48 protein-coding genes (2 of these 48 running past the window's edge) are annotated in these 57671 nt (G+C 60.6%); 31 read left to right on the top strand and 17 right to left on the bottom strand.

Translation table 11 applies throughout. From position 1 onward, the window contains the following. Window positions 1-1341 carry the 3' portion of an ABC transporter substrate-binding protein gene (locus NCHU2750_RS25935; protein ID WP_119944670.1) on the top strand. It extends 414 nt beyond the left edge of the window, so only the last 1341 of its 1755 coding nucleotides appear in the window; its start codon lies beyond the left edge, outside the window; it ends in the stop codon at window positions 1339-1341. Window positions 1342-1515: 174 nt separating this feature from the next. Continuing rightward, window positions 1516-2877, top strand: a complete 1362-nt coding sequence (locus NCHU2750_RS25930; RefSeq protein ID WP_119944669.1) for an LLM class flavin-dependent oxidoreductase — start codon at window positions 1516-1518, stop codon at window positions 2875-2877. Between the two features lie 81 nt (window positions 2878-2958). Here NCHU2750_RS25930 and NCHU2750_RS25925 read toward each other — a convergent pair whose 3' ends face one another. Next, on the bottom strand, window positions 2959-3876 hold the full coding sequence (locus tag NCHU2750_RS25925; protein ID WP_119944668.1) for a LysR family transcriptional regulator: 918 nt from the start codon (window positions 3874-3876) through the stop codon (window positions 2959-2961). Window positions 3877-4228: 352 nt separating this feature from the next. Between NCHU2750_RS25925 and NCHU2750_RS25920 the strand changes: the two genes are divergently transcribed. The 7 genes from NCHU2750_RS25920 to ltaE all read left to right on the top strand — a co-directional run bounded on the left by NCHU2750_RS25920 (window position 4229) and on the right by ltaE (window position 13044). Beyond that, window positions 4229-4687: a flavin reductase gene (locus NCHU2750_RS25920; protein WP_162939801.1), complete on the top strand. Its 459-nt coding sequence runs from the start codon at window positions 4229-4231 to the stop codon at window positions 4685-4687. Window positions 4688-4894: 207 nt separating this feature from the next. Then, window positions 4895-6448 carry an ABC transporter substrate-binding protein gene (locus NCHU2750_RS25915; RefSeq protein WP_162939800.1) on the top strand — a complete coding sequence of 518 codons (1554 nt, stop codon included), beginning with the start codon at window positions 4895-4897 and terminating at the stop codon, window positions 6446-6448. 10 nt (window positions 6449-6458) lie between these two features. After that, window positions 6459-7382, top strand: coding sequence for an ABC transporter permease (locus NCHU2750_RS25910; protein WP_119944665.1), 924 nt, complete (start codon window positions 6459-6461; stop codon window positions 7380-7382). A gap of 13 nt (window positions 7383-7395) precedes the next feature. Then, window positions 7396-9396, top strand: a complete 2001-nt coding sequence (locus NCHU2750_RS25905; RefSeq protein ID WP_162939799.1) for a dipeptide/oligopeptide/nickel ABC transporter permease/ATP-binding protein — start codon at window positions 7396-7398, stop codon at window positions 9394-9396. Window position 9397: 1 nt separating this feature from the next. After that, window positions 9398-10495 (top strand): ABC transporter ATP-binding protein, encoded by a 1098-nt coding sequence (locus NCHU2750_RS25900; protein WP_119944663.1) that lies wholly within the window; start codon window positions 9398-9400, stop codon window positions 10493-10495. A gap of 31 nt (window positions 10496-10526) precedes the next feature. Beyond that, window positions 10527-11912: an LLM class flavin-dependent oxidoreductase gene (locus NCHU2750_RS25895; RefSeq protein WP_245480500.1), complete on the top strand. Its 1386-nt coding sequence runs from the start codon at window positions 10527-10529 to the stop codon at window positions 11910-11912. A gap of 94 nt (window positions 11913-12006) precedes the next feature. Further along, entirely contained in the window at window positions 12007-13044 is a 1038-nt protein-coding gene (gene ltaE, locus NCHU2750_RS25890; protein ID WP_119944662.1) for a low-specificity L-threonine aldolase, read from the top strand. Window positions 13045-13280: 236 nt separating this feature from the next. Here ltaE and NCHU2750_RS25885 read toward each other — a convergent pair whose 3' ends face one another. Further along, complete coding sequence (locus tag NCHU2750_RS25885; protein WP_245480499.1) at window positions 13281-15269, bottom strand: acyltransferase family protein; 1989 nt, start codon at window positions 15267-15269, stop codon at window positions 13281-13283. 356 nt (window positions 15270-15625) lie between these two features. Here NCHU2750_RS25885 and NCHU2750_RS25880 point away from each other — a divergent pair, with 356 nt between their 5' ends. After that, window positions 15626-16312, top strand: a complete 687-nt coding sequence (locus NCHU2750_RS25880; RefSeq protein ID WP_162939805.1) for a glycosyltransferase family protein — start codon at window positions 15626-15628, stop codon at window positions 16310-16312. A 75-nt stretch (window positions 16313-16387) separates the two neighbouring features. Here NCHU2750_RS25880 and NCHU2750_RS25875 read toward each other — a convergent pair whose 3' ends face one another. From NCHU2750_RS25875 to NCHU2750_RS25835, 9 genes are all read right to left on the bottom strand, one after another. Continuing rightward, window positions 16388-17122: a membrane-anchored protein gene (locus NCHU2750_RS25875; RefSeq protein WP_119944740.1), complete on the bottom strand. Its 735-nt coding sequence runs from the start codon at window positions 17120-17122 to the stop codon at window positions 16388-16390. A gap of 35 nt (window positions 17123-17157) precedes the next feature. Continuing rightward, window positions 17158-17988: a 3-deoxy-manno-octulosonate cytidylyltransferase gene (locus tag NCHU2750_RS25870; RefSeq protein WP_119944659.1), complete on the bottom strand. Its 831-nt coding sequence runs from the start codon at window positions 17986-17988 to the stop codon at window positions 17158-17160. A gap of 164 nt (window positions 17989-18152) precedes the next feature. Further along, complete coding sequence (locus NCHU2750_RS25865; RefSeq protein ID WP_119944658.1) at window positions 18153-18665, bottom strand: flavin reductase family protein; 513 nt, start codon at window positions 18663-18665, stop codon at window positions 18153-18155. A 107-nt stretch (window positions 18666-18772) separates the two neighbouring features. Then, window positions 18773-20122 (bottom strand): LLM class flavin-dependent oxidoreductase, encoded by a 1350-nt coding sequence (locus NCHU2750_RS25860; protein ID WP_119944657.1) that lies wholly within the window; start codon window positions 20120-20122, stop codon window positions 18773-18775. 28 nt (window positions 20123-20150) lie between these two features. Further along, window positions 20151-20954: an ABC transporter permease gene (locus NCHU2750_RS25855; RefSeq protein ID WP_119944656.1), complete on the bottom strand. Its 804-nt coding sequence runs from the start codon at window positions 20952-20954 to the stop codon at window positions 20151-20153. Continuing rightward, window positions 20951-21820: an ABC transporter permease gene (locus NCHU2750_RS25850; protein ID WP_119944655.1), complete on the bottom strand. Its 870-nt coding sequence runs from the start codon at window positions 21818-21820 to the stop codon at window positions 20951-20953. Before NCHU2750_RS25850 ends, NCHU2750_RS25855 begins: the two co-directional genes overlap by 4 nt. Next, window positions 21817-22887 (bottom strand): ABC transporter ATP-binding protein, encoded by a 1071-nt coding sequence (locus NCHU2750_RS25845; RefSeq protein WP_119944654.1) that lies wholly within the window; start codon window positions 22885-22887, stop codon window positions 21817-21819. The genes NCHU2750_RS25850 and NCHU2750_RS25845 overlap by 4 nt, the downstream gene beginning before the upstream one ends. Then, window positions 22884-24200, bottom strand: coding sequence for a serine hydroxymethyltransferase (gene glyA / locus NCHU2750_RS25840; protein WP_119944653.1), 1317 nt, complete (start codon window positions 24198-24200; stop codon window positions 22884-22886). Before glyA ends, NCHU2750_RS25845 begins: the two co-directional genes overlap by 4 nt. An 80-nt stretch (window positions 24201-24280) precedes the next feature. Then, entirely contained in the window at window positions 24281-25321 is a 1041-nt protein-coding gene (locus NCHU2750_RS25835) for an ABC transporter substrate-binding protein (protein ID WP_119944652.1), read from the bottom strand. Window positions 25322-25453: 132 nt separating this feature from the next. Between NCHU2750_RS25835 and NCHU2750_RS25830 the strand changes: the two genes are divergently transcribed. Beyond that, window positions 25454-26398, top strand: a complete 945-nt coding sequence (locus tag NCHU2750_RS25830; RefSeq protein WP_119944651.1) for a LysR family transcriptional regulator — start codon at window positions 25454-25456, stop codon at window positions 26396-26398. Between the two features lie 139 nt (window positions 26399-26537). On the opposite strand, the gene NCHU2750_RS25825 is transcribed toward NCHU2750_RS25830, so the two are convergent. Next, a complete protein-coding gene (locus NCHU2750_RS25825; protein WP_119944650.1) occupies window positions 26538-26966 on the bottom strand; it encodes a GlcG/HbpS family heme-binding protein in 429 nt (142 codons plus the stop codon). 118 nt (window positions 26967-27084) lie between these two features. Between NCHU2750_RS25825 and NCHU2750_RS25820 the strand changes: the two genes are divergently transcribed. From NCHU2750_RS25820 to NCHU2750_RS25810, 3 genes are all read left to right on the top strand, one after another. Next, window positions 27085-27993 (top strand): LysR family transcriptional regulator, encoded by a 909-nt coding sequence (locus NCHU2750_RS25820; RefSeq protein WP_119944649.1) that lies wholly within the window; start codon window positions 27085-27087, stop codon window positions 27991-27993. Window positions 27994-28096: 103 nt separating this feature from the next. After that, window positions 28097-30277, top strand: coding sequence for a malate synthase G (locus tag NCHU2750_RS25815; protein WP_119944648.1), 2181 nt, complete (start codon window positions 28097-28099; stop codon window positions 30275-30277). Between the two features lie 671 nt (window positions 30278-30948). Continuing rightward, complete coding sequence (locus NCHU2750_RS25810) at window positions 30949-31761, top strand: formate/nitrite transporter family protein (protein ID WP_119944647.1); 813 nt, start codon at window positions 30949-30951, stop codon at window positions 31759-31761. 177 nt (window positions 31762-31938) lie between these two features. Here NCHU2750_RS25810 and NCHU2750_RS25805 read toward each other — a convergent pair whose 3' ends face one another. Next, window positions 31939-32676 carry a GntR family transcriptional regulator gene (locus NCHU2750_RS25805; RefSeq protein ID WP_119944646.1) on the bottom strand — a complete coding sequence of 246 codons (738 nt, stop codon included), beginning with the start codon at window positions 32674-32676 and terminating at the stop codon, window positions 31939-31941. 119 nt (window positions 32677-32795) lie between these two features. Between NCHU2750_RS25805 and NCHU2750_RS25800 the strand changes: the two genes are divergently transcribed. From NCHU2750_RS25800 to NCHU2750_RS25765, 8 genes are all read left to right on the top strand, one after another. Beyond that, window positions 32796-33602, top strand: a complete 807-nt coding sequence (locus NCHU2750_RS25800) for an ABC transporter permease (RefSeq protein WP_119944645.1) — start codon at window positions 32796-32798, stop codon at window positions 33600-33602. A 20-nt stretch (window positions 33603-33622) separates the two neighbouring features. Continuing rightward, entirely contained in the window at window positions 33623-34360 is a 738-nt protein-coding gene (locus NCHU2750_RS25795) for an ABC transporter permease (protein ID WP_119944644.1), read from the top strand. A 40-nt stretch (window positions 34361-34400) separates the two neighbouring features. Continuing rightward, window positions 34401-35444: an ABC transporter substrate-binding protein gene (locus NCHU2750_RS25790; RefSeq protein ID WP_162939798.1), complete on the top strand. Its 1044-nt coding sequence runs from the start codon at window positions 34401-34403 to the stop codon at window positions 35442-35444. After that, window positions 35444-36199 carry an ABC transporter ATP-binding protein gene (locus NCHU2750_RS25785; protein ID WP_119944642.1) on the top strand — a complete coding sequence of 252 codons (756 nt, stop codon included), beginning with the start codon at window positions 35444-35446 and terminating at the stop codon, window positions 36197-36199. The genes NCHU2750_RS25790 and NCHU2750_RS25785 overlap by 1 nt, the downstream gene beginning before the upstream one ends. A 13-nt stretch (window positions 36200-36212) precedes the next feature. Then, a complete protein-coding gene (locus tag NCHU2750_RS25780) occupies window positions 36213-37607 on the top strand; it encodes an MmgE/PrpD family protein (RefSeq protein WP_162939797.1) in 1395 nt (464 codons plus the stop codon). Window positions 37608-37800: 193 nt separating this feature from the next. Further along, entirely contained in the window at window positions 37801-39942 is a 2142-nt protein-coding gene (locus NCHU2750_RS25775; RefSeq protein ID WP_162939796.1) for a hydantoinase/oxoprolinase family protein, read from the top strand. Between the two features lie 11 nt (window positions 39943-39953). Next, entirely contained in the window at window positions 39954-41654 is a 1701-nt protein-coding gene (locus tag NCHU2750_RS25770) for a hydantoinase B/oxoprolinase family protein (protein WP_119944639.1), read from the top strand. Further along, a complete protein-coding gene (locus NCHU2750_RS25765; protein ID WP_119944638.1) occupies window positions 41651-42820 on the top strand; it encodes an alanine racemase in 1170 nt (389 codons plus the stop codon). The genes NCHU2750_RS25770 and NCHU2750_RS25765 overlap by 4 nt, the downstream gene beginning before the upstream one ends. A gap of 25 nt (window positions 42821-42845) precedes the next feature. Here the strand turns inward: NCHU2750_RS25765 and NCHU2750_RS25760 are convergent, their stop codons facing one another. Next, on the bottom strand, window positions 42846-43577 hold the full coding sequence (locus tag NCHU2750_RS25760) for a GntR family transcriptional regulator (protein ID WP_119944637.1): 732 nt from the start codon (window positions 43575-43577) through the stop codon (window positions 42846-42848). A gap of 378 nt (window positions 43578-43955) precedes the next feature. Here NCHU2750_RS25760 and NCHU2750_RS25755 point away from each other — a divergent pair, with 378 nt between their 5' ends. The 9 genes from NCHU2750_RS25755 (at window position 43956) to NCHU2750_RS25715 (ending at window position 55092) form a co-directional block, all read left to right on the top strand. Then, the gene (locus NCHU2750_RS25755; RefSeq protein ID WP_119944636.1) at window positions 43956-44837 is read left to right on the top strand and encodes a dihydrodipicolinate synthase family protein; all 882 of its coding nucleotides are present in this window, start codon (window positions 43956-43958) and stop codon (window positions 44835-44837) included. 34 nt (window positions 44838-44871) lie between these two features. After that, the gene (locus NCHU2750_RS25750; protein ID WP_119944635.1) at window positions 44872-45546 is read left to right on the top strand and encodes a GntR family transcriptional regulator; all 675 of its coding nucleotides are present in this window, start codon (window positions 44872-44874) and stop codon (window positions 45544-45546) included. Window positions 45547-45599: 53 nt separating this feature from the next. Next, complete coding sequence (locus NCHU2750_RS25745) at window positions 45600-46931, top strand: ABC transporter substrate-binding protein (RefSeq protein WP_119944634.1); 1332 nt, start codon at window positions 45600-45602, stop codon at window positions 46929-46931. Then, window positions 46931-47869, top strand: coding sequence for a carbohydrate ABC transporter permease (locus NCHU2750_RS25740; RefSeq protein WP_119944633.1), 939 nt, complete (start codon window positions 46931-46933; stop codon window positions 47867-47869). The genes NCHU2750_RS25745 and NCHU2750_RS25740 overlap by 1 nt, the downstream gene beginning before the upstream one ends. Next, window positions 47869-48690 carry a carbohydrate ABC transporter permease gene (locus NCHU2750_RS25735; RefSeq protein ID WP_119944632.1) on the top strand — a complete coding sequence of 274 codons (822 nt, stop codon included), beginning with the start codon at window positions 47869-47871 and terminating at the stop codon, window positions 48688-48690. The genes NCHU2750_RS25740 and NCHU2750_RS25735 overlap by 1 nt, the downstream gene beginning before the upstream one ends. A gap of 51 nt (window positions 48691-48741) precedes the next feature. Then, window positions 48742-49803: an ABC transporter ATP-binding protein gene (locus tag NCHU2750_RS25730; RefSeq protein WP_119944631.1), complete on the top strand. Its 1062-nt coding sequence runs from the start codon at window positions 48742-48744 to the stop codon at window positions 49801-49803. 206 nt (window positions 49804-50009) lie between these two features. Then, window positions 50010-51644: an FGGY-family carbohydrate kinase gene (locus tag NCHU2750_RS25725; protein WP_119944630.1), complete on the top strand. Its 1635-nt coding sequence runs from the start codon at window positions 50010-50012 to the stop codon at window positions 51642-51644. 17 nt (window positions 51645-51661) lie between these two features. Beyond that, window positions 51662-53266 (top strand): fucose isomerase, encoded by a 1605-nt coding sequence (locus tag NCHU2750_RS25720; protein ID WP_119944629.1) that lies wholly within the window; start codon window positions 51662-51664, stop codon window positions 53264-53266. Between the two features lie 350 nt (window positions 53267-53616). After that, window positions 53617-55092 (top strand): sensor domain-containing diguanylate cyclase, encoded by a 1476-nt coding sequence (locus NCHU2750_RS25715; protein WP_245480497.1) that lies wholly within the window; start codon window positions 53617-53619, stop codon window positions 55090-55092. A 100-nt stretch (window positions 55093-55192) separates the two neighbouring features. On the opposite strand, the gene NCHU2750_RS25710 is transcribed toward NCHU2750_RS25715, so the two are convergent. The 3 genes from NCHU2750_RS25710 to NCHU2750_RS25700 form a co-directional block, all read right to left on the bottom strand. After that, a complete protein-coding gene (locus NCHU2750_RS25710) occupies window positions 55193-56296 on the bottom strand; it encodes a branched-chain amino acid aminotransferase (protein ID WP_119944627.1) in 1104 nt (367 codons plus the stop codon). A gap of 114 nt (window positions 56297-56410) precedes the next feature. Next, the gene (locus NCHU2750_RS25705; RefSeq protein ID WP_119944626.1) at window positions 56411-57613 is read right to left on the bottom strand and encodes a M24 family metallopeptidase; all 1203 of its coding nucleotides are present in this window, start codon (window positions 57611-57613) and stop codon (window positions 56411-56413) included. 43 nt (window positions 57614-57656) lie between these two features. Next, on the bottom strand, window positions 57657-57671 hold the final stretch of the coding sequence (locus NCHU2750_RS25700) for an ABC transporter permease (protein ID WP_119944625.1). Its footprint extends 840 nt past the window's final position; only the last 15 of its 855 coding nucleotides appear in the window; the start codon falls outside the window, past its right edge — the gene reads right to left on this strand; the stop codon is at window positions 57657-57659.

The raw sequence follows: 57671 nt of genomic DNA, 5'->3' as shown, positions 1-57671 counted from the left end.
GAGGCGATGAGCAAATATTCCCATTCGCCTGATCCGGCCGTCCGGTCGGAGGCTCTGAAAGCCTTCCAGAAGCGTTGGTACGATGTCCAGCCGCTCAATATCGTCTTCTATCCGCAGGATGTGATCGCCATCAATCCCGATCTCGAAGGCTTCAACGAGACCACCTACAATCCGGTCTTCTTCCCGCGCCCTGAAAACTGGACGATCAAGAATGCCGGAAGCGAGCCCATCTCCGCCGCCTTCGCCTCTTGGCAGCCGCCTTCCTCGCTGGTGCCGATGTTTACCGCCGGTTACAACGAGTCCAACATTTTCGGCCCCGCCTATAACTCACTTCTCGCCTACAACAACTGGCAGGAGAAGAAGGCCGAGCCTGCACTGGTCGAAAGCTTCACGTCATCGCCCGACGGACTCAACTGGACGCTCAAGTTGCGCAAGGGTGTGAAATGGCACAGCGGTGAGGAGTTCACCGCCGAGGATGTCATCTATACCTGGGATACGATCATGGATCCGGCCTATGGCTCGGTGCAGCACAATTCGCTGGCCAGTGCGTTCGGATCCGAATCCGCCTACAAGATGGTTTCACCCTACGAGATCAGCGTTACGCTGCCGGCCTACACCGTCCTCTTCGAAGGCTTCGTTCTGCCCGTCATCTCGATCATGCCGAAGCATGCCTATTCCTCGATCAAGCCCGAGGATTTCCGCAAGCACACGGTATCGACATGGACCGGCAGCTTCGAGGTCAAGACGTCCTCGGGCCAGACCTATACCGCCAAGGGTGCTGTTGGCACCGGCCCCTGGATTCCGGCCGGCTTCGATCCGGTTCGCAAGGCCTACAAGTTCACCAAGAACACCAATTACTGGAAAAAGACGCCCGGCAACGTCACCGAGTTCTACGTCGTCAACATCGAGGGTGCCGATGCGGTCCTATCGGCCCTGAAGGCCGGCGAAATCGATGCACACGATCCGATGTACGATATCGGCACGCTGGCGAGCACGATTGATGAAGAGTGGGGCAAGATCCTCACTTTCGACAGCTACAAGTGGCAGCAGACCTGCATCAATCACATGCATCCGGTTTTCGGGACAGGTGTCGATACGCCACTCGGCAAGGCCGATCCTACCCGCGCGGCAGAGGCTGCAACCTATATCCGCCAGGCATTCAACCACGTCATTCCGCGCGACCAGATCATCAAGAACCTGATCGCCGGTTACGGTCAGCCAGGCACCGTGCCCATGCCATTCACGTCGCCGGACTACGACAAGCAGGACTTGAAGCCGATCGAATACAGCATCGATCTGGCCAAGTCGCTGATGGAGAAGGCTGGGTACAAATACTCCTGACGACGCGTGGGGCGGCTTAAAGTCCCAAGAAGACGTCCGCTCCTCCATCGCCAGTTTTGCGACACGGGCTGCCTGGATGCGGCAGCCCACGGATCCGCATAGGTCAGCCGCGGATTCTGTATGTCGCCAATCGATACCTAGGGAAGTCTGCCCACCATATCTGGAGAACAATCGATGACTACGAAACGTCAAATGAAACTGGGCCTTTCGTGCCGCTATCTCGGCTATCACGTCGCCGCATGGCGCCATCCGGACGTTCCGGCTGACGGCGCCGTCAAATTCAGCCATTTCCTCGATGTCGCGCGAAAGGCAGAGGCGGAAAAGATCGACATGATCTTCTTTGCCGACAGCGTCGGCGTACGCGATGAGAACCAGCCGCCGGGATCGGCCGCGCGCAGCATGAAGAATGCCGAACTCGAGCCGATCACGCTGCTTTCGGCGCTGGCATCCTGCACGTCGCATATCGGCCTCGTGACGACCGCCTCGACAAGCTATAACGCGCCATTCCACATCGCGCGCAAATACGCTTCTCTCGACCATATCAGTGGCGGCCGCGCCGGCTGGAACATCGTCACCTCCTGGTCGGAACAGGAAGCCTGGAATTTCAATCGCGACGAACATATCGACTATGACACCCGCTACGCGATGGCCGACGAATTCGTCGACGTGGTCACGGGTCTTTGGGACAGCTGGGAGCCGGATGCCTTCATTCGCAACAAGGAAAGCGGCGTCTTCTACGACGAGGACAAGCTGCACGTGCTCAATCACGTCGGGAAGTTCTACAAGGTTCGCGGCCCGCTGAATTCCGCGCGTACGCCGCAGGGCAGGCCGATCATCGTTCAGGCCGGTGCATCCGAGCCTGGCCGCGACATTGGCGCCCGCGCCGCGGATGTCATCTACGCCTCTGCCTTTTCCCTGGAAAAGGCGCAGGCCTATTACGCCGATATGAAGGGCCGCGCCGCTGCCTATGGCCGCAATCCCGATGAGCTGCTGATCATGCCGGGCGTGACCTTCTATGTCGATGAAACGATGGAAAAGGCCAAGGCCAAGCAGGATGCGATGGAGGCTCTGATCGACCCGCTTCTCGGCCTGTCGATCATCTACCACAGCTTCGGTGACCTGACCGATTACGACATCGATGGCCCGGTGCCGGAACCGAAGAATGCCAAGGTGCGCTCGATCGCCGGCAATCTCTTCCAGATGGCACAGGAAAAGAACATGTCGATCCGCGACCTCTATCTGGCGGTTGCCGCCGGAAATTCGGGCTGGACGATCGTCGGCACACCGGAATCGATTGCCGATGAGTTGGAAGCGTGGCTGACCAAGGGCGGTGCGGACGGGTTCAACATCTGCCCCGCCACCCTGCCGGGCGGAATGGAGGACGTTTCGAAGTTCCTGCTTCCAGAATTGCGCTCCCGCGGCCTGTTCCGCACCGAATATGAAGGCACGACGTTGCGCGACAATCTGGGCCTGCCTTTGCCGACATTTGGCGATGTGCGCAACCGCCGCGGCTATCCCGCTGCTGCAGCGGAATAAGGACTTAACTTTCACAGGAACGACGATAGCGGAGGCATCTCCTTGGTGCAAAAGGCGCCAGAGATGCCTCTCCGCGTTTTTTCAATCGCTGGCGGCGACCATCTCTTCGACCATGGCCGCCAATTGATCCCGCAAGGCCAGTGCAGGCCTCGACAGCGGCCTCTGCGACGGCGTCATGATGGACAGTCCGACCATCACCCGTGGCAGAAAGGGCCGGAAGGCAAGTTTCATCTGGTTTCCGGCATAGAGACGATAGCTTTCCACCGTGATCGCATCACAGATCAGATAGCACTGTCCGGTCTCCACCAGGGGCAGGGCGGGCTGAAAGGTCTGCATTTCAAACCTCACATTGTACTCGGCGCCATATTGCTCGAAGGTCGCGGCGACCTGCTGGAACATCGGGTGCTGGGCAAACATCGAGGCAAGCGGCTTGCCCGAAAGTTCTGCCGGCGTGATCACTTCGAGCGCGGCCAGAGGATCGTCGATCGGCACCGCGCATTGGCAAGGAAGCTCGAAATTGAGCGAATCGATCGTCGGGCGCGGACTGCTCAGTCGCGCGATCCCGATCTCGCATTGCTGCGAGGCGACCATTTCAATGACGGTATCCGACGCATAGGTGATCAGCGTCATCTGGAAACCATCCTTGCCCTCCAGAAACCGGTTGATCTCCTTCGGCAGAATGAAGTTGGAAAAGGCCGGAAACGCGGCGAGCGTCAGGCGGCCGCGCTCCATCGACACGATCTCGTGCATAATCGATTTGGCGACGTTCATCTGGTTGAGAACCGTCTGACACTGCTCCTGGAAATAATGCGCCTCGGGCAGCGGGATAAGCCGCCCGCGGTCGCGCGAGAAGAGTTCCAGGCCGAGCTCGCTTTCCAGCGAAGACAGCATCAGGCTGACTGCAGGCTGGGTTCTGCCAATGGCATGGGCGGCCTTTGTGACCGAGTTGAGCCGCATGATTTCCAGGAAGGCTTCCATCTGGCGCAGCGTTATATTCATACACTCAGCCCATTTGAGAAATTAATGGAATGACAGGATAAACAAATTTTTCAGTATGGAAAGCGCACATATAATGCATCGCAACATGACAATTGTCATTTTTGTAACAGAGCGGCGGAAAGAGTCGATCCGCATTCCGTATCTGACAAGCACATCATGAATCGCTGTTTTGCACCATGGTGCGGGGTGGCTTCTGGGGCCAGTTGATGGCCCAAATGCTCGCATGCCCACTCTCGTTCAAAGGCACCGTTAGGTGCCTGTAATTGACAAACCTCAATCTCAATGGGAACGGATGATGACGCTCGCAATACTCGAACCTAGTCCAGTTTCCGTGGCGGAGTACCGTTCAGCCATGGCTCAACTGGCAGCGCCGGTGCATGTGATCACCACCGTCCATGACGGCCAGCCCTACGGCATGACTGCCACCGCCGTCAGCAGTGTCACCGATACGCCGCCCCGCCTGCTGGTCTGCATCAACCGGACTGCCCAATCCCATGCGCGGCTCATCTCGAGCGGTGTTTTGGCCGTCAACACGATCGCGGCTGACGATCAGGATCTCGCCGGTGTTTTCGCCGGGGCAGGCGGGATAAAGGACATGACCGAGCGCTTCAGTCGGGGGCGCTGGGAGGCGCTGGAGACCGGTGCTCCGATCCTGTCTCATGCCCTTGCCGCATTCGACTGCCGGATCGTCGAGATCATCTCGCAGGCAAGCCACGATATTATGATTTGTGACGTGGTGGCGCTGAAAGCAAGTAATAGCGTGCGCCCGCTTCTCTATTTCGATCGGCGGTTCGTCCCGCTGAACGTCTGACTCTATCCAGATCATCGGGAAACATGGCAGGCTGGTCTGCGCCTGATCCCGAAGAAGACCAACCCAAGGAGAATGACTGCCACTATTCCGACCGCACGAGATGGCTTCCGCAAGAAGAAGCTGCCGTTCGACAAGGACGCCCCCTGCATCCGGCTCAGGCGGACACCCGGCCGATGCAGTTCATCTGAAAACAAAAAAGGGGACTACATGACACGACTTCTTTCGCCGGCTCGCCGGATGATGCTGCTTGCCGCCTCCTTTATGCTTGTGACCGGGCTGCCCTATGCAGCGCAGGCCGCTCCGGAAGGCTCTATCAAGATCGCCGTCGGCGCCGACACCACGACCTTCCATCCCCACGTCAATTCGCTGCCGGTCGGCAATGCCGTCGATATGCTCGTGTTTGAGCAATTGTTTCGCATGGGCGCCGACAACAAGGTGGTTCCCGAACTGGCCAAGACCTGGAACTGGTCGGAAGACGGGATGACCTTTACCGTCACCTTCGAGACGGGGCACGTCTTCTCCAATGGCGACCCGCTGGATGCCGAGGATATTGCAGCCTCGTTCAATCAGCTTCTCGATCCCAAGAGCGGCTCCATCTATGCCGGTCTCTATGCCTCGCTCGGTAAGGCAGAGGCAAAGGGCGCCGACACCGTCGTCTTCCACCTGACCGAGAAGAACGGTCATATCCTGATGCTGCTCGCCAACAGCGCCGCCGGCATCATCGACGTAAAGGCCAACACGGCGATGGGAGCGGAATATGGCCGCAAGCCCGTCGGTTCAGGCCCCTACATGATCGACCAGTTCATCGGCGGCGAACGGTTCAGTCTCGTTCCCAACCCGAAATATTCCGGAAAGCTTTCGGCGAAGCTGAAGAAGATCGAGTTCATGACGGTACCGGAAGACGGCGCGCGCATGGCGCTGATCGAAACCGGTGAAGCCGATATCGTCGACCGCGTCCCGGCCGAATCCATCGGCGAGATCAACGATACCGGGACGGCCAAGGTCATCCTGCCCGACAGCATGTTCTCGATCAGCATGGAACTGCTCAACAGCGGCCCGCTTGCCGATCCGCGCGTTCGCGAGGCGCTCAACATCTCGATCGATCGCGATGGCATGATCAAGGGTATTCTCGGTGGGCTTGCAACGCCGTCCGTCGGCATGGTCGGCCCCGGCACACAGGACGAGTTGCGCGCCACCTTCCCGCCGAAGCCCTTCGACACGGCCAAGGCCAAGCAGCTTCTGGCGGACGCCGGCTACGGGCCCGACAAGAAGCTGTCGCTGGTCGTGACCTGCCCGAATGGTCGCTACATCAAGGATTCGCAGGTCTGCCAGGCGCTTGCTGCCCAATGGCAGGCCATCGGCATCGACGCCAAGCCGCAGGTTCTCGACCTGTCGAACTGGGCTGCCAACAGCCGTCTCCCCCTTGATCAGCGCAAGGACAACATGACGATGGTGGGACGCGCCACCGCCGGCATCGACTTCACCCTCTACCGCCTGTTCAAGACCGGCGTCAGCACCAATATTTCCGGCTTCAGCGATCCGACGGTCGACAAGCTTCTGGCCGAAGGTCGTGCCACCAGCGACGTTGCCGAGCAGAAGAAGATCTACGGCGAGATCCAGAAGACCATCTGGGACAAGAACCCCTATGTCTTCCTCTGGTATCAGAAGCAGGCGCTGGGCGTTTCCGACAAGGTGCATGGCTTCGCGATCCGTCCGGACGAGACCATGATCTTCGACAATGTGACTGTCTCCTCGAACTAAGGAGGCGGCCATGTATGTTCTCAGACGCCTTCTGACAGCGATCCCGACGCTGTTTGCCGTCAGTCTTCTCGCCTTCTGGTTCGTCTACATGATCCCTGGTGATCCCGCGGCGAAACTGGCCGGCAACATGGCGACAAATGACGAAATCGCCGCTATCCGCGACCATCTGGGGCTCGATAAGCCCCTCATTGTCCGCTACGGCCTTTTTCTCAAGGGCGTGGTCGATCCGGCGATCGCCACATCCTACCGGACCAGCCGGCCGGTCGTGCAGGAAATCTCCGAGCGTCTTCCCAACACGCTGATCGTGGCGATAGGTGGATTGGCCATCGGCATCCTGTTCGGCATTGTCACGGGCGTCATCTGTGCCCTGCGCCAGGGTGGGTGGTTCGACGCTGCGGTCACCGCACTGACGCTTGCCGGCATTTCGATGCCGATCTACTGGCTCGGACTTCTGTGCATCTGGCTGTTTGCCGTCACGCTAAGGTGGCTGCCTGCGGCGGGGGCCGCGACCCCCGCACACTTCGTCCTGCCCATACTCGTCGTCGCCACGAGACCTGCAGCACTGTTCAGCCGGCTGGTGACGGCAAACCTGCTGGAAGTGATGGGCAAGGATTATCTCGACACGGCCCGGTCAAAGGGGCTGAGCGAAACGCATGTCATCGTCCGGCATGCGCTGCGCAACTCTCTCGTCGCAGCAGTCAGCGTTGCGGGCATCCAGTTCGGCGGCATGATCGGCGGCTCCGTCGTGACCGAGACCGTGTTCGGCATTCCCGGCATCGGCCGGCTGCTGGTCGATGCCGTCACCGGTTCCGACTACCCGGTCATCCAGTATTGCGTGCTGATGTTCGCCACCATCTTCATCGTCGTCAACCTGGCAACCGATCTCATCGGCCAATGGCTTGATCCGCGCACCCGCAGCCATGCGGCCGCTTGAGGAAGGAGCAGTCATGACACTTCCACTTTCCGAAGATTTCGCATCCGCAACACAGATCGAAAACGCTCCTGCAGACGCCGTCACCAAGTCTGCGGGCCGGCAGCGTCTCAAGGTTCTGAGCCGCCTCCTGTCATCGCCCAAGGGCGCGATAGGGCTGGTCATCGTCATCCTGATGTCGCTCATCGCCCTGTTCGGGCCTTGGCTCGCGCCGCTCGATCCCTACGGCCAGGACTTCATGGCGACGCTCAAGGGCCCGTCGGCTGCGCACTGGTTTGGAACAGACCAGCTCGGCCGGGATGTCTTCAGCCGGATTCTCGTCGGCGCCCATTCCTCGCTCGGCATTGGGGTCGGGGGCGTCGCGGTTGCGGTGGTCATCGGCGTGCCGATCGGGCTTGCCTGTGCATGGTTCCGCGGCTGGTTCGACCAGACGATGATGCGCGGCGTCGATATCATGCTGAGCTTCCCCGACATCGTCTTCGCGCTGGCCGTGGTGGCCCTGCTCGGGCCGAGCACCACGAACGTGATCTTCGCGGTGGGTGTCGTGTCCATTCCGGTCTTCATCCGGGCCACACGCGCGGTCGCCATGAGTACGCTGGCCGAACCTTTCGTCGAGGGCAGCATTTCCCTCGGCTGTTCGCCACTGCGCGTCATGGCCCGACACGTCTTGCCGAACATGGCTGGCATCCTCGTAACGCTGGCGAGCCTGCTGTTTGCCTCAACGCTCCTGACCGCCTCGGGCCTCAGTTTCCTTGGCCTCGGTACGCAGCCGCCGGAGCCCGAATGGGGAACCATGCTCGGCGAAAGCCGCTCCTATATCCGCAGCCACCCCTATATGGCGACATTCCCCGGCCTGTTTCTGGCGCTGTCTGCCCTGGGCTTCAACCTGCTCGGCGAAGAGCTGCGCAACATCTATGACCCGACATCGGCAAAACCGATGCGGCGGCGCCTTGCCAGGACCGCTCGCAAAGTGGTTGCCAAGGTACCGGCGGCAGCGCGTCCGGCGGCGCCCGCAGGAGCGCTTGCCGATGGTGTCGATGATGTCGTCGTCTGCGGGCGTGACGTCGAGATTTCCTATGTCACGCCGAACGGACTTACGCCGGCGGTGCGCGGCGTGGACTTCACGCTGCGGCGCGGTCGCATGCTGGCGGTGGTCGGTGAATCCGGATCGGGCAAGAGTACGCTCCTGCGCGCCGTCGGCACGATCCTGCCGCATGGCAAGGCACTGGTCAGCGGCGGCAGCCTGACGATCGGCGGCGAGGAGCTTGCCTCCCTGACACCCGCCCGTCTTCAGGCCATGCGTCGCAACCATATCGGTGTCGTATTCCAGGATGCATCGAGCGCGCTCAATCCGGTGATGACCGTCGGCGCACAGCTGATCGAGGCGATTACGGCCGGCCGCTCCATGCCGAAGGCGCAGGCCCGCGCTCGCGCGCTGGACCTTCTGACCGCCGTGCAGATCACCGATCCGCAACGCCGACTGAACCAGTATCCCCACGAATTCTCCGGCGGCATGAAGCAGCGCATCGTCATCGCGATCGCGCTGGCCCAGGAGCCCGACATCCTGCTCGCTGACGAGCCCACGTCGGCGCTCGACGTGACGATCCAGCAGCAGATCCTGGTTCTCCTGCGCGGCATGCAGCAGCAACGCCGGATGGCGATGATGTTCGTCACCCACGATCTCAGCCTCGTATCGCGTTATGCCGACGATGTTGCGGTGATCTATGGCGGCAGGATCGTCGAGACAGGCACGGTGGAAGACGTCTTCCGCAATCCGCGGCACCCCTATACCCAGGCTCTGCGTGCCGCGACGCCAAAGCTGGAGGCGGCAGATGCGGGCAAATATCTGACCGCCATAGACGGAGAACCTCCCATGCTCGGCAAGTTCCCGCCCGGCTGCAGTTTCGCGCCGCGTTGTAGCCGTGCATTCGGCCGCAGCCTCTGTCTGACGCAGTCGCCCGAACCCCGCGCCGTTGGCGCGGCGGCCGTTGCCTGCCATTTTCCGACGGAGGCGTGACATGACCATCGCCACCACCTCCTCACAGCCGGTGCTGAGCATTCGCAACCTGTCGGTCCGGTTTCCGGTCATCCGTTCCTTCTTCAGCAAGGGATCGCCCGCCTACGTTCATGCCGTGCAGGACGTCAGCTTCGACGTTGCCCGCGGCACCTGCTTTGCCATTGTCGGCGAATCCGGCTCGGGCAAGAGTACGCTCGCCCGCGCCATCACGGGTCTCATGCCCGTGAGCTCGGGCGAGGTGCTGCTGGACGGAAAGCCGATCCAGAACCTCGACGCGCGGCAGAAGCGTCACAATCGCCGGCGCATCCAGATGGTGCTTCAGGACCCGCGCGCCTCACTCGATCCGCGTCTCACCGTCTACGAGGTATTGCGGGAGGCTCTGGTCGTGCATGACGTCGATCGGTCCCGCGCCGGCCAGCGTGCACGGATCGCCAAGATAATACGGCAGGTAGGGCTCAATCTGGCGCATCTCGATCGCTATTCGAATGAGCTGTCCGGCGGCCAGCGTCAGCGCGTGGCGATTGCCCGCGCCATCATCTGCGAGCCGGAAATCCTCGTCCTCGATGAGCCGGTCAGCGCGCTCGACGTTTCGATCCAGGCGCAAATCATTAATCTGCTCGTCGACTTGCAGGCCGAACTGGGACTGACCTACATTTTCATCACCCATGATCTGGCCCTCGTCAGCCGCTTTTCCGATGCGATGGGCGTCATGTATCTCGGACGTTTTGTCGAGCATGGGGCGACGGGCAGGATCTGCAGCGCGCCGGCCCATCCCTATACGCAAAGCCTGCACTCGGCAGTCGCTGACGATGACCCGATTGCGGCCAGGGCAAAACCCGTCGTGCTTCTCGAAGGCCAGGTACCGAGCCCGCTCGCTCTCCCCTCCGGTTGCGCCTTCCACACGCGCTGCCCGCATGCCCGCGCGCTGACGGTGACGATGGACCCGCACAGCGTGGTGACCGAGGGCGCCTATCGCCTGCCTCGGCTCTGCGCCGAGGAGAGGCCGACGCCCGGTCCTCGTGGCGGTGCCCGCAAGGTCTCGGACAATTGCCTTTGCCACTATCCGCTGACGGCCGTTAGAGCCGTCGAGTTCTCCTGAAAAAGATCGAATTCCAGCTAGAGAGACAAACATGACGGACCATAAGCGACAGATGAAGATCGGCATCAACATGGTGCAGAACGGCGCTCACAATTCCGGCTGGCGCCACCCCAAGGCGGATGCCGGCATTGCCAACGATTTCGAGGGCTACGCCCGGATCATCCGCATGGCGGAGGAGGCGAAGATCCACTTCATGTTCCTTGCCGACGGCGCCGCCGTGCGTATCCCGCACAAGAGCGCCGAGGAGCTGAGCTATCACGGCCATATCGATCGTTTCGAGCCGATCACGCTGCTTGCGGCCATGGCGGCGGTGACGACAAAGATCGGCCTGATCTGCACTGCCTCGACCACCTATAACGAGCCCTATATGCTGGCGCGCAAATTCTCGTCGCTCGATCATATCAGCCACGGCCGCGTCGGCTGGAACCTCGTGACCGGCTGGAGCGAGGACGAAGCCCTGAATTTCAACCGGGACACGCTGATGGAACACAGCCAGCGCTACGAACGGGCCGAGGAATTCGTCGACGTCGTGACCGGACTGTGGGACAGTTGGGATGATGATGCATTCATCGAGGACAAGGAAAACGGCCAGTATTTCCGCCCCGAAGGCATGCATGTGCTCGATCACAAGGGCGAGTTCTACAAGGTGCGCGGGCCGCTCAACCTTCGCCGCTCGCCCCAGGGACATCCGGTCATTGCCCAGGCCGGCGGCTCAGGCGCCGGCCGGGATCTCGGCGCTCGTGTTGCCGACATCATCTATACCGGCCAGAAGGACAAGAAGATCGCGCAGGAATTCTATGCCGACATGAAGGCGAGGATTGCTGCCGAGGGACGCAATCCCGACCATGCGCTGATCATGCCCGGCCTGATGCCGATTATCGGCGATACGCAGGAGGAGGCCGACGCGAAAATGGCCGAACTGCGTTCGCTGGTACCGCCGTCCGTCGGTATGCAGCTAATCTCGAAAACCTTCGGCGACCTCAGCGGCTACGATCCGGACGAACTGGTGCCGCTGCCATTGCCGGAATCGAACGGCGTAAAGAGCTCGCGCGATTTCTGGGAGCGGCGTCTCACCGAAACACCGATGACGATCCGCCAGGTCTATGAGGAAATCTCCGTTTCCTCCGGCCATTGCATCGCCGTCGGCACCGCGGAGAAGATTGCCGACCAGATGCAGGATTGGTTCGAGAACGGTGCCTGCGACGGCTGGAACCTGATGGCCCCGTATTTCCCGGCGGGCGCGGAGGATTTCATCAACAAGCTTATTCCCGAGTTGAAGCGCCGCGGTATTTTCCACACCGAATACGAGGGGAATACGCTGCGCGAAAATCTCGGACTTCCCTACGCCTACAATCTCCTTTCAGATGGCAAGGGCGTCGAGACGGGCAGCGATGAGCGGATCGCCATCTCCCACTGATTGGCGGCAAGCAGCATGGCGGGCGCCACAGCCCGCCATCGATCATTAAAGTTAGAGGCCCTGTTGACAGGTCCTGAAGAGTTCGAGGTGTGGAATGGCATTCAAGGACGATTTCCGATCCGACACAGTCACGCGTCCCGAAGCGGACATGCGCGGCGTCATGGCTGCGGCGGAGGTGGGCGATGCGGTCTATGACGATTGCCCCTCCACCCATCGTCTGGAAACCGCTGCTGCCGAGCGCTTGGGCAAAGAAGCCGCGCTGTTCTTTCCGACAGGCACACAGTCCAATCTGGCCGGGCTGATGGCCCATTGCGGTCGCGGTGACGAATATATCGTCGGCCAGATGGCGCATACCTATCGCAACGAGGGAGGCGGTGCCGCGGTTCTGGGCTCGATCCAGCCGCAGCCGATTGCCAACGAAGCGGATGGATCGATCGCTTTGCCCGCCATTGAGGCCGCGATCAAGCCGGACGACTTCCATTATGCCCGCACGCGTCTTCTGGCACTGGAGAACACGTTCAACGGACTGGTTCTCTCCCAAACATATTTGGCAGACGCATCTGCGCTGGCACGCCGGCGCGGCCTTGCCGTCCATCTGGACGGCGCTCGCCTGTTCAATGCGGCGGTTGCGTCAAACTGCAGTGCTGACGCGATTGCCGGCCATTTCGATACGGTCTCGATCTGCCTGTCCAAGGGACTTGGTGCCCCGGTAGGCTCACTTCTCGTCGGGCCTCGGGATCTTGTCGAGCGAGCACGGCGGATCCGCAAGATGCTCGGAGGCGGCATGCGTCAGACCGGTGTTCTTGCCGCGGCGGGGCTTTATGCGCTCGACCACAATGTCTCCCGGCTGCGGGAGGATCATGCAAGAGCGATACGCTTGTCGGAGATCCTGTCCGCCTATCCGGAACTCGGCGCGGGGGCGGCACGCACCAATATGGTCTTCATGTCACCGCAGGGCATCGATATCGCGACCTTCATCGCCTTCATGGCAGAGCGCGGGATCGGCATCGGCGGCGGCTATGGGACAATTCGATGGGTGACACATCTGGATGTCGATGACGCATCAATCGAACGGGTTGCTGCGGCATGTGCCAGCTTTTTCGAAAGCCGGACGGTGGCACGGGCTTCGTAAATACCGAAAGGCGGTCGCGGCTATCTTTGGGTGAAAGCGGGCAAGAGATCTGGCCCGTTCAGTCCTGACCAACCTGTGCTGGCGTGATTGAGCCGCATCGTACCTCGATCGCATGCTGACGCATGCAGCCCGCACGGGACGATACCCCTTTGGCATCTTTTGCCGTCATCGATCTGCCATGGCCGAAAAACGGCGCCGGCAAGCATGACGATCTCGATGGCTTCTTCAGCCAGTCGTCACCTCGTGCTCAGCACGCTTTCAAACAACGGCGCCAAAGTCGGTGCACTGCCGGCTGCGAGATGATCGCCATCCTTGTAGAGCACCGTCTTTCCTTCCATCACCCGGCAGTGTTGGGCATCACACAATGTTCCCATCGGGTCGACGATCCAGGATCCCGTCTTATCGGCAACTCTGGAAAGAACGTCGCGGGCCAGCGCCTGTCGTTTTTGCGTATAGGCAAGATCGGGCGCAATCTCCAGCGAGTTCCCTGTCATATAGGCGCGGGCCAGTGCTTCGGGCACGCGGTAGCCTGCTTCCGGCACATCCATGATCAGCACTGGCTGGCTTCCCTGCTTTTTGAGCGTGGCGATGACATTGGTCAGGCCCGATACGATCGGCTTCGACCAATCGCTGAGATCCGGCGGGACGCGGGGGTCGAAAAAGACGCCCTGCTGCGGCAGCTCGCTGCGATGAACGTATTTTGGCCAGTAGGCGGCCATGAATACCAGAGGATAATGCTCGCGCTCGATGAGAGCCATGACCGCCTTCGTATGCTCCACGCACCGCTCGACGTTCTCGGCAGAACCGAACTGCGTATCGGGCAGCGGCGGACATGATCCGCGCCCGACGAATTTTCCGGTGATTCCGAGTTTCTTCGCAGCCAGGTCGAGTGCGGGCGCAATCGCTGCCGCGTGAGAATCGCCCCATAGCAGGAAGGCCGGCTTACCGCCTGGCACACCGATATCGCAAAGTTGATTGCTGTTGATCTGGTCGGGCGAAAGTCCCTTGCCGTTGCTGTCGGCGAAACATTTCGGGATATCGTAGGGGCTATGGTCGTAAGTCGCGCGATAGAGCCGGGCAGCCTCTGCCGGCAATCTGCCGGGCACGCCGTCGTCGTCCTTGACGATGGTTGTGAAGACACAGGCAATAGCAACAAAGCCGGCGCTGGAGCCGATAAGCACGGTGCGAGAGGCCGAGCGGAGCCGGCCGAAACGCACTGGCTGCTCGATATATTTCCAGGAGAGGAAGCCGACGACGACAGACAGGGCGACGACGAGCGCCTGCAAGCCGGGGGTAAGTGCCGTCTCGGTGCGATACTGGATGAGGACAATAATCGGCCAGTGCCAGAGATAAAGGGAATAAGAGATCTTCCCGAGAAAAACGGTAGGCCTGTTGGTCAGGATCACAGCGACCGGTCCCGAGCGGCTGTTTGCGGCAATCAACGCGGCCGCGCCGAGGCAGGGCAGAAGAGCGCTGAAACCGGGGAATGGCATGTCCGCTCGATAGAGGAAGATCGATGCGAGGATCGCGATCAGGCCGGCAGATCCGAGAAACGGGTCGGCTGCCCGTGCCTTTTCGGACCTTGGAAGAGCTGCAACGAGAGCGCCGAGCAGGAGTTCCCATATCCGGAAAGGCAAAAGATAAAAGGCTTTCTCCGGGTTCTCGTAGATTACCCAGGAGCTTGCGCCAAGTGAAATGAGGATGACGATAGCAAGCAGGGGAACTAGCCAGGTACGGGCAAACCGATGGACGAGGAAGAGTACAAGCGGGAAGCCGACATAGAACTGTTCTTCAACGGACAGTGACCATGTGTGCAAAAGCGGCTTCATCTCTGAAGCGATATCGAAATAGCCGCTTTCGTTGTAAAACCGCACATTGGCGATGAAAAGAACGGCCGCCCTAACGCTCGATGCGAAATATTCGAACTCCCGCGGCATCAGCACGATTGTGGCAACGACCGATGTCACCGTGATCATCGCAAATAGTGCGGGAAAGATCCTGCGCATGCGCCGGACATAGAAATCGAGAAAATTGAACTGTCCCCGATCAAGGTCGCGCAGGATAATCTTCGCCATGAAGAAGCCGGACAGGACGAAGAAAATGTCGACGCCGACAAAGCCACCGGAAAAGGCGGCTATACCAGCATGGAAAAACAGGACGGGAATTACGGCATAGGCCCTCAAGCCATCAAGGTCGGGTCGATAGTCCAGATGAGTGCCTGCCAAGAGAATGCTCGCCTTGCTTGTTTCGTCACCCGCCCCTGGAACTGCGCGGCTTAATGCGCGGTGCTCTCAATGGCAGGCAGCGTCTCTTGGGGGGTGTTCATGACAAATGCAAGGCACAATCATCTTGGTCATACATCATCACAGATCGTCATGGATCGACACATCCAATGGCTTCGACCGCACGAAGCAGTTTGCCAGTTGCTCAGAAGTGACCTAGGTAGATTACGCCGCGAAATGGTGGTCGCACACGAGGACATTTAAGCCAGCGAGAAATCGAAACCTATCGGGCTCAATGCCGAATCTCTATTTTCCACCATGTATTCAAACGACCAAAGACCAATCGCAGGAGTAACATGATGAACGACGCACATGTTTTCATCGGATTCGACAGCAAGGAAGTGGCTGCCTACCACGTGTTCTGCCAGAGTATTCTGGAAAAGAGCTCGATGCCGGTGACGTTCACGCCGATCAACCTCGCAAACCTTGGAGGCATCTTCACGCGCGAGCGCAACTCGCTCCAGTCGACCGAGTTTTCCTTCTCCCGGTTCCTCGTGCCCTATATGAGCGGGTATGAGGGCTGGTCTCTGTTTGCCGATTGCGACATGATCATGCGCAGCGATATCGCCAAGCTGTGGGAACTGCGCGACGATCGCTATGCCGCCATGTGCGTCAAGCACAATTACGTACCGAAGGTCGAGACCAAATTTCTTGGCCAGGTGCAGACCAAGTACGAGAAAAAGAACTGGTCGAGCGTCATCCTGTTCAACAACGCCAAATGCCGCAAACTTGATCTCGATTACGTCAATTCGGCCTCCGGTCTGGAATTGCACCAGTTCAAGTGGCTGGAATCCGAGGATCTGATCGGCGAGCTGCCGCAGAGCTGGAATTGGCTGGTCAACGAATACGAATATTCTCCCGATGCCGACCTGGTGCATTTCACCGATGGCGGACCGTATTTCGACGAATACAAGAACGATGACTATGCCGACGAATGGTTTGCCACCCGTGATCGCATGCTGCACGTCACCCAGCGTACCGGCTGAAATCGCGTCTTTGTGAGCAAAGTGAAGAGCGGCGCCGGGTCATCCTGGCGCCGCGTTTTATCGACATATCGAAGCTCAGGACGGGAGCGATCCCGTCCATAGCGGAATACCAAGGCGCACTGAGACGTCGGGATCGGCGGTAAACAGCGGTCGTCCGTCTCGGACAAGCCTCTCGATGAGCAGACGGTCCATGTCGACATGATGCCGTTTCAAGCCGACGCCATTATAGATATGGCCTGCCGAATTCGGATTTATCCCGCAGATGATGACCGCCGGGGCACCATGATAGAGCGCGAAAAGAACGGCATTCATGCCATTCGAGCACTTGGAGTCGGCATCGAGTTCGAGTGAGGCGAGGCCCGCCACCTTGTCGAGAAGCGCCATTCGCTGATAGCGATCGACGATCGTCAGCTCATCATAGTTGTAGTCGAAGGCTTTCAGGCCATTGCGCAGCCGGTCGATCTCGTTTCGGCGCCAAAGCAGCACATAAAGCGATTTCGTACGCGTGCCGGACAGGACCCGGCGGACTTCCTGCGCATTGGTCGTCGTTCCCTCAACCTGATTGAACATCATGAAGGTGAGATCGGGGACGGAAATACCCCATTTCGACGCCACGGATTGGGAGCCGTTGACGGTGAAGATCGTATAGGTTTCGTCAAGGCCGACGGGCTTGTCAGACTTCGGGGCCGAGCCGACGACGACGACTGGTCCCGAGAACCTGCCGTTGAACGGTGGCGGCGCCGGCCGCAGGAGGCGGTATTTCAGCTTCCTGTAGAACCCTGTCTTGATATCTTTCAGTTGCGCCCTGATGCCCTTGGATTGGCTCTGCTGCAAAGGCATTCCCCTTACTTTTTCTTCTTCCTTAGAAACCCAGGCCTCAGCCCACGCAGGAAGTTGTCGAACGAGCGCAGGACATTGGTGAGCGAAATCAGCTTGTCCACCTGCGCTTCGGTTGCATTCTGCCGCGCAGACAACACATCGGCAATAGTAGAGGATATGGCCGACACAGGAAACTCGGGGAAACGCTGCAGCAGCGTCTCATAGCTGTTCTTCGCCATCGAGCCGTGAAAGACGATATTGCCCTGCCTGGCAAGGAGCTTCAGGAATACCTGCTCGAACGTCCAGTCGTGGGCCGAGACGACACGCCATTTGTCGCTGCGCTGACCGGTAAATCCGGCCAGTATGATCTGAGGCTGGATCTTCTGTTCCGCAAGCCAGAGGGCAATCGCAAAGCCGCTCGTCGGCAGTTTTCCTTCCGGGTAGAACTCGTTGCAATAGCCCACCAGATCCAGATGGCCGGTCGGCGCATCGAGATAGTCGGAACTTTCATTGAGCCTTTCGGTCTCACTCAGCCGCATGTTGAGCACGCCCAGGAAATTGTCCTGCGAGAAAAGCCGCAGAACCTCCGCAACCTCGTTGCGATAAACGATGTTGGCACCCTTGGGCTGCCCCCTCGAGATCAACAGGGCACGGCCGGAAAAAGGCTTGTCCAGAACCTTGTATACCTTGTTGAAGAAGACGAACAAGGCGGTGTCCGGATAGGTCGACTGGAGGTCATCGATCCTTATCTGGTCGCTGTTTGCGACCAGAACGATATGCGAATAGCGGGAGAAGAAGTCAGACCATTCGCTTTGTTCACGAAGGCCGGAGACACTGGGCGGTACGAGCATGTTCATTGCGTAATCGTCCTACGCTAGGGAGGCACTGTTGCCCTTCTTTTCCTCTTCTTTCCGCGCCATTTCAATATTGACGAAGTACAAATTTCCAACCGAGCTGGCAGACGCCGCGAACGGGAGCACTCTCGCGACGAGGTGAAGCAGTGACGTTTGATCTTCGTCTGTCAGATCGAGGCGGTTTCGCTCGGTACGAGCCGGCGAAAACGGCTGGCATGGAAAACCAGTGGAGCCTGGCAGGGATCGGCCTTCGCCGCTTCGACCCGCAGGATTGCAATCTCGTGATCACCGGCGACCAGCCGATGATGCAGGCTGCACTCGAGCCAGGCCACCGATCCGTCGATGAAGATGGCTCCCGATTCGGATGCCGTCCAGTCGAGGCCGGCAAAGCGATCGCCGGTTTTCTGCGACAGCTGCCGACAGGCGTGCTCCTGATCTTCGCCGAGGACGCTCAGACCGAAGGTCTCAATTCCTTCGAACGAAGCCCAGGTTGCCGAGGTGGATTGCAGCGACACAGAGACCAGCGGCGGGTCGATCGAAATCGATGTGAACGAACTGAGCGCAAGACCCAGTGGCTTGCCGTCGCGCAGGGCGCAGAGCGCGGTAACGCCCGTCGGAAAACAGGAATAGAGCTGCCTGAGGACTTTCGGTGCGTCGGCGTTCGGGGAGATTTTTTCCAATTCAGGTCTCTTTCGATGCGGCGTTGAACGACTGCCGGGCTTTGCCGGTGTGGCAGTCGGCAATCGTTCAATGCGGTGGGGTCGGTCTCGATGGGTGTTTGCCGGGCTCAGCTCACGGCGTAGCTTCGCGAACGGACATCGCCCTGTGCAGGCTCTGCCAGGCCGAGGTTTTGGCGAAGCGTGCCGCCATCATATTCCGTGCGGACGAGGTTGCGCTTGCGCAGTTCCGGCAGGATCAGCTCCAGGAAGCTGTCTAGGCTGACGGGCATTGCCGGCGGGCAGATGTTGAAACCGTCGGCGGCGTCGTTCTCGAACCATTCCTGCATGCTGTCGACGACTTCCTCGGCGGTGCCGATGATGTGGCGCTGCGAGTTTGCGCTTGCCGCGAGCTGGTAGAGCTGGCGAATGGTCAGGTTTTTCGCCTGCGCCTCGTTGTAGAGGTTTTCTGCCATGGAGCGGATTTTGGGATTGTTCGGCGCAGGGACTGGACCATCGAGATCGTGGTCGCTCAAATCGCCGAAATACTGCCCGAGAATGCCGAGGCCGATCAGCGGATCGATGAGTTCCTGAAGCTGGTCGAACTGCGCCTGCGCTTCTGCCTTGGTGCGGCCGGTATAGATGGTGATACCGGGCATCACCAGCAACTGGCTGGGATCGCGACCGTGGGCGGCCGCGCGGTTCTTCATGTCGAGATAATATTCCTGCGCGCTGTCGAGCGTCAGCGCGTTGGAATAAAGAACGTCGGCTACGCGCGCGCCAAGTTCTCGCCCGGCTTCGGATGCTCCGGCCTGGTAGATGATCGGGCGCCCCTGCGGGCTGCGGGCCGAGGTCAGCGGTCCGCGAACCTTGAAATACTTTCCGACGTGATCAAGCACATGAAGCTTCGATTCGTCGTAGAAGAGGCCGCTTTCCTTGTTGCGCAGAAACGCGTCCTCGTCCCAGCTGTCCCAAAGGCCGGTCACGACGTCAACGAATTCATGGGCCATCTCATAGCGCTCGTCATAGCCCAGATGTTCGTCGCGATTAAAATTCCAGGCTTCCTGCTCCGACCAGGAGGTGACGACGTTCCATCCGGTCCGGCCGCCTGAAATATGATCCAGCGAGGCGTATTTTCGTGCAACGTGATAGGGCGCGTTGTAGCTGGTGGAAGCCGTTGCCACGAGGCCGATATGGCTGGTGTGACTTGCAATCGCCGACAGCAGCGTCAGCGGCTCAAGCTCCACATTCTTCATGTCGCGCGCGAGGACGCCCTTGGGATTGTCCGATCCCCGCACAGCCAGGCCGTCGGCGAAGAAGATCGTGTCGAACTTGGCGGCTTCCGCCTGCTTTGCGCTCTTGAGGAAAAACTGGAACTGGGTTGCGCCGTCCGCGGGAACGCCGGGCAGCCGCCATGCCGCACTATGATAGCCGAGATAACGCAGCGAAAGGCCGAGTTTCATCTTGCGAGATGAAGTCATACTATTGATTCCTTAGATGTTTTTTTGTCTAGCGGTCGGAGCCGCCAAGAAGGATGCGGTCGAGGCGGAAAAACTTGTCGACGACCACCAATGCGACGATCGTCACAGCGATCACGCAGGCTGAAACCGAGGTGATCAGCGGATCGACGCTGTCCTGGATGTAGGCGAACATCCGCACCGGCAGCGTTTCGGTTCCCGGAGTGGCAATGAAGAAGGTCATCGTCACTTCGTCGAAGGATTGAATGAAGGAGAGCATCCAGCCGGAAATCATCCCCGGAAGGATGAGCGGCAGGACGACCCGGCGGAGAACCTGGAACTTGGTCGCGCCAAGTGAAACCGCCGCATGTTCCACCCGTGAGTCGAGCCCGTTGACGGAGGCGAGCGTCAGACGCATGGCGAAGGGGAAGACGATGATCATGTGCGCCAGGACGAGGCCGACCGTTGTTCCCGCGAGGCCGATCTGATTGAAGAACCGCAGGAAGGCGACGCCGAGGACGACCTGCGGGATCATCAGCGGAGACATGAAGATCGAGGTCAGCGTATCCCGGCCGATGAACCGGTAGCGGGCGATGCCGAGTGCTGCCGGCACGGCAAAAAGCATCACCACGGTCGAAGAGATCGTACCGAGAAACAGGCTCGTGCGGGCCGCCCTCATGAATTCCGGGTAGTTGCCGATCTCGCGGAACCAGCGCAGCGAGAAGCTCGTCGTGGGGAAGCTGAGATAGGCCTCCGGCGTGAAGGCGACGACGCAGACCACCACGATGGGAGCGAGCATGAAAGTCACGAAGCAGAGATGGAAGGCGATTGCGAGCCAACTGTTCTTGCGCGTCATCGGAAAGCCTCCGGAAAGCGTTTTTCGATCAGGCTGTTGGAACCGACGATGATGGCCGTCAGCGCGCAGAGAAGGATCACGGCGATAACGGCGCCGAGCGGCCAGTTGAGCGTGTTGGTGAATTCGTCATAGATCGCCGTCGAAACAACCTTGAGACGGCGTCCGCCGATGATGGCGGGCGTGGCAAACGAGCTTGCCGCCATCGCAAAGACCATGATCGCACCGGAGAGTATGCCCGGCATGATCTGCGGCAGGATGACCCGCCGCATCACCGTCCAGGGTGCTGCGCCGAGCGAAGCCGCGGCATCGGCGATCTGCGGGTTCAATCGCTGGAGGGCGGCAGACACCGAGAGAACCATGAACGGCATCAGCACATGGGCGAGCGATATGATCGTTCCCCATGGCGTGAACATGAAGGGGATCGGACCGGAAATCAGCCCCAGTCCCATCAGCGCCTTGTTGACCACGCCGTTGGCACCGCCGAACAGCAAGGTCCAGCCGAGCGTGCGTGCCACCACGGATACCAGCAATGGTCCGAGGATCACCAGCAGGCAAAATCGCCGCCATTTGGCACTCATCTGGTTGACGATGATCGCCTCGGGCAGCCCGATCACCAACGTCATGGCGGTTGCCGCAGCCGCATACCAGAATGTGCGGCCGAAGATGTCGAGGTAATAGCTGTCGCTCAGGACAGAGACCCAGTTTTTGAAGGAGAAGCCTGGGACGATGCCTGCCGTTCCGTCCCAGCTGTAGAAGGTCAAAAGGAACGTCATCACCAAGGGCGCCATGACCACTCCCAGGAACAGGAGGGCTGCCGGTCCGACCCAAAGCCAGGCGCCTTGCGTATTGGGCGGGGAGGAGATCATGAGTTCGCTCCGTCCGGTGCAGTCTTTGCCGACTTCTCGCTCAGCGCGGAGAGATCGCGCGGATCGATTGCCAGATGCAGCAATTCTCCTTCGCGCGGGCATGGCGTGCCGGCATTGGGATGAATGATTTCGACTTCGCCGACTTCCGTTTCGATCGTGCAGAGCCAGAAGGCACCCTGAAAGCAGCGCCGCGTCACCCGGCCGGGAAGGCCGTGGTCGGCAATCAGCATCCTTTCCGGGCGTACATTGAGCGTGACGGGTCCAGCAGTACGGCTACCTGACCAGGGCAGCATCAGTTCTCCAAGCTTCAGGCTCGTGCCGCTGCTGCCGGCAATGATCTCGCCTTTCAGTGCAATGGTGCGACCCAGGAAGCGTGCGACAAATTCCGTTGCCGGCCGGTCATAGACGTCCTCGGGCCGGCCGATCTGTTCCACCCGTCCGTGATCCATCACGACGATCCGGTCAGACAGCGCCATCGCCTCACCCTGGTCGTGGGTGACGAGAATGGTCGTCGTGCCGAGACTGCGCTGAATACGCCGCAGCTCGGTCTGCATGTCTTCACGCAGCTTTGCGTCGAGATTGGAAAGCGGTTCGTCGAGAAGGAGAAGCGGCGGGTTGATGACCAGTGCGCGGGCGAGTGCCACGCGCTGCTGCTGACCGCCCGACATCTGGCGCGGATAGCGGGTGCCGAATGCGCCAAGCCCGACCAGTTCCAGAGCGTCCGCAACCTTCTTGCGGCGCTCTGCGGCCGGTACCTTGCGCAGTTCCAGACCGAAGGAGACATTTTCCTCGGCGGTCATATGTGGAAACAGGGCATAGGACTGGAAGACCACGCCGAGGCCGCGGCGATGGGCATCGAGAGCCGTGAGGTCGCGTCCCTGAAGAAGGATCTGGCCACGCGTAGGCTGGATGAAGCCTGCAATCATCTGCAGCGTCGTGGTCTTGCCGCAGCCCGAAGGACCGAGAAGCGAAATGAATTCCGCCTCTCCGACCTCGATATTGGTGTCGTGAACGGCCACGAAGTCCTGATAGTGTTTGGCGACGTTACGAATGCTCAGAAATGTCATGCCAAAGCCTTGTAGAGAGGAAAATCGGCCATCATGGCCCGGCTCTCGCCGGCAATTTGTGCTTCCAGCGGGCCAAGGTCGCCACCCGCCTGCGCCGCCTCGAGAAGCCGGTTGATGGCGCGGGCAATCATGATCATCTCGGCGGTTCCGAGACCGCGCGTCGTCGCTGCGGAGACACCGAAGCGGAGGCCGGATGTCATTGCAGGATCCGTGTCGTCGCCGGGAATTTCGCAGCGGTTGCAGGTGATGCCGGCGCGATCGAGCGCCTCGACCATCGGCTGGCCCTTGAGGCCGCGCTGGCGAAGGTCCGCGATCACGAGCGGCGTGTCTGTGCCGCCGGTCAGGACCGCCGTGCCACCGGCCTGGAGTTCCGATGCCAGCGCGCGTGCATTGGCGAGGACCGCCCGCCCATAGGCGGCGAAGCTCGGTCGCAGCGCTTCTCCGAGGCAGACAGCCTTGCCGGCGATGGCATGGAGAAGCGGACTTCCCTGGACACCGGGTGACGTCGCTTTTTCCAGCGCCTCGGCAATCTTCTCGTCATTGGTCAGGATGATGCCGCCGCGCGTGCCGCGCAGGGACTTGTAGGTCGTCGTCGTCACTATATCGCAATGCGGGAACGGATCGGCCGTGCAGCGGGCGACCACGAGGCCGGCGAAATGGGCGATGTCCGCCATCAGCAGAGCGCCCGAGAGATCGGCAATGGCACGCAGACGGGGATAGTCGATCTCGCGCGGATAGGCGGCACCGCCGGTGACGATCATCCGTGGCTGATGTTCGCGCGCCAGGGCTTCCAGCGCATCGTAATCGATCAGGCCGTTGCTATCGGTATGATAATAGACGGCTTTCGCCATGGAGCCGCTGAGATTGGCCGCGCCCCCGTGGCTGAAATGGCCGCCCTCGGCGCCGGAAAGCGACAGGACGGTCTGGTCGGGCCGGACAAGTGCGCGAAACACGGCGAGGTTTGCCTGAATGCCTGAATGCGGCTGCACGTTTGCAAAGCGCGAGCCGAAGGCCGCGCAGGCGCGTGACACCGCAAGACGTTCGAGTGCGTCTGCTTCATGCGCGCCGGCGTGGAAGCGGCGCCCTGGATAGCCGACGACGGTCTTGTTGCAGAACACCGATCCGAGCGCGTCGAGCACGGCGCGGCTGACGAAGTTTTCCGAAGCAATGAGTTCGATGGAATTGCGCTGACGTTCCATCTCGCTGTCGGCCAGCGCTGCGATCTCGGCGTCGGCTTCGTGCAGCGATGCGGTAAAATATTGCTCATCCATCCAGGCGGAATGGGAGGCGGATGTCTTGCTTTGGTCGGTCATTGTGTCCTGCTTGCAGTCAAAGGTCAGCGCGCAGCGGGAAAGGTGTCGATGTCACCTCTCCCGCTGTCCATTTGCGGAAATCAGCGTTCGACTTCACGCGTCCAGCGCTGGTTCCAGGCGCCGCGGTTCTTGTTGATGGTGACCCAGTCGACAGAAACGAGCTGGTTCACCTGGTCTTCGCCATAGGGCATTCCAACCTGATCTTCCGGTGCCAGCTTCGCGTTGCGGTTGACCGGGGCAAGGCCGGAAGCCTTGGCCATCTTGACCTGAATGTCGGGCTGCAGCAGGTAGTTGATGAAGGCCTCGGCCTCAGGCTTCTGGGCGCCGCCGGCAACCGGGCAGACGCCGGTGCCGATGACTGCGCCGCCTTCCTTCGGATAGACGAAGCCTGCCGGGAAGCCGGTATCGGCCAGCGCCTTGGCGCGGCTGGAACCCCAGACAGCGAGCACGGCCTGGCCGCTCTGCAGCAGTTCGGTCATCTTGCCCGGAGAAGGTTCGAAGGCCAGCACATTCGGTGCGATCTTGTCGGTGAAGGCCTTGAAGCCCGGATCGATATTGCTCTCGCTGCCGCCATTGGCCTTGGCGACCTGGACGAGCGTCAGCACGCCATAGGTATTGTTGAGCGGCGGAATGACGATCTTGCCGGCGAATTTCGGGTCGGAGAGGTCAGAGAGCGAAGTCGGGGCAGCCCAGCCGTTCTTCTTGAAGATATCCTTGTTGTAGACGAAACCGGAGCCAAGCAGGCCGTAAGCGACCGACTTTCCATCGGGGAACAGGGCGACCTTGTAGAGATCCTTCTTGAGATCGCCGAGCTCAAGATCCCGGCAGAAGCCGAGCGATACGGCCTGTGCCATCGGGCCATCGTCGATCATGGCGACGTCGATCTGCTGATTGCCGGCCTGTGCCTGGAGCTTGGCCAGAATGTCGGTCGAGTTGCCGGCGACGTATTCCATCCTCATCCCGGTCTTTTCCGAGAAAGACGGAAACACGGAATCGCGTAGTGCCTTTTCGACCGATCCGCCGGGTCCGGCGACAACCAGAACCTTGTCCTGTGCGAAGGCGCCGGTTGCCAGCAATGCCAGCGAGCAGCCGGCGATGAGCCGAGAGATGATTGATTTCATGAAGAACCCCTTTTGTTGGTTTTGCGTTTTGTCAATTAGAATAGAGACACCTGCCTCTGCATCAAATTGATTTTGTGGCCCAACCAATCAAGAAATGTTATGACCTCGGCATTCTTTTAATGGAGGCTTTTTGTGCATCTGCTCAATCAGAAACAGCTGATGGCTTTTCGCGCGGTGATGACGACCGGAGGCGTGGGAACGGGCGCCGAGATGCTGAATGTCACGCAGCCGGCCGTCAGCCGCCTTATCCGTGACCTCGAGGACCAGATCGGCGTGCCGCTTTTCGTGCGAAAGCGGGGCGATGTGCTGCGGCCCACCTCGGATGCGGCCACGCTGTTTCGCGATGTAGAGCGATATTTTCTGGGGTTGGAGCAGGTCGGGCACACCGTTGATGCCCTTCGAAAGCGGCGTGGAGGCCGGCTGAGGGTCGCGGCGCTGCCCGCACTCTATCTTTCGATCCTGCCCCGCTTCATCGGCGAATTCACCGCCTCACGGCCTGGCATCGATGTGCCGCTGATGGCCACGTCGTCCGAGACGATCGTCGATTGGGTGGCGACCGGGCGTGCAGATCTCGGTCTGGTCGATTGGCCGCTGGATCACCCCGGCCTGAAACGCAGTTCATTGCCCTCGATCGAGCCTGTTGCGGTCGTTCCCGAAAATCACCCGCTTGCTCAAAAGGATACGCTGGGACCTGCCGATTTCGCCAATGATCCGTTCGTTTCGATTGTCAGGGGCACCCAGTTGCGCGTCAATATCGATCGCTTTTTTCTCAATGCAGGTGTCGAGCGGGTTTTCGGCAATGAAGCCGATCTGTCGATGGCGGCCTGCTCCATGGTGGCAGCGGGTGGGGGGCTGTCGATCATCGACCCGATCACTGCCGTCCATTATTGGGAAGAGGGGGTCTGCTTCCGGCCGATTGAGCCGGCGATCGAACTGTCGTTTTCCGCCATTCATGCTGCGTCGCACAACGACGGACTGCTCGATGTTTTCCTCACCGAGTTCAGTGATGCCTTTTCGTTATATATCGAGCGTCTGCCACGCTTCTTCATGCGGCGTGCCCAACTGATGCGGGGCTGAGTTCGCATAATTGCGTGACGCCGAATCCTTTATAGGGCAGAGACGGTGGCCACCGGTTCGAGCCGGTTTCTTCCGTAATGGCAACCGATACGGGCCTTCGGCAAGCGAGACGCCGGCGGAGGCCCGTACAGATAACGGACTACGATCCGTGATGACTGAGGAAGTAGTCGATGCCTGCCTGAGCGCATTCGCTATCCTGTGCCGGCGTGCCGGAGCTGAGGCCTATCGAACCCACAACTTCGCCGTCGACAATCACCGGCAGGCCGCCGGCAACCACCATCAGCCGGCCGCCGATAGCCGAATTGATGCCATAGGCTGCGCTGCCGGGCTGGCTCGCCACGCCATAGCTTTCCGTCGTTCGCTTGGCACCTGCCGCCGTATAGGCCTTGTCCTGGGCTATGATCGAGCTGGTAATCTTTCCGCCGTCCATTCGCTCGAACGCGATCAACTGGCCGGACTCGTCACAGACGGCAATGCACATCGGCACGCCGATCTCGTCCGCTTTACGTGCCGCTCCTGCGATCAGAAGTCGGGCGTCCTCGAGGCTCAATCGTCGAATGGTCAACATGCAATGCTTCCTGCTAACTGCCAAGTTGGTGAAAAGTGATCCGACCCTATTGGTGACGCCTTATTTGCGTTAGATGCAAATATCGGCAATCACCTGTTCCTTTCTGGAAAAAATCACGATGAAAGACATGGATGACCTCGAGACGTTTGCTAAGGTGGTAGCCACGCGCAACATGTCTCTTGCAGCACTGTCACTGGGCGTGACGCCGGCTGTGGTGTCGAAGAGGATCAAGCGCCTTGAGAAAAGCCTTGGGGCAAGGCTGCTGCAGAGAACGACCCGGCAGATTGCGGTCACAGAGGCCGGACAGGGCTTTTATGATCGCGTCGTCAGCATCCTTGCCAGTATGGAAGAGGCGCAGGCCTATGCGTCCGGCCGCTCATCGGCAATTGTCGGCACCCTCAGGGTCACCGCGCCAACGTCGTTCGGGCGCATGCATGTAGCGCCGCATCTCTGCGGCTTCATGGCGGAATATCCGCATCTGTCGATCGATCTGGTGCTTTCCGATGCGCTGACAGACCTTGTCGCGGAAGGGTTCGACCTGGCGATCCGTATCGGGGACCTCAAGGATTCGGGCTTTGTTGCCCGTAAACTCTGCGGTGTCACCCGCGTGCTTTGCGCCTCCAGATCCTATATCGACACGCATGGCATGCCAGGCTCTCTCGATGACCTTGCGGATCACCAATGCCTGCCCGCTCATAATGGTGAGCCCTGGCGATTGGACGGTCCACAGGGGCCTTTGACCTATCGGCCGGAGGGCAAGCTCAAGACCAATTCCAGCGAGGTCATCCGCGAGGCCGTCATTTCCGGCCTCGGCATTGCCTTGCGATCCACCTGGGATATCGGCAAGGAGCTGTCAGATGGAAGCCTGGTTCGTGTTCTCCCGGATTACCAGGGGTCGAGGAATGTGACGATCTCTGCCGTTTTCCCCAGCCGGCAGTTTCTTCCGGCAAAAGTTCGGGTGTTCATCGAGCACCTGCATGGGGTCTTCGGCCCCCAACCCTATTGGGAGAGTGCTGCAGACAACTGACTGTGCCGATTATTTCCATTTCGGAACGAGTGATATCCTTTTGTGCCCGTTGAGTTGGAGCCGTCCAGGATGGATTCTGTAAAAAAATCCTTTGGAGGTCATCATGGCGCGCGTTGAAGAAAACGGTCTTCAGATATCAGATTTTCTTTACCGGTTTTTGGTTGACGAGGCGCTTCCTGGTACGGGGGTCGATGCGTCTGCGTTTTTTGCGGGCTTTTCGGGTATCGTGCATGATCTTGCCCCGAAGAACCGCGCGCTGCTGGCAAAACGTGATGCCTTCCAGGAGACGCTCGACGACTGGTATCGGCAGAACGGCGCGCCGAGCGATCTGGTCGCTTATGAGGCCTTTTTGCGTGAGATCGGCTACCTGCTTCCCGAGGGTGAGGACTTCAAGGTCTCGACCGAAAATGTCGATCCGGAGATTGCCCAGATCGCCGGACCGCAGCTGGTCGTGCCGGTGATGAATGCCCGCTATGCGCTGAATGCCACCAATGCCCGCTGGGGCTCGCTCTACGATGCGCTCTACGGCACCGATGCGATCCCCGAGACCGATGGCGCCGAGAAGGGTAAAGCCTACAATCCTGTCCGCGGCGCCAGGGTCATCGCCTGGGTGCGCGACTTCCTCGATCAGTCGGCACCGCTTGCCGGCGGGCGCTGGAAGGACGTGGCCGCACTTCGCATCGACAATGCCGCACTCTTCGTGACGATGGCGGATGGCGCGGTAACCGGGCTTGTCGATCCCTCGCAATTTGCCGGCTATCTCGGAGAGGCCGCCGCACCGAAGCAGGTGCTTCTGACGAAGAACAGGCTGCATGTCGAGATCGTCATCGACAGGACGACCGAGATCGGCAGCACCGATGCGGCCGGCATTGCCGATGTCAGGGCCGAATCGGCGATCACCACGATCATGGACTGCGAGGATTCGGTGGCCGCGGTGGATGCGAAGGATAAGGTCACCGTCTACCGCAACTGGCTCGGCCTGATGAAGGGCGACCTGACGGAAGAGGTGTCGAAGGGAGACAGGAGCTTCACCCGCAGGCTCAATCCCGATCTGAACTACATGGCCCCCGACGGTTCGTCCTTCAAGCTCAAGTGCCGCTCGCTGATGCTGGTGCGCAATGTCGGTCACCTGATGACCAATCCGGCCATTCTCGATCGCGACGGAAACGAAGTACCTGAAGGCATCATGGATGCGATGGTGACGGCGCTGATCGCCATCCACGATATCGGCCGCCCCGCAGGTCCGGCCGGCCGGCGCCAGAATTCCGCGACCGGTTCGATCTACGTGGTCAAGCCGAAGATGCATGGGCCGGAAGAGGTCGCCTTCGCCGCCGAGATCTTCTCGCGCGTTGAACAGGTCCTCGGCCTGTCGAGACATGCGATGAAGATGGGCATCATGGACGAGGAGCGCCGCACGACGGTGAACCTCAAGGAAGCGATCCGTGCGGCTAGTGATCGTGTTGTCTTCATCAATACCGGCTTCCTCGACCGCACCGGCGACGAGATCCACACTTCGATGGAAGCCGGGCCGATGATCCGCAAGGGGGACATGAAGCAGGCCCCGTGGATTGCGGCCTATGAGAACTGGAATGTCGATATCGGGCTGGAATGCGGCCTGTCTGGCCATGCGCAGATCGGCAAGGGCATGTGGGCGATGCCGGACCTGATGGCGGCGATGCTGGAACAGAAGATCGGCCATCCGAAGGCGGGTGCCAACACCGCCTGGGTTCCGTCTCCGACGGCGGCCACGCTGCATGCCACCCATTATCACAGGATAGACGTGGCTGCCGTGCAGCAGAGCCTGAAGAGCCGCGGCCGGGCAAAACTCTCCGACATTCTCTCGGTGCCGGTGGCATCACGGCCGAACTGGACGGCGGAGGAGATCGGCCGCGAACTCGACAACAATGCACAGGGCATACTCGGCTATGTGGTGCGCTGGGTCGACCAGGGCGTCGGCTGCTCCAAGGTGCCGGACATCAACAATGTCGGGCTGATGGAGGACCGGGCCACCCTGCGCATCTCGGCGCAGCACATGGCCAACTGGCTGCACCACAAGGTGGTCACGCAAGATCAGATCGTCGAGACGATGAAGCGCATGGCGAGCGTGGTGGATGGCCAAAATGCCGGCGATCCGCTCTACCGTCCGATGGCTGGCAACTTCGACAGCTCGATCGCCTTCCAGGCCGCCCTCGACCTGGTGCTCAAGGGCCGCGAGCAGCCCAATGGCTATACCGAACCCGTCCTCCACCGCCGCAGGATCGAACTCAAGGCGAGGGTCAACTGAGGCGGGAGATCGCAGGGCCTCCTATGGCGCAAGAACCTCAAGATGCCACAGGTCCGCCGAAGCCGATGACGACGCCTTACTGATGGGCGGGACAAGGTTCGGCGACGTCGTGATGATCAACATGTCGTTACAATGTGAAACTGCGCGGGCATTTGTTCGCCTTGCGTTCCGAATCTGCGGCAAAACAACTCGTTTCGCGTTGTATCTGCTACTAAAGTATGATTTGGTCGCAACGTTAGTGCGCAAATGATATTGCGCGCGACGACAACACCGATCAACTACCCCATATGCTTCGGATGGTTTCCGCGAAGGATATGCTCGCCAGATAGCCGCCACATCCCACATGGCGCGATACGAACACACTATGGCAGATCAAGTCCCACAGGGCGCCCGGCATTATGTCGCACCAGTTCATGGATGCGGCACCCAGCAGGCGCTTTCAAGAACGCTCGTCCATCAGGCGATCGTTCCGCAAAGGTTTTCAATTTTGCTGAAAACTCGAAGGATCGAGGTGATCCATCACCCCGGTCGCGCTGGCCCGTTCTGATCGCACCCTTCGTGATCTCTTTCCGGCCCCCTGTTTTCATTGAACGGGTCCAAATCACTATTTCTGCTGCCGCGTGAAGATCGACGGCAGGAAAACAGTTAATCCTCCCTCAAGAAAGACCACCATGTATAATGAAGCCCTAGATTATATGGCCCAGACTGGCGCCACGAAAGCCACACTCGCCCGCACCCGGCTCCTCGCATTTCTTGTCGGCGGCGCGATGGCCGGCGCCTATATCGGCTTTGGTGACATCATCATGTTCACCGCCGGCGCTCACGCAGATCCTGCATGGTCCCACCTCATCATGGGTGCTGTCTTCTCAGCGGCCCTGACCATCGTTGTCTTTGCCGGCGCAGAGTTGTTCACCGGCATGGCCATGTATATGCCGATTGCAGTTATGGCCAAGAAGGCGACGATCGGAGATCTCGTCCGGGTATGGGTGACGGGCTGGGTTGGCAATTTGATCGGCGCCTTCGTTTTGGCAGTACTTCTGCATGCTGCCGGCGGCGGCGTATTGCTCGGAGATGGCAGCCAGCAGTTTTTCGCGATCGTACAGGCCAAGATGTCTGCCCCGGCAGGTCAGCTTCTGGCCCGCGGGATACTCTGCAACTGGCTGGTCTGCCTGGCCATCTGGATGAGCAGCAGGACCTCTGACGCGACTGCCCGCATCATGTTGATCTTCTGGCCGATCACCATTTTCGTTGCCGCAGGTTTCGAGCACTCGGTTGCCAACATGTTTGCATTCTGCATGGCATTGGTCGGCGACCACCCGGAAGGAATCACCATTGCCGGCGCAGCAAAGAATCTGTTCTTCGTGACGGTCGGCAATATCATCGGCGGCGGCGTATTCATCGCCTGCGGTTACTGGCTGCAGGGCAACAACAAAGCTGCCGATGCTAAACAGCAATCGGCTGGCACTCACGCTCCGGCCGAATGAACCAGTTGTCGATACTGACGTGCCTCATCCTGCAACAAGGCTGATTGCACGTCAGCATCTCCTATAGTGAAGCCGGACGGGAAGGTCTTTTACCCGACACCTGCCTTGAGTATCTGGCTGCTGGCAGTGTGAAATCTGAAGGCCGCGTATGGAATTCCTGCGTGTCCCGGCCTCCTGCTAGTCCCCGTTGGTCTGCTGCACGACATAATCGATCTGGAACTCCTCCAGATAGAAGGATTCGCCGCAAACCAACGGGCGGCGATCGATCGAAAACAGCACGTAGTCGCGGATCAGGAGAGGGCTTCCGGGCTTGATGTCCAGATACCGCGCGATTTCCCCATAAGCGAGGCCGGCACGGATACGGCCTTCCACCCGGTGGACTGCAAGCCTGAAGCGCTCGTCCAGAATCCGGTGGATCGACATCGACTGCAGCATGTCGACGGTGACGAGCCGACCGAGTTCGGCCGAGAAGACGCGGCGCTCGACGCTGACCTTCTTGCCGCCGACGAGACGCAGGCGGTCGAGGGCATGCACCAAGTCGCCGGCATTGAGATGAAGGGTCTCCATCTCGGTATCTGTCGGTTCCCGTTCGGAGATGCCGATCAGCACATAGCCGATCGCCGCCCCCTTGGCCGCAAGCTGTTCCTCGAAGGAACGCACGCGCGACAATTCGATCGGTGCACTCAGCGAACGAGGGGCAACATAGGAGCCGCTTCCGGCGCGACGGATGATGACGCCTTCGAAGACGAGTTGCTGCAGCGCCTTCGCCACCGTCGAGCGCGTCGTGGCGAAATCGCGGGCAAGTTCGGGTTCCGAGGGAATGCGATCGCCGGCACCCAGGCGACCTGCGGCGATCTCGTCTCGCAGGTGCTGTTCTATGCGGGCATAGATCGGCATAAATTCGCTCGGCGGCATATTGACCTCGTCCCGGAAAGCTGCATAGTCAACTAGTCATGGATTGATAATACTGTATAGACAGGATTATGGCGTGAAACAATGCTTCGATACAGCCCTCAAGTCAAAGGGACAGCGCCATGACAGGTGATGCCAAGCCCGCAGTCCTGCCGGAAAAGACCGCCTCTCGCACCTTCGAAGGGCGGTCCGAGACGCTCCTCATGCTGGTGTCGATCGTTGTCGGACTGATCGTCTGGCAATTGGTGGCGCAGCGCTATTCGAGCTTCGTTCTCGCATCGCCGACGGCCGTGGTCGTCCGTCTGGGCGAACTCATCGCCAATGGCCAGTTGCCGCTCGCCTTCCTGGCTGCCTTGCAGCACATGGTGATAGGGTTCCTGATCGCCTGTCTGATCGCCTTCCCCCTCGGCTTCCTGATGGGGCGTATCCGCTTCGTCCATGATCTGCTCGATCCGATCGTCAATCTGATCTATGCCGTTCCGAGTGTCGCCTGGGCGCCCTTCATCATCATTTGGTTCGGCCTCTATATGGAGGCGCGCATCGCGCTGGTGGTGATGATGTGCGTGTTCGACATGATCATCGTCATTTCCAGCGGCGCCCGCAATGTCGACAGGAAGCTGATGAATGTCGGCCGCTCCTTCGGTGCGAGCGGATGGCAGCGGACCTGGTATGTGCTGCTTCCCGAAAGCCTGCCCTTCACCTTTACCGCGCTGAGAATCGGTATCGTGCGCGCGGTCAATGCAATGATCACCGCCGAACTGTTTCTCGCGGCCGTCAATCTCGGCCAGTTGATGAAACAGGCATCCGTCCGCTTCGACAGTGCGGCCGTGCTCGGAATTCTCGTCGTGCTCAGCCTCACCGGGCTGCTGTTGCAGGAACTGCTTTTGATCGCGGAACGACGTATCTGTGTCTGGAGGCCTGGCAAGTGAGCAGGAAGCAAAAGTCATTGATGACCAATATGCTAGGCATCCTCCTTCTTCTTGTACTCTGGCAGATTGCTGGCATGGGTTTCGGCGAGGCGCTGCTGGCAACGCCCTTGCAGGTTGCGCCCGCGATCATCGGCCTCTTGACCGAGCCGGACTTCTGGCCGGCGATCGGCTTCACGCTCTGGCAGATGTTCATCGGCTATGTGCTTGCCATGGTCGTCGGCGTGCCGCTCGGGATCGCCATGGGCCGCTCACGCATGGTCTATAGCGTGGTGAAGCCCTGGGCATCGATGTTCATCGTCGTCTCGGCAGCCGCCATCGTGCCGCTGTTCATCATCATTCTCGGCCGCGGCGTTACTTTCCTCGTATCGATCGTCTTCGTCGTGACCCTCTGGTATGTAGTCATCTCAATGACCGAGGCGGCCCGCAACGTGTCGCCGAAGCTCGTCAATGTGGCGCTTTCCTTTGCCGCGAGCCCGCTCCAGCGGTTCCGCTATGTGCTTCTGCCGGCGCTGCATCCTTTCATCCTGATCGCCGCGCGTGTCGGTCTGGTGCATTCGCTACGCGCCATGGTCACGGCTGAGATGTTCATCAGCGTCGGTTTCGGCGGCATGCTCAACGATGCCGGCCTTGATATTTCGACGGCCAATCTTTTCGGGCTGATCGTCATTCTGATGGCCATCAGCATGTGCGCCACGCTCATCCTGCGTGCCGTCGCGGACCGTTCTGCGCCCTGGTATGCAAGCCGGCTCGGTGAATGAGACAACGATTATTTTCAACAGCAAAGACAAGGGGAATGACATGCTTGGAAATATGAACAGACGTGATGTCCTGCGTACCGGTCTTGCCGGTGCCGGCATGATCGCGCTCGGTCCTGTGTCGAAGGCGTTTGCCCAGTCAGGCCGGGTACTGAAAATCAATACGCTTGCCTCTGCCGCCGCCGTCAACGTGCCGATGCAGGCAGCGTTGAGGATGGAACTGCCGAAGCTTGCCGGTTTTGCCGCGCCTGAAGTCCGCCCGACCGCAAAAATCCCGCAGATCGCCCAGGAAGTCATTGCCGGCTCGGCCGATCTCGGCGATGCCGATGTCGCCTCGACGCTTGCCGGTGCGGAAGCCGGTGCCGACCTCAAGATCATCGGCCTGTCCTATAGCAACACGTCGCAGGTCATCGTCGTCAATGCCGACAAGACCAAGAGCCTCGAGGATATCGCCAAGAACGGCGGCACGATCGCCGTCAACAGCATCGGCGACTTCATGTATGTCATGCTGCTCGGCGTTTTCGCCAAGCACAATATCGATGCCAAGTCGATCAATTTCGTCGAAATGGGCAGCTCCGGTGACCGCGCCCGCGCGCTTCTGGCCGGTCGTGTCGATGCCGTGCCCATGCATGTCGAGCAGGCAGCCCAGCTTGCCACCCAGGGCAATTACCAGATCCTTGTCCGCCCATGGCAGGAATTCGACAACTGGTTTTCCGCCGTCATCATCTCCACCGGCGAATGGCTGAAGAAGGACGAGAACAAGACGGCTGCCGTCGCTGTCATCAAGTCGGTGCTGACCTCCTTCCGCCAGACCAACAACGACTATGCCTGGTACAAGGCCCGCGTCGCCGATTACGCGTCGTCCAAGGATCTGAAGGCTGCCGGCGATGATTTCTTGAAGCCTGTCTGGCAGACGCTGACCACCGATATCAAGGCCTTCCCGGGCGACATGGCGCCTCTCAATGTCGACCAGTTCTCCAAGGTCATCCCGGTCTACAAACAGGCCGGCGCCCTGAAGGGCACCGTCGATCTCAACAAGGTCATCGACCGGACCTATCTCGAGCAGGCTCTGAAAGAACTCGGCTAATGGCGCATCTGTCGATCACGAATGTCTCGAAGTCCTTCGGTGATACGAAGGTCATCGTGCCGCAATCGCTGGAAGTCGAGGATGGCGAGTTCGTCGCCCTCCTCGGCCCCTCCGGCTGCGGCAAGTCCACGCTGTTGCAGATCATCAACGGCCTCGTGCCGGCAGATACCGGCAAGATCCTGCTGAACGGCGAGGATATTACCGGCAAGACCGGCTTCGGTCGCGGTATGGTTTTCCAGGGCGCGGATCTTTTTCCGTGGCGGACTGCCCTGGAGAACGTCGCCTTTGGTCTGGAGATCATGGGCGTGCCGAAGGCCGAGCGCATCGAGCGCGCGCGGCATTATCTGCAGCTCGTGGGTTTGAAGGATTTCGAGAATTCGTGGCCGCATCAGCTTTCCGGTGGCATGCAGCAGCGCGTCGGCATTGCCCGCGCCTTCTGCATCCAGCCGAGCCTGCTGATGATGGACGAGCCTTTCGGCGCGCTCGACGTGCAGACCCGCGACATCCTGCAGGACGAGCTGGTGCGCATCTGGGAAGCCGAGCGCAAGATGGTGCTGTTCGTTACCCACGGCATCGAGGAGGCTCTCTACCTGGCCGACCGCATCCTCGTCTTTTCCAAGCGTCCCGCGCGGGTGCTGAAAGAAATCCGGGTGCCTTTCGCCCGGCCGCGCCATGACGACATGAAGCTGTCGCCGGAATTCCTCGAACTGCGCCGCGAGATCGCCGAGCTGCTGCGCCACGACATTGAGATCTGAAGACATGGCCGACATGACGACTGCCACCCGCGCCTATGGTGCCGAACTTGCGAAATCCGTCGCCGCGATCCGCTACGAGGACCTGCCGGACGACGTGGTGACGATCACCAAACTGTTCATTCTCGATACGCTCGGCGTCATCGCCGGTGCGGCCAAGGCGCCGGGCATGAAAGAGCTGGTCGCCTCGCTGGAAGCCTGGGAAACTGGCGGTCTCTCAACGCTCCTGCTCGGGTCAGGCAAGGTCAACCCGGTCAGCGCGGCGCTTGCCAATGGCGCTGCCGCCCATGCGCTCGACTTCGACGACCAGCATGATCCGGCGCGTGTGCATGTGTTCTGCGTCGTGCTGCCGGCGGTGCTTGCCACGATCGAGGCGGAAGATCGTCAGATCTCGGGGCGGGATATCATTCTGGCGGTCGCCGTCGGTGTCGAAGTATTCTGCCGGCTCGGTCTCGCCTGCTACAATTCTCTCGGCAAGGGCTGGCATCCGACGACGGCCTTCGGCACGATCTCGGCCGCTGCCGCCGTCTCCAAGGTCTTCCGGATGGACGAGGCGCAGACGCTGAACGCGCTCGGTCTTGCCTTCGTCCAGCTTTCCGGCACGACGCAATTCATCGCGGACGGTGCGCTCGCCAAGCGCGTCGGGCCGGGTTTTGCGGCCCGTTCCGGTGTTCTGGCCGCCCATCTGGCGCGTAACGGCATCACCGGTCCGCATCGCTTCCTCGAAGGCAACTCCGGCCTGTTCAATCTCTATGAGCGTGGTGAGGTGAAGCCTGAAATCATCGTCGGTGAGTTCGGCAAGCTCTGGCAGGTCCGTGACCTGTCGATGAAACCCTTCCCCTGCTGCCGCTGCACCCATACCGCGATCCAGCTGGCTCTAGACCTCAAGGCGCAGGGCCTGAAGGCGACGGACGTGAAGAGCGGCTTGATCGAGTTGGGCGAGGTTAACCGCAAGATCGTCGGTGCCGCCTTTGACCGTGCCCATCCAACACCGGTCGTGCATGCGCAGTTCAATGCCGCCTATGCCTTTGCCGCAGCGTTGGCCGATGGCGAGGTAACGATCCGCTCGTTCACGCCGGACCGCATCCGCGCCGATGATGTCGCCTATGCCGCGACGATCGAGACACGGTCGACGCCGGATTATGAGGAAACCGCAATCGCGCCATGCCGCGTTTCCATGACCACCCACGACGGACGCATTCTGTCGGCCGAAAAGCTGACGATGAAGGGCGCGCCCGACGAGCCGATGACCCACGCGGAAGTGCTCGCCAAGTTCGCGTCCTGCCTCGATTGGGGTTTTGGTGCGAGCGGAGAGCCGGTCGAGCGGCTGCAGGATTTCATCATGAGCCTCGATAGTCAGGGCGATGGCAAGCAGGTCATTGCCTTGTTTACGCAGGCGCGGGGGCGTTGAGCGTATCATTTCCCCAAACTTGGCCGGCGTGCGAGGCAATCTCCACGCCGGTCTTTTTTTCCGCAAGTCGCATGCTCGGCGGCAACAATAACCGGGCAAATTACTAAATGACCGGCAACTTGATTACTTGACTAGTCAACTTGACAAGACTACGCTCCAACCAATGCAGAACATGCTTTCAGGGAAAGGCGCTATGACAGGTTCGAAGGGCAAAGGCGGATATAGGCTCGGCGTCGATATCGGAGGCACATTCACCGATATCGTCATGATCGACACGCTGGGGACGGTCTTCTCCAAGAAGCTTCTGTCGACGCCGCATGACTATTCCGAGGGCATCGAAACCGGCGTCCGCGACCTCTTGGCCGAGCTGAGCATCGCGCCGAGCGAGATCGTCGAATTCGTCCATGCGACGACGGTTGCCACCAACACGATCATCGAGCGCAAGGGCGCCCGTGTGGCGCTGGTAACGACGGAAGGTTTCCGCGATGTCCTCGAAATCGCCCGTTTCCGCACCCCGCGCCTTTATGACATCAACTATCGCAAACACGATCCGCTTGTGTCGCGCGAATTGCGTTTCGAAGTAGCCGGCCGTCTGGACGCTGCCGGCAACGAGGTCGTCGCACTCGACGAAGCGGCATTGAAGGCGATTGCCGCTGAAATCCGTGCCTCGGGTGTCGAATCCGTCGCAATCACCTTCATCAACGCCCATGTCAGCGGCCGGCACGAGGCCCAGGCCGCAAAGATCCTGCGCGAGCTTCTGCCGGACCTGATGGTCACCGCCTCCAGCGAACTCGTGCCGCAGCAGGGCGAGTACGAACGTTCGTCGACCACCGTCGTCAACGCCTATCTGCGCCCGATCGTCACCGCCTATGTCCGCTCGCTGCAGCGTCGTCTGGACGGGATCGGCATCGTTGCGCCGCTGATGATCATGCAGTCCTCGGGCGGTATCGCGCCGGCGGCGCTCGTTGCCGACCAGCCGATCACCATCATCGAGAGCGGCCCGGCAGCCGGTGTTCTCGGCAGCGCCCGCCTGTCGCGCCATCTTGATCTCGGCGACGTACTCGTCTTCGATATGGGCGGCACGACCGCCAAGGCGACCCTGACGGAAGCCGGCGGCTATACGGTTTCGCCGGAAACCGAGGTGGGCGGCGGCCCGCTGCTCGGCGCCCGCATGGTGCGCGGTGCCGGTTATCCGGTTCAGGTTCCGACCATCGATATTGCCGAAGTCGGCGCCGGTGGTGGCTCGCTTGCCGCCAATGACGGTGCCGGCGGTCTGCTGGTCGGCCCGCGCAGTGCGGGCTCCACGCCCGGCCCGGTCGCCTATGGTCGCGGCGGCACGCAGCCGACAGTCACCGATGCCAACCTCGTTCTCGGCTATCTCAATCCCGGCGTTCTTGTCGGCGGCGAACTCAGCCTCGACACGGCCGCCGCCCGTAATGCCTTTGCCGAACTCGCGAGCGGCCTGAAGCTTGAAGCGACCGAGACCGCCGAAGGCGTCCACCGCATCGCCAATGCTACCATGCTGCGGGCGCTGCGCGGCGTCAGCTCCGAGAAGGGCCGCGATCCGTCGCAGTTCACGCTGCTCGCCATCGGCGGCAATGGTCCGGTCCATGCCTGCTCGCTGGCTGAAGATGCCGGTATGGGCGAAGTCATCATCCCGCCGGTCGCCGGCCTGTTTTCGGCTCTCGGCATGCTGTTTGCCGATGTCGAACACCAGCTTGTCGCCTCCTTCTACCGACGTTTCGATGAGACGCGTGGTGCTGATGCCGCCACTGCTGCGGGCAGCCTGATCGCCCGCGGGCGTGAGCTCCTGTCGTCGCAGGGTTTCGGTCCCGAGGTTCAGGACATCCGCATGCTGGCCGATGTCAAATATGCCGGCCAGACGGCGCCTCTGACGGTCGAGCTCGATGCGGGCACCGCATCCTTTGACGGTCTTTCCGATGCCGCGAAGGAAAGCGCGCTGTTTTCGGAGATCGCAGAAAAATTCCATGAGCTGCATCAGCAGACATTCGGTTATGCCTCCAAGGGAGAGCCGCTGCAGTTCGTGGCGCTCCGGGCCATCTGCCGCGGCGTGCCGGAAATCCCGCGCATGCCGGCGCAGTGCTCGCGCGGCAATGAAAAAGTGCCGCCGGCTGTCGAACGCGACGCCTATTTCACTGGTCGTGGCTGGCATCGCGCCACCGTTCTCGGCCGCACCGCGCTCCCTGAAGGCGATGACGTATGGAAGGCCGGCCCGATGATCGTCGAGGAATATGACACGACCTGCGTCATCCCGCCCGGTTGGGAAGCACGGCGCGACAGCTGGAACAACATTCACGCCCGGCGCGTGGCCTGAAGGAGGCTCAGATGACGATCATCAACCCGATCAAGCGCGAGTTGCTCAAGAATGCGCTCGTCACCATCGCCGACAACGCCCTCGTCATGGTGACTCGCACGGCGCGCACCGCCAATGTGAAGAACTCGATGGACTTCTCGTCCGCCATCTGCGACGCGGCCGGTTCGCTGGCCGCTCAGGGCATGGCAGTGCCGGTCCATCTCGGCGTGGTCATGCCTGCGCTCAAGGGCTGCACCGATTTCTTCGGTGACGACATTGCCGAAGGCGACGTACTCGCCTCCAACGATCCCTATTCCGGCTGCTCGCACCTGAACGACATCTTCACCTTCAAGCCGATCTATGTCGACGGCAAGCGGGTGGCCTATGTCTCGCTCGTGCTGCACCATACCGATCTCGGCGGCCGCGTTGCCGGTGGCAATGCCGCCGACAGCCAGGAAATCTTCGAGGAAGGCCTTCGCATTCCGCCGGTCAAGTTGCGCGATGCTGGCCGCGACAACGCGGCGATCTTCGGCATCATCGCCTCGAATTCCCGCGTCCCCGATCGCGTCATCGGTGACCTGCGCGCCCAGCTTGCCGCGCTCGACGAGGCTGGCCGTGAAGTCGAGGCAATCGCCCGCGAAATGGGGCCGGACGTGTTTGGCGCCTATCTGGCTGACCTGATCCGCCATGCGGAAGATCTGACCCGTGCCTCGATCCTGTCCCTGCCGGACGGCACGACCGAATTCGAGGAATGGAACGATGATGATGGCGCCGGCAACGGTCCGATCCGCCTTCATTGCCGCCTGACCAAGCGCGGCGACGAGATCGAGGTCGACTATTCCGGCACCCAGGACGACACCGGCGGTGCGGTCCACTGCAATTGGGAATTTACCGTCTCCTGCACCTATGCAGCGCTTCGCACGGTCCTGGCGGAAGAGATCCCCAACAATGCCGGGCTCTATGCGCCGATCAAGGTCATCGGCCGTCCTGGCAGTTTCGTCAGCGTGCAATTTCCGGCAGCCGTCGGGTCGCGCGGCCAGATCGGCTTTCGCCTGCGCTCCATCGTGCTCGGTGCGCTGGCCAAGCTTCTGCCGGAGCGCATGCCGGCCTGTGCCGGTGGTTCGGAATTCGCCATCGTCGCCTCGGGCCTGCAGAAGACACCGGGCGGAGCGGATCGCCGCTTCCTGCATCTGGAATTCCACAACAATACCGGTCTCGGTGGCGGCCCGGATTCCGACGGCCAGGATGCCGGTCCCTATTGCATTGGCAACCTTGCCAACGTGCCGGTCGAACTGATCGAGAGTGAGAACCCGATCCGCGTCGAGCGCTACGAATTCATTCCGAATTCCGGTGGTGACGGGCAGTTCCGCGGGGCGCTCGGCCTGCGCCGCGATTACCGCTTCCTGACCGATGCCGTTCGCGTGCAGGTTCGTTCGGACCGCTACACGTCGAAGCCCTGGGGCATTTTCGGCGGCGGACCAGGTGCCGGCGGCAAGCTGATGGCCAATCCGGGCACAGAAAAGGAACAGGCTCTGCCATCGAAATTCATCCGCAATTTCGATGCGGGCGACGTCTTGAGCGTCGCCATGGCGGCAGCAGGCGGCTATGGTCCGGCTGAAAAGCGCGATCCGGCGGCCATCGAAAGCGATATTCGCCAGGGCAAGATGACAGTAGATCATGCCAAGCGTGTCTATGGCTATACGGCGAAAGCAGACAAGGAAGACGCGGCATGACACAGAAAGATGAAGGCGGCATATCGCCGCGCAAGGTCGCTGCACGCAATGCCGCCTTCATCGGTATCGAGGGCGGCCGGGACAGGTTGCTGACGCCGGCCCTTCTGGTGGAACTCGATACGCTTGATGCCAATATCGCCGATATGCAGGCGCGCTGTGACCGGCTCGGTGTGGCGCTTCGCCCGCATGCCAAGGCGCACAAGACGCTGGCGATCGCGAAGAAACAGGTTGCGGCCGGCGCGGTCGGCATCTGCGTTGCGACGCCGGGCGAGGCCGAGATCTTTGCCGAGGGCGGCATGGCCGATATCCTGCTGACATCGACCTTTGCGCCGGGCTATGCCCTCGAGCGTCTGGTGGATGCAGCCGGTCGCTGCCGGCTGACGCTGGTTCTGGACAATATCGAAACGGCCAAGGCACTGGCAAAGGCCGCAGAGCAGAAGGGCATTCGGATCCGGGTCCTGATCGATCTCGATATGGGGCGCCACCGCTCCGGCCTGTCTGAATCGAAGGATCTTGCTGCGCTTGCCGCCATCATCGATCAGGCTGCCTCGCTTCAATTGGCCGGCTTGCAGGCCTATGCAGGCCACCTGTCGCATCGCGCCGATCTGGAAGGCCGGGTCGCCGGTGCCGATGAAGCCGCCTCCCGCATTCGAGCTGCACTCGATGTGATTGCACCCTTCATGCATGGCGAAAAACCGGTGGTCACCGGCGGCAGCACCGGCGCCTTCCTGCAGGAGGCGGCACTTAGCCTCTATACCGAATTCCAGTGCGGCAGCTACGCCCTGATGGATGTGGAATATGATGCTGTCGATCCGGACGGATCGGCGAAGCCGTTGTTTCCGACCAGCCTGTTTGCCGCAGTCCGCGTCATCAGCGCCAATCATCCGGGCCTTGCCACGACGGATGGTGGCGAGAAGCGTTTCGTCGCCAAGCACGGCACCGCGCCGGTGATCCGTCGCGGCGGTCTGCCGGGCGCCACCTACAAGCCGACCAGCGACGAACATGGCACGGTCACGCTTCCAGATGGTTCAATGCTGCCGGTCGGCTCGCTTCTCGAACTGCAGGTGCCGCATTGCGACCCCACGGTAAACCTCTACGATTTCATCCATGTCGTTCGTGACGGCATGCTTGTCGACATCTGGCCGGTCGACGCCCGCGGGGCTTGACTTCAGCAGGGGTCACGGCGTCTGATCAGACGTCGATCGGCTCGTCCACCGCATAGGTGATCTGAACCTCACGGGTGAATATAGCCGTTCCGCTGACGAGCGGTGCCATCTGTGCGTCGCTCAACACGAAGTCACGTACCAGCACCGGTGTCTCGGGATTGATGGCGAGTTTCGTCGCCGTGGCCGGGGTGGCGGCGTCGGCACGGATAACGCCCTTGATATGGGCAACCGGTCGGCCGGATTGAGCAAGTATCGTGAACATGGGCAGCCGCGACAGTGCGTCGATCGTCAATCTCTGGCCAAGTTCGATCGGGATATGGCGGATCTCGTGCACTGTCGGCGTGCCATCGACAACGCGAACCCGTTCGAGACGGAAGACATCCTCCCCGGCGCGGATCAGCAACTGCTCGGCAACGTTTTCCGAACAGGGAATGCGGGTGAAGCCCAGAAGGCGAAATTCTATCTTGGCGCCGCGTTCGATGACTTCCTCATCGAAGGAGCGGACGATGCTGGTGTGCTGGGTGACGCGGATTTCCTTGCGGGCGACGAACGTGCCCTTGCCGGCAATCCGGTTGATCCTGCCATCGGATACCAGTGCGGACAGTCCGTGAACAACGGTGTTGCGGGTGACGCCGAAGCGCTTAGCCAATTCGGTTTCGGACGGCAGAAGGTCGCCGGGTCCATAGCGGCCGGCCGCGATCTCGGACAACAGAAAACGTCTAACCTGTAGATAGGCAGGTTCCTTGATCTGGTTCATTCCACATATTCCGAATTGACTAGGCAACTTTAGAGATTCGGCGGGATTAGGCAACCGTTCCTACGGAATTTTCCGCAGTTCGCGGATGTCGGACATGGCCTGCGGCTCCGGCGGGTGGGGGCAGGCGAGTTGGACAGGTTTATATCCGGTGGCAATCGGTCCCGGGTGCGCTGTGCTGGGAAATGAAGAGAAGATCGACCGCAACTGGTTCGCCTTCTGCTCGTTCGCGAATGATTATCCGACGAAATGGCCGTTGCATAATGGCCGCCGCAAAAGCCGGCAGTTTGCATCTCATCACGCTTGATTGATCTATACAGTTATTGGTTGACATCTAACATGTTAGCGATGTAGCTCTAGATAATCAGTGGAGGAGACCAGATGAAACGCTTCGGACTATCCGTCGCCCTTACCACGCCGTTCGACGAGAACGGCGATATCGTCATCGACATGATGATCGCCCAGGCAAAGCGCAGCCTTGCTGCAGGCTGCGCCAGCTGTACCCTGTTCGGCACGACCGGCGAGGGATCGTCGATCGGTACGCAGGAACGCGAGCGCGTTCTTTCAGCATTCATCGAGGCGGGCATCGCGCCCGAGCAGATCGTCGTCGGCGTGCTCGTGGATGCGGCGGAAGACGCTGCGCTGCAGTCGTCCCAGGCGCTTTCCCGCGGTGTCCGCAACATTCTTCTGGCGCCGCCTTCCTATTTCAAGAATGTCAGCGATGACGGCCTGTTCGGCTGGTATTCGCAGGTGTTCAAGGCGCTCGGTAAACTGGCCCGCGACGTCATCGTCTACAATATTCCGTCGGTCACCATGGTGCCGCTCAGCGTTGCCCTTGTCGGCCGGCTGAAACAGGCTTTCCCCGGCGTCGTGACGGGCGTGAAGGACTCCTCCGGCGACTGGCCCTATACGCAGGAGCTCCTGAAGGCCCATTCAGATCTGATCATCCTGATCGGCGACGAGCGTCACCTTGCTGCCGGCGTGCGGATGGGTGGGCAGGGAGCGATCTCCGGAATGGCCAATTTTGCGCCGCACGAGATCGGTGCGATGGCCAATGACGGCCAGGATGATCCACGTGTGGTCGACTTTGTCGCTGAGCTTTTGAAGTATCCGGTGACGCCGGCTGTGAAAGCCATGGTGGCTCGTCAGCAAAATGACGAAAACTGGCTTGCAGTCCGGGCTCCGCTGCTTTCTATATCGAAGGACGGACAGAAGCAGCTCGGCCTGGTGTTTGACGGCCTGTTCCGCAACAAGGCGGCTTGAGGCTGTATAGGGGCCAAAGCCGGGAACGGGGACGATGATCGACCAGCGAAGCGACCAGCAGGCTGAGGAGCCGACGCTCAGGGAAAAGGCTTACGAGAGCTTTACCCGGCATCTCCTGGCGCGTGACGTGCGCCCGGGGCAGTTCGTTTCCCAACGTCATCTGGTCGAGCTGACCGGCCTCACCCTCGGCGCCATCCGCGAGCTTATCCCGCGGCTTGAGGCCGAGGGCCTGATCAAGACCGTTCCGCAGCGTGGATTGCAGATCGCCCATATCGATCTGAACCTGATCCGCGAAGCGTTCCAGCTCCGTCTTTTCCTCGAAAAGGAAGCGGTGGCGCTATTCGTCCAGAAGGCTTCCGACGAGATGATCGAGCACCTTGTACGCCAGCATCGTGAGGTGGCCGACGCGATCACCTCTGGCAACGAGACGCCCGAGCTTGATGCCCGCGCGCAGGCGGTCGATTGGGGTATGCATGATGCCTTCGTCGCCGCGCTCGACAACAGCATCATCTGGAACGTCTACCGGGTGAATTCGATCAAGATGCGCCTGATCAATCAGGAACGTTTTCGCATCAATGGCCGCATCGCACCCGTCATGGGTGAGCATATGGCCGTGCTTGAGGCGATCAAGTGTCGCTCTGCCGACGGCGCCGTCGAGGCGCTCGTCAAACATATCGGACATGCAAGGGATCGTGCCTTGAGAATCTGAAACACTCAACGCCGGGATGAGGAGATCCCGGTGAAACCTAAGAGGAGGAATACATGGCATCTTCATTCTGGACCCCGACGCGCCGGAGTTTTCTGGCGGGATCGGCAGCCCTTGGCGCCGCCGGGCTGGTCGGCACACGTCCCGCCTCCGCGGCGGTCGACTGGAAGCGTTTTGCCGGCACCACGCTGGAAGTAAACCTGATCAAGAGCCCGCGCGGTGAAACCATCACCAAGTATCTGAGCGAGTTCGAGGCACTGACCGGCATCAAGGTCAATGCCGAAGCAACGCCGGAGCAGCAGCAGCGTCAGAAGACGACGATCGAGCTTTCTTCGGGCCGTCCGAGCTTCGACGTCGTGCATCTCAGCTACCATGTGCAGAAGCGGCAGTTCGAAAAGGGCGGCTGGCTCGCCGATCTTTCCGGTTACTTCAAGGATCCGTCGCTCACCGATCCGTCGCTGGTCGAGGGTGATTTTGCCGAAGCGGGCCTGAAATTCGCCAAGGATTCCGACGGCAAGCTGCGCACGCTGCCCTTCTCCGTGGATTACTGGATCGTCTACTGGAACAAGGAACTCTTCGAAAAGAAGGGCCTGAAATACCCGACGACCTTCGACGAGATGGTGACGGCTGCCGAGGCGCTGACCGACAAGTCCGCTGGTACCTACGGATTCGTCGCCCGCGGTCTGAAAAACGCCAATACGCCGGTCTGGACCTCGTTTATGCTGGGCTATGGCGCAACGCCGCTCGATGCCAGCGGCAAGCTCGCAACGACATCCCAGGGCGCAGTCGATGCGGCCGCTCTCTACCAGCGGCTGATGACCAAGTCGGCGCCGGTCGGGGTTTCCGGCTTCAACTGGGCGGAAGCACAGTCGGCCTTCCTTCAGGGCAAGATCGGCATGTGGTTCGATGGTGTCGGTTTCGCACCGCCGATCGAGGACCCGCAGAAGTCGCGTGTTGTCGGCAAGGTCGGTTACGGCGTCATGCCGGCTGGCCCGAAGGCACAGGCCGCAGCAACGACGGGCGACGGTATAGGCGTGACGGCTGCCAGCAAGAACAAGGAAGCCGCCTATCTGTTCTGCCAATGGGTCATCTCCCATGACATGGGCGCCCGCCTGCTGCAGGCCGGTGCCGGCGTGCCTTTCCGTCAGTCGATCCTTGAGGACGCCAAGGTCCGCGAAGGCGTCAAGATGCCGGCAGCCTGGGTCGATGCGGTTGTCGCCTCCGGCAAGATCTCGCAGCTTGCGCTCCCGGTCATCATCCCGGTCACGGAATTCCGCGACATCTACGGGGTCGGCCTCACCAACATGATCGGCGGCGCCGATCCTAAAAAGGAACTGGAAACGGCGACCGCTCAGTTCGAGCCGGTGCTTGCCCGAAGCGAGGGATAATGGCTTCCGTGACCATAGAACCCACTGCGGCCAGACATGTGGTCGCAAAGGGGAGCAAGCCGCCAAGGCTTGCTCCCAACTACTGGCCTTTCGTTGTCCCGGCGCTGGTGGTGATCGGCGCGGTCATCGTCTTTCCCTGGGTGTTCACGCTCTGGATGAGCGTGAATTCCTGGACGCTGGGGCAGGACCAGACCTTCGCCGGGTTGGACAATTACATCCGCCTCGTGGGCGACATGCGGTTCTGGGAATCCATGTGGCATACGGCGGTCTATACCGCCTTGTCCGTGGTGGCGCCGCTCATCCTCGGCACGCTTGCCGCTCTCGTCTTCGACGGCGAGTTTCCGTTGCGGGGTTTCCTGCGCGGCGTCTTCGTCATGCCGATGATGGCGACGCCGGTCGCCATCGCGCTCGTCTGGACGATGATGTTCCATCCCCAGCTCGGCGTGCTGAACTATCTGTTGTCGCTGGTCGGCATCGGCGCGCAGGAATGGATCTACAACCAGTCGACCGTCATTCCGGCGCTGGTTCTGGTCGAAACCTGGCAGTGGACGCCGCTAATCATGCTGATCGTGCTCGGCGGGCTCGCAGCCGTGCCGCGCGAACCCTATGAAAGTGCTGAGATCGACGGTGCGAATGCCTGGCAGAAGTTCCGTTACCTGACTCTGCCGATGATCGCGCCCTTCCTGATGATCGGGGTCATCATCCGTAGCATCGACGCGGTGAAAAGCTTCGACATCATCTATGCTATGACCCAAGGCGGACCGGGAACGGCGTCGGAAACGATCAATATCTACCTCTACAACACTGCCTTCTCCTACTACGACATCGGCTATGGCTCTGCCATGGCGGTGGTCTTCTTCTTCGTCATCATTGCGCTTTCCTTCGTGCTGATGATGATCCGGGCGCGCACCAACTGGTCGGACATGGAGGAGCGCTGATGACGCATAGAGTATGGAACCGTATCGGCCTTTTCCTGGCCGCCCTGGTGATGATTTCGCCTGTCATCCTGTTCTTCGTCTGGATGCTCTCGCTGTCGCTCAAATACGAGATCGACAATGGCGCCTATCCGCCGATCCTCATTCCGGAGAACTTCGCCTGGTCGAACTATGTGAAGGTCTTCCAGGAGAACAACTTCTTCCTCTATTTCTGGAACTCGATCCTGGTGACGGGCGCCGCAACGCTGCTCGCGCTCGTCATCGGCGTGCCCGCAGGTTATGGCATTGCGAGGCTGAAGGCCGAGAAGGCGGCGATGGTGATCATGATCGCCCGCATGACGCCCGGCCTTTCCTTCCTGATCCCGCTCTTCCTGCTGTTCCAATGGCTGAACATGCTCGGCACGCTGTGGCCGCAGATCATCATCCATCTGGTCGTCACCGTGCCGATCGTCGTGTGGATCATGATCGGCTATTTCGAGACGACGCCGAAGGAACTGGAAGAGGCGGCGAGCATCGATGGAGCCACCTCCTGGCAGGTCTTCCGTCTGGTCGCATTGCCGATCGCCAAGCCCGGCATCGTCGTCGCCTTCATCCTGGCGGTGATCTTCTCCTGGAACAACTTCGTCTTCGGCATCGTACTCGCCAGCCGCGAGACACGCACCCTGCCGGTGGCCGTCTACAACATGCTCTCCTTCGAGCAGGTCAGCTGGGGGCCACTGGCCGCTGCCGCCCTGATCGTCACCCTGCCGGTTCTGGTGCTAACCATGTTCGCCCAGAAGCAGATCGTCGCGGGCCTCACGGCCGGTGCGGTCAAAGGCGGCTAAGGGGCGGCTAAGAGCAACAGACAACGACCCGAAAATCGGGAGGATTTTCAAATGGCAACAGTCAACATCCAGAACATCCAGAAGCGCTACGGGGCAGTCGAGATCATTCGCGACCTGAGCGTCGATATTGCCGACGGTGAATTCGTCGTCCTGGTCGGGCCATCGGGCTGCGGCAAGTCCACGCTGCTGCGCATGGTAGCCGGGCTTGAGGACGTGACCGGCGGCGCCATCCGCATCGGACCGCGGGAGGTGTCGCATCTGCCGGCTCGCGACCGCGACATCGCCATGGTGTTCCAGAACTACGCGCTCTACCCGCATATGACGGTGGCGGAAAACATGGCCTTCGCGTTGAAGCTGAAGAAGGCTGATGTCAACGAGAGGCGCAAGAAGGTCGAGAACGCCGCCGGCATTCTCGGACTGGAAAAACTGCTCGACCGTTATCCGCGCCAGCTTTCCGGCGGCCAGCGCCAGCGTGTCGCCATGGGCCGCGCCCTGGTGCGAGATCCTCAGGTGTTTCTGTTCGACGAACCGCTCTCGAACCTCGATGCCAAACTCCGTGTGCAGATGCGCGCCGAGATCAAGGCGCTGCACCAGCGGATCGGCACGACGATCATCTATGTCACCCATGACCAGATCGAAGCCATGACCATGGCCGACAAGATCGTCGTGCTGCAGGAAGGCAATATCGAGCAGGTCGGTGCGCCACTCGATCTCTATGACCGTCCGGCCAATCTCTTTGTTGCCGGCTTCATCGGTTCGCCATCGATGAACTTCATCGATGGCAGGATCGAGGAAGGTGTGTTCCGCAGCGATAAGGGCCTTGTCCTGCCGCTGCCTTCGGGAGCCGATCCGTCAAGGCTCGGTGGAAAGTCGCTGGTTTACGGCATCCGGCCCGAGCATATCGGGGCAACGAGCGGGAGCGGCATCCAGGGCCGCGTCGATATCGTCGAGGGTACCGGCTCGGAAATCTTCGCCCGCGTGGTCAGCCATGGCGAGCAGATCTCCTGCCTGTTCCGCGAGCGGCTGGATATCCGCTTCGGCGACGAGATCGGACTGTCGATCGACCCGGCCAAGGCGCATCTGTTCGACAAGGCGACCGGCCAGCGGCTCTGATCCTTCCGGGGGCAAGACCCCTCCCAACCCTCCCCACAAGGGGGAGGGCTTAACCTGGCCGAGCCGTCGAGGCGAATTGGGCGTGGGCGTTGCCGCGAGTATTCTCCCCCCTTGTGGGGGAGATGGCCGGCAGGCCAGAGGGGGACTTTTCCCAAGTTCGAAGCCTAGTTGTCGTCCGGCTCCACATTGTAGCGGATCGAACTGACATGACCTCATTCATTGGTATCGACGTTGGCACCGGCAGCGCCCGCGCCGGCATTTTCGATGAGCGCGGCACGCTGCTCGCCGCCTATTCGCAGCCGATCGCCACCGAGAGACCGAAGGAGGATTTCGTCAATCAGTCTTCCCGTGACATCTGGGAAGCGATCTGCACCTGCGTGAAGAAATCGATGGCGGATGCCAGCCTGTCCCCGGCGGATATTGCGGGCATAGGCTTCGATGCCACCTGCTCGCTGGTCGTGGTGGACGACAAGGGGGAGCCGGTCACCGTCAGCCCCGGCGGCGATGACGACTGGAATATCATCGTCTGGATGGACCACCGTGCGATCGGCGATGCCGACCAGATCAACGCGCTGAAAAGCCCTGTTCTCGACTATGTTGGCGGCGTCATCTCGCCCGAGATGGAAACGCCGAAACTGCGCTGGCTGAAGCGTGAGATGCCGCAGAGTTTCTCTCGTGCACACGCCTTTTTCGATCTACCGGACTGGCTGGTGCACAAGGCAACCGGAAACGACATCCGCTCCCTCTGCAGTACCGTCTGCAAATGGACCTATCTTGGCCAGAACGGAACGTCGGGCGAGGGCTGGGACAAGGCTTATTTCGAAAGCGCCGGCATAGCCGAGCTTGCTGCCGATAATTTCCGCTCCATCGGCAACCGCCTCGCAGCACCCGGCGACAATGTCGGCTCGCTCTCGGAGGCCGCCGCGGCAGATCTCGGGCTCGCTCCGGGCACGGCCGTTGCCGCCAGCCTGATCGACGCTTATTCCGGCGCGCTCGGTACGATGGGTGTCGATCTGGGCGAGGGTGCACTCGATGATCGTCTGGCGCTCATCGCCGGCACCTCATCCTGCCATATTACCGTCAGTGAGAAGCCGGCCTTCGTGCCGGGTGTCTGGGGGCCTTATTTTTCCGTTCTGCTGCCGGGACTATGGGCCAACGAAGCGGGTCAGTCGGCGGCCGGTGCGCTTATCGACCGGGTGATCGAGGGGCATGCCGCGATCCATCAGGCACGCGAGACCGCAAAGTCCGAAGGCATTTCCGTTTTCACGCTGTTTGACCGCCGCCTTGAAGCCATGGCGCAAGGCGGCGAGACGGCCACGCTGACGAAATCGCGGCACATACAACCGGATTTCCACGGCAACCGCTCTCCGCTTGCTGATCCGTTGCGCAAGGGCGGCATCACCGGCCTGTCGCTTGATCGCGGCCTGGACGATCTAGCGCTCGACTATCTCGCGACCCTGCAGGCGCTCGCTTATGGCACTCGCCACATCATTGCGGAGATGCGGGCCAATGGCGTCAGCGTCGAAACACTGGTGGTAAGCGGGGGGCTTGCTCAGAACAGGCTGTTTCTGCGCGAACATGCGGATGCGACGGGCTGCGCCATCGTCGTGCCCGACCAGCGCGAACCGGTTTTGGTCGGCAGCGCCATGCTGGGTGCGGTGGCGAGTGGCCATTATGCCGACCTGCCCGCCGCCATGCGCGCAATGAGCGGGCTTGGTAGCCGCATAACTGCGCGCGGCGGCGAGATCGCCGCCTATCACGATCGCAAATACCGTGTCTTCCGCCGCATGCAGGAAGACTTCGTTGCCTATGCCGCGCTGATGGCCGGCACTGAACATTGATGTGAGGGAAGAGGAACATGACCAAAGAGATTGCACTTTTCGCCAGCGGAGACCTTCGTCTGTCCGCCAACCAGCAGTGCTGGGCGACGCAGGACGCGATGGAAAAGAAACTCGGCGAAGTGCTCGCCGGCCTCGGCTATACGGTGAAGCGTGCTCACTCCTATAAGCCGGATGAAGGCCACGGCTTTCTCGCCTCGCAGCGCGAGGGCATGGATGCATTCGCAAAGATCGATCCCAATGTGCCGGTGATCGTGGCGGAATCCGTCTGGCAATATTCGCACCATGTTCTGGCGGGTCTGACGAGCCACAAGGGCCCGATCCTGACCGTTGCCAACTGGTCTGGACAGTGGCCGGGCCTCGTCGGCCTGCTCAACCTGAATGGCTCGCTGACCAAGGCTGGTGTCGCCTATTCCTCGCTGTGGAGCGAGACATTCGACGATGATTTCTTCCGCTCCGGCCTTACCCAATGGCTGTCGGAAGGCACGATCGACCATGACACGAGCCATGTGACGCCGTTCAAGGCCGGCAAGGTGCCGCAGGATCTCAAGGATCTGGCGAAGGAGATCGCTCACGATTTCCGCACCAACAAGGTCATTCTCGGCATCTTCGATGAGGGCTGCATGGGCATGTACAATGCCATCGTGCCCGACGAGCTTCTGATGCCGCTCGGCATCTTCAAGGAGCGCCTGTCGCAATCGGCCCTCTATTACGCCACCACGCAGGTGCCGGTGGAGGAAGGCCGTGCCGTCTACCAGGACCTCATCGCCAAGGGCATGAAGTTCCATCTCGGGACCGACCCGGAGCAGGAACTGACGGAGGACCAGGTTATCGACCAGTGCCGTATGTATATCGCGGCGGTGCGCACTGCCGAGAATTTCGGCTGCGAGGCGATCGGTATCCAGTACCAGCAGGGTTTGAAAGACCTTCTGCCGGCTTCCGATCTCGTGGAAGGCATTCTCAACGATGATGGTCGGCCGGATGTCAAAGGCCGCGACGGCAAGGTCATCCGACAGGGCAAGGCGATCGTGCATTTCAACGAGGTGGACGAGTGCGCCGGCCTCGACGGGCTGATGACCAACCGACTGCACCGCGCGCTCGGCCAGCCAGTGGAAAATACCCTGCATGACCTGCGGTGGGGGGGTGTCGATCCGACAGGCTCGGTCGATGGCTTCGTCTGGGTGTTCGAGATATCCGGTGCCGCTCCGCCGGCCCATCACGAAGGGGGCTGGGCGGGATCCGACAGCATGCGGCAGCCGCCGATGTTCTTCCCTGCAGGCGGCGGCACCCTACGCGGCATCGCCAGGCCCGGCGAGATCGTCTGGTCGCGCATCTTCGTCGAGGACAACAGGCTGAAGATGGACATTGGCCGCGGTCAGGCCGTGTCCTTGCCGAAGGAAGAGACTGAGCGCCGCTGGAAATCCACCAACGAACAGTGGCCGATGATGCATGCGGTACTGACCGGCGTGTCCCGCGATCAGATGATGGCTCGCCACAAGGCAAACCATATTCAGGTCGTGTATGCCAATTCGGCCGTTGACGCCGACCGTGCCGCGCTTGCCAAGGCGGCACTTGCCGCGGAACTCGGCATGGAGGTCAATTTCTGCGGGGTCGATCTCGGCTAAACCTCCGCTCGGCCGGGATTTGGCGCCGGACGAGGTTGATCCCTCATCGGCGCCAAAAGCTCGAGAAACACGGATATTTTAAATGGCTGCAACAGTTGCGTGTAACCGCATCGCAATGTTTGTAGTCTACGGTCCAGTCCATGTTCTTGGGCGCGTTTCGAAAATTTATATTGGCAGCCATATTGAACGTGGTGGTGCTTGCATCACTCGCGGTTTTTCCTGTTAGCGCTACCGAACTCAAAAACGCCTGCTGGGCATCAAGCGACCTTACCGCGGACCAGGCGGCCATCATCGCGGCGCCGGAGCACTGGACTTGCGGCAGCTCAAGCTATTCTCTCGAAGGAGAGCGGGTGTTTCTGCGGTTCGATATCAATTCCGACGATCCGCTCCCGCATTATCTCTTTTCCAGAAGAAGCGCTCTCCAGGCCGTGCATCTGATCGCCATTGATCGGGACGGCACGACACGTGAGGCGACGCTTCCGGCAGACCAGCTACAAAGCTCCCTGCGTGGCGGATATTTCAAAGCACCTCTGCCGGATGTGACCCGCGACACAGACAGGATCGTCGTCGCCTTCGATTTGCCGAGCCACAAGATGACGCTGGAACGGGCCTATCTCGCTCCGAGCGACCTTCTCCTCGACCGGGATTTGGTGCGCCAGCTTCTGTTGCTCGCCATACTTGCCGGCATGCTGTGCATGCCACTCATCTTCAACACCGCCTTCTACCGTGTCCTGCGCGAGCCATTCGTCTTCTGGCATTCCGCGCTGACGCTCTCCCTGCTCTTGACGATCCTGACTTCGTCGGGGCTCGCTGTCATCCTTTTCGATCCGCCGGCCATGACATTGAGCTGGATGACGACCGTGATCTTCGGTGCGATGATTGCCTCTGGTTCGATGTTTACCTACAGCTTCATCGAGCCTGGGTGCATGCATCCCTTTCTTCGGCGGGCACTGCCGGTTTGCGCCGTCTCTGCCATGCTTCTCGGCGTAGCTCACGCAGCATTTCCCTATATCGCTCGGCCGATCCAGTCGGCAGCCTATACGGCGGCCTTCACGCCGGCTCTGCTCGTCTTCATGCTGTCGGTGGCAGACGGCCTACGGCGCGGGAGCCGTGCGGCCAAGTTTCAGGCGGCCGGTTATATTCCGGTGATCATGGCGGGATTGGTTCGTCTGGTGACCGGCGTGGTTCCCGGCCTGGAAAGCAATGACGCCATGCTGCTGTTTTATGCAGGATGTGTGTGCGAGGTCCTGTTCACCACGCTCGGCGTCGCCGACCGTTTCATGGCGATCAGGCACCAGAGGGACAAGGCTCGCTTCGAGGCAGATGGCCTGAAGCATCTATCCGAGCGCGACGCCCTGACGGGATTGTTCAACCGGCGGGCCATGGAACAAAATTTCGAGCAATATCGCAACGATGGCTATCGCACTCTCGCGGTACTGGATCTTGATCACTTCAAGGCCATCAATGACATCCATGGCCACGCGGTCGGCGATGCTGTCCTGAAGATTGTGGCGGAGGTCCTTCAGGCAGGCCAGCAGGTCCATGCCTTCCGCCTCGGCGGTGAGGAATTCGTGCTGCTCCTGCGTGGCGAAGACGCCCACTTGCGCGCGGAGCGCCTGCGCCAGACCATTCCCGCGGCGGTCACGGCCGGAATGCCGTCGATCAAGCATAGTGTGACGGCCAGCATGGGCATGGCGGACACTATAGCTGATACGGGCGGGACATTTGACGAGCTTTACCGCCGCGCAGACAAGCTGCTCTATGATGCCAAGCTTGCAGGTCGAAATCGAAGCAGGGTAGCCTTGGCAAACGGCGGAGAAGGCTGAAGCCACCTCGGTCGCCATCAAGGGCATATCGCGTCAGGACGTGTGGCAACGATATTTCGCTGCCACACGGATCTTGTTTTAGACTTGAGTCGAGATGGGCTCAGACGCCGGCAATCTCATGCAGCCAGCCATGGCTGTCATTGGTCTGGCCGCGCTGGATTCCGATCAGGGCCTGACGCAGCTTCGTCGTCGTTTCGCCTGTCTCGCCGTTGGCGATCTGGAACTCGCCCGCCGGGAACTTGACGGCACCGATCGCCGCGACGACTGCGGCCGTACCACAGGCAAAGGCTTCCTTGAGCTTGCCGCTCTTCACGTCAGCCTGCCACTGTTCGAAGGAATAGAGTTCCTCCTTGACCGTCATCCCTTGTTCGCGGGCGAGATCGATCAGCGACTTGCGGGTGATGCCCGGAAGGATCGTGCCGTTCAGCGGCGGAGTGACGAGCGTCCCGTCGTCCATGACGAAGAACACGTTCATGCCGCCCAGTTCCTCGACCCAGCGATGCTCGGCGGCATCGAGGAAGACGACCTGGTCGCAGCCCTGCGCGCTTGCTTCCTTCTGGGCAATCAGGCTTGCCGCATAGTTGCCGCCGCACTTGGCAGCACCGGTGCCGCCGGGGGCTGCACGCGTATACTGTTCGGAAAGCCAGATCTTCACCGGCTTAGCACCACCCTTGAAATAGGGGCCGACCGGCGAGGCGATGACACAGAAAATGTATTCCTTCGACGGACGCACGCCGAGGAAGTTCTCGCAAGCGAACATGAAGGGGCGAAGATAAAGGCTACCCTCACCCTGCGGGATCCACTTGGCATCGATGCGCACGAGCTTCTCGACTGCGGCCAGGAAATCGGCTTCCGGCAGTTCCGGCATTGCCATGCGACGGGCGGATTCGTTGAAGCGACGGGCGTTTTCTTCCGGACGGAACAGCACGGCGCGGCCATCGGCTGCACGATAGGCTTTCATGCCCTCGAAGATTTCCTGGGCGTAGTGCAGCACGCTCGATGCCGGATCGATCGGGAAGGGCGCGCGTGCGGTAATCTCGGCGGAGTGCCAGCCTTTGTCGGCGCTCCAGCGCACGACGGCCATATGGTCGGAAAAAAGCGTGCCGAAGCCGAGGTTCTCGAAAGCCTTCAGCCTGTCGGCTTCCGGCATGGGGTTCGTGTTCGGCTTGGTGTCGAAATGAAGGGGAGTGGTATCGGATGACATGGGAAGGTCTTTGTTCTGGTGGTGTCCGGGCGGCAACTTGCGCCTTTGCTCCGTATCTTACAAGACGGAGGAAGGCACAAGCGGTACGTTTACGGATCTGCCAGTGAGAGGACTTTACGCGAAAGGCGCGTCGATCGACTTTGCCGGTTCGGTAAAGAAGACCGGGCCTTCTTCGGACATGTAGATGATGTCTTCCAGGCGCACGCCGCATTCGCCATAGATGGCCAGCATCGGTTCGTCGGAAAAGACCATGCCCGGTTCAAGCGGCGTCTTGTTGCCGCGCACGATGAACGGATCCTCGTGCATGTCCATTCCGAGCCCGTGGCCGGTGCGATGCGGCAAGCCCGGCACCTGATAATCCGGGCCGAAGCCGGCATCGGTCAGCACCTTGCGGGCGGCGAAATCGACCTCTTCGCACGGCGTGCCGAGTTTGGCGGCGTCGAAGGCAGCCTGATGGGCCTTCTGTTCCAGCGTCCAGACTTGGCGCTGGCGGTCGGTCGGTTCGCCGAACACATAGGTGCGGGTGATGTCCGAGCAGTAGCGATGGATATGGGCGCCGAGATCGATCAGCACCATGTCGCCGGTCTTCAGCGTCTGCGGGTAGGGCACGCCATGCGGATAGGCGGTGGCCTCGCCGAACTGGGCGGCGGCGAAGATATGGCGCATACCGAGTTTCGCATGGGCGGCGGCGATGAAATCGGTCACTTCGGTCGTCGAGACGCCCTCGTAGAGACCTTCCCAGACTGCTTTATGGACACCGAGGCTCGCCGTCATTGCCGTCTGGATGATGGCGATTTCGGTTTTCGACTTGATCTGCCGGCACTGGGCGATGAGCTCTTTGGCGCCGATGTTCCGCAGGCGGGCGCCGATATGAGCCGTGATCGCGCTGGAAAAGACGAAAGGCGTTGCCGGGTCGAAGGCGAGCGTATCGCCCTCGGCGGCGAGGCCGCAGACGAGGTTCGCGACCAGCAAGGCCGGGTCCTCATGCTCTTCCCAGACGGCGATTTCACCCTCGATGGTGATCAGCGTCTGTGTTTTCGGCTCTTCGAAGGCCGGGCTGATATAGATCGGCGCACCGGAAGAGGGGATGACCGCTCCATGCAGGCGCTCGCTGGCACCGAGCGTCATGGCGGTGAAATAGGTGAGGCTGGTGGAGGTGTCGAGATAGACGGCCTTGACGCCGGCAGCCTTCATCAGTCCCTGCAGCTTGGCGACACGCGCTTGCAACTCCTCGATGGAGATCGGCGGGATTGCGGCAGCGATGTTTTCGAATTCGGACAGCGATTGCGCGAACGACTTGTATGCAGGGGCACTCATGTTTTTGTTCCTGTGCGTGGCACGTGAGGGAATGATCGGATAGCTATTCCGAATAATT

Origin of the sequence: Neorhizobium sp. NCHU2750, assembly GCF_003597675.1 — a bacterium.
In the GTDB taxonomy this organism is placed as follows: Bacteria; Pseudomonadota; Alphaproteobacteria; order Rhizobiales; family Rhizobiaceae; genus Neorhizobium.
This window is presented reverse-complemented; position numbering and strand designations above follow the sequence as displayed.

What these genes read in the sequence shown, in the direction of transcription:
- NCHU2750_RS25775 (WP_162939796.1), top strand. Translation starts at nt 37,801, where the DNA reads ATGACAGGTTCGAAGGGCAAAGGCGGATATAGGCTCGGCGTCGATATC.
- NCHU2750_RS25850 (WP_119944655.1), bottom strand. Translation starts at nt 21,820, where the DNA reads ATGATCTCCTCCCCGCCCAATACGCAAGGCGCCTGGCTTTGGGTCGGA.
- NCHU2750_RS25845 (WP_119944654.1), bottom strand. Translation starts at nt 22,887, where the DNA reads ATGACATTTCTGAGCATTCGTAACGTCGCCAAACACTATCAGGACTTC.
- NCHU2750_RS25925 (WP_119944668.1), bottom strand. Translation starts at nt 3,876, where the DNA reads ATGAATATAACGCTGCGCCAGATGGAAGCCTTCCTGGAAATCATGCGG.
- NCHU2750_RS25735 (WP_119944632.1), top strand. Translation starts at nt 47,869, where the DNA reads ATGACGCATAGAGTATGGAACCGTATCGGCCTTTTCCTGGCCGCCCTG.
- NCHU2750_RS25795 (WP_119944644.1), top strand. Translation starts at nt 33,623, where the DNA reads ATGACCAATATGCTAGGCATCCTCCTTCTTCTTGTACTCTGGCAGATT.
- NCHU2750_RS25880 (WP_162939805.1), top strand. Translation starts at nt 15,626, where the DNA reads ATGAACGACGCACATGTTTTCATCGGATTCGACAGCAAGGAAGTGGCT.
- NCHU2750_RS25820 (WP_119944649.1), top strand. Translation starts at nt 27,085, where the DNA reads ATGAAAGACATGGATGACCTCGAGACGTTTGCTAAGGTGGTAGCCACG.
- NCHU2750_RS25770 (WP_119944639.1), top strand. Translation starts at nt 39,954, where the DNA reads ATGACGATCATCAACCCGATCAAGCGCGAGTTGCTCAAGAATGCGCTC.
- glyA (WP_119944653.1), bottom strand. Translation starts at nt 24,200, where the DNA reads ATGACCGACCAAAGCAAGACATCCGCCTCCCATTCCGCCTGGATGGAT.
- NCHU2750_RS25765 (WP_119944638.1), top strand. Translation starts at nt 41,651, where the DNA reads ATGACACAGAAAGATGAAGGCGGCATATCGCCGCGCAAGGTCGCTGCA.
- NCHU2750_RS25730 (WP_119944631.1), top strand. Translation starts at nt 48,742, where the DNA reads ATGGCAACAGTCAACATCCAGAACATCCAGAAGCGCTACGGGGCAGTC.
- NCHU2750_RS25745 (WP_119944634.1), top strand. Translation starts at nt 45,600, where the DNA reads ATGGCATCTTCATTCTGGACCCCGACGCGCCGGAGTTTTCTGGCGGGA.
- NCHU2750_RS25920 (WP_162939801.1), top strand. Translation starts at nt 4,229, where the DNA reads ATGGCTCAACTGGCAGCGCCGGTGCATGTGATCACCACCGTCCATGAC.
- NCHU2750_RS25815 (WP_119944648.1), top strand. Translation starts at nt 28,097, where the DNA reads ATGGCGCGCGTTGAAGAAAACGGTCTTCAGATATCAGATTTTCTTTAC.
- NCHU2750_RS25855 (WP_119944656.1), bottom strand. Translation starts at nt 20,954, where the DNA reads ATGACGCGCAAGAACAGTTGGCTCGCAATCGCCTTCCATCTCTGCTTC.
- NCHU2750_RS25870 (WP_119944659.1), bottom strand. Translation starts at nt 17,988, where the DNA reads ATGAACATGCTCGTACCGCCCAGTGTCTCCGGCCTTCGTGAACAAAGC.
- NCHU2750_RS25835 (WP_119944652.1), bottom strand. Translation starts at nt 25,321, where the DNA reads ATGAAATCAATCATCTCTCGGCTCATCGCCGGCTGCTCGCTGGCATTG.
- NCHU2750_RS25710 (WP_119944627.1), bottom strand. Translation starts at nt 56,296, where the DNA reads ATGTCATCCGATACCACTCCCCTTCATTTCGACACCAAGCCGAACACG.
- NCHU2750_RS25900 (WP_119944663.1), top strand. Translation starts at nt 9,398, where the DNA reads ATGACCATCGCCACCACCTCCTCACAGCCGGTGCTGAGCATTCGCAAC.
- NCHU2750_RS25860 (WP_119944657.1), bottom strand. Translation starts at nt 20,122, where the DNA reads ATGACTTCATCTCGCAAGATGAAACTCGGCCTTTCGCTGCGTTATCTC.
- NCHU2750_RS25790 (WP_162939798.1), top strand. Translation starts at nt 34,401, where the DNA reads ATGCTTGGAAATATGAACAGACGTGATGTCCTGCGTACCGGTCTTGCC.
- NCHU2750_RS25910 (WP_119944665.1), top strand. Translation starts at nt 6,459, where the DNA reads ATGTATGTTCTCAGACGCCTTCTGACAGCGATCCCGACGCTGTTTGCC.
- NCHU2750_RS25780 (WP_162939797.1), top strand. Translation starts at nt 36,213, where the DNA reads ATGACGACTGCCACCCGCGCCTATGGTGCCGAACTTGCGAAATCCGTC.
- NCHU2750_RS25760 (WP_119944637.1), bottom strand. Translation starts at nt 43,577, where the DNA reads ATGAACCAGATCAAGGAACCTGCCTATCTACAGGTTAGACGTTTTCTG.
- NCHU2750_RS25785 (WP_119944642.1), top strand. Translation starts at nt 35,444, where the DNA reads ATGGCGCATCTGTCGATCACGAATGTCTCGAAGTCCTTCGGTGATACG.
- NCHU2750_RS25720 (WP_119944629.1), top strand. Translation starts at nt 51,662, where the DNA reads ATGACCAAAGAGATTGCACTTTTCGCCAGCGGAGACCTTCGTCTGTCC.
- NCHU2750_RS25895 (WP_245480500.1), top strand. Translation starts at nt 10,527, where the DNA reads ATGACGGACCATAAGCGACAGATGAAGATCGGCATCAACATGGTGCAG.
- NCHU2750_RS25750 (WP_119944635.1), top strand. Translation starts at nt 44,872, where the DNA reads ATGATCGACCAGCGAAGCGACCAGCAGGCTGAGGAGCCGACGCTCAGG.
- NCHU2750_RS25725 (WP_119944630.1), top strand. Translation starts at nt 50,010, where the DNA reads ATGACCTCATTCATTGGTATCGACGTTGGCACCGGCAGCGCCCGCGCC.
- NCHU2750_RS25755 (WP_119944636.1), top strand. Translation starts at nt 43,956, where the DNA reads ATGAAACGCTTCGGACTATCCGTCGCCCTTACCACGCCGTTCGACGAG.
- NCHU2750_RS25705 (WP_119944626.1), bottom strand. Translation starts at nt 57,613, where the DNA reads ATGAGTGCCCCTGCATACAAGTCGTTCGCGCAATCGCTGTCCGAATTC.
- ltaE (WP_119944662.1), top strand. Translation starts at nt 12,007, where the DNA reads ATGGCATTCAAGGACGATTTCCGATCCGACACAGTCACGCGTCCCGAA.
- NCHU2750_RS25810 (WP_119944647.1), top strand. Translation starts at nt 30,949, where the DNA reads ATGTATAATGAAGCCCTAGATTATATGGCCCAGACTGGCGCCACGAAA.
- NCHU2750_RS25740 (WP_119944633.1), top strand. Translation starts at nt 46,931, where the DNA reads ATGGCTTCCGTGACCATAGAACCCACTGCGGCCAGACATGTGGTCGCA.
- NCHU2750_RS25825 (WP_119944650.1), bottom strand. Translation starts at nt 26,966, where the DNA reads ATGTTGACCATTCGACGATTGAGCCTCGAGGACGCCCGACTTCTGATC.
- NCHU2750_RS25805 (WP_119944646.1), bottom strand. Translation starts at nt 32,676, where the DNA reads ATGCCGCCGAGCGAATTTATGCCGATCTATGCCCGCATAGAACAGCAC.
- NCHU2750_RS25930 (WP_119944669.1), top strand. Translation starts at nt 1,516, where the DNA reads ATGACTACGAAACGTCAAATGAAACTGGGCCTTTCGTGCCGCTATCTC.
- NCHU2750_RS25800 (WP_119944645.1), top strand. Translation starts at nt 32,796, where the DNA reads ATGACAGGTGATGCCAAGCCCGCAGTCCTGCCGGAAAAGACCGCCTCT.
- NCHU2750_RS25915 (WP_162939800.1), top strand. Translation starts at nt 4,895, where the DNA reads ATGACACGACTTCTTTCGCCGGCTCGCCGGATGATGCTGCTTGCCGCC.
- NCHU2750_RS25905 (WP_162939799.1), top strand. Translation starts at nt 7,396, where the DNA reads ATGACACTTCCACTTTCCGAAGATTTCGCATCCGCAACACAGATCGAA.